The following is a 57,671-nucleotide window of genomic DNA, read 5'->3' on the forward strand; positions in this document are numbered from 1 at the left end:
TGCTTTAACGAACCATTTTACGATTTCGCCTTCTGCAATTCCTTCACCGATATCTGGTAATTTGAATTGGAAAACGCCTGCGCCTTCAGAAGAACCAGCTGATGCTTCAGCCGTTTCCGTTGTAGGTTCTGCCGCTGGTTTTGCTGGTGTTTGAGACTCTGCTGCTACACCTGCATCGCCTTCGTTGTCTTCATGTCCTGGTGCATCGATCTCAACAAGGACATCTCCAACGTTTGCGACTGTACCTTCAGGGACAACGATGTTTTTCACTGTTCCTGTTACTGGAGATGGAATTTCTTCCACTGATTTATCATTTTGAACTTCTAGTAAGGTATCATCTTCATTGATGGTATCCCCTGCTTTGACGAACCATTTTACGATTTCGCCTTCTGCAATTCCTTCACCGATATCCGGTAATTTAAATTGAAATGCCATTTTCTATTCTTCCCTTCTTCAACTATTAAAAGTTCACGATTTCTTTCACTTTGTCTTCGATGTCTTTTGCATTTGGCAACCAAATGTTTTCAGCTTGACCGAATGGGAAGATCGTATCTGGTGCAGACACGCGTCCGATTGGAGCTTCTAGTGATAGAACCGCACGTTCAGAAATTTCAGAAACGACTTGAGCGCCAACACCTGCTTGTTTTTGTGCTTCTTGAACGACAACTACACGACCAGTTTTTTCAACTGATTTGATGATCGTTTCAACATCAAGAGGAGCAACTGTACGCAAGTCGATGATTTCAGCGTTGATGTTTTCTTTTGCTAAGTTGTCAGCAGCTTTGATTGCTTCACGAACCATCGCACCATAAGTGATGATTGAAACATCAGAACCTTCACGAGTGACTGCTGCTTTGTCTAAAGGAACTTCGTATGCTTCTTCTGGCACTTCTTCACGGAATGAACGGTAAAGTTTCATGTGCTCTAAGAAAACAACTGGGTCATTGCTGCGGATAGAAGCAATCAATAATCCTTTTGCATCATATGGGTTTGATGGAATAACGACACGGATACCAGGTGATTGAGCGATCAATCCTTCCAAGTTATCTGAGTGTAATTCTGGTGTGTGCACACCGCCACCAAATGGTGAGCGAATAGTGATTGGTAAATTACGTGTACCACCCATACGGTAACGAGTACGCGCCATTTGACCAACGATTTCGTCAAAGGTTTCAAATACGAAACCAAAGAATTGGATTTCTGGAACTGGACGGAAACCTTCTAATGCTAAACCGAAAGCCAAGCCGCCGATACCAGATTCAGCAAGAGGGGTATCGAAGACACGATCTTCACCGAATTTTTCTTGTAAACCTTCTGTTGCACGGAAAACCCCGCCGTTTTTACCGACATCTTCACCAAAGACTAAAATCTCTTTGTCATTTTCCATTTCAACAGCTAAGGCATCTGTAATTGCTTGAATCATTGTTTTTTGTGCCATGACTATTTCGACTCCTTCGCTTCGTAAGTTGCAATTTGTTCTTTAATGTTTTGTGGTTGAACTTCAAACATGTTTTTCAAGAAATCTGAAACTTTTTGTTTTGGCACGCGGTCAGCTTCAGCGATCGCTGCTTTGATTTCTTCTTTTGTTTGTTCAATGACTTGTTCTTCTTTTTCTTCAGACCAAAGTCCTTTTTCAGTTAAGTAAGTACGGAAACGTACCAATGGATCTTTTTGTTGCCATTCGCTGTCCATGTCTTTTGAACGGTAACGGGTTGGATCATCACCAGACAATGTATGTGGACCGTAACGGTAAGTCAAGGTTTCAATCAATACAGGACCGTTGCCGTTTGCTGCCCATTCACGAGCTGCTTTAGAAACATAGTACACTGCCAATGGATCCATACCGTCAACTTGGATACCAGGGATCCCAGCTGCTGCAGCTTTTTGTGCCAAGGTTGGTGCCGCACTTTGTACTTCACGAGGTGTAGAGATCGCAAAACCATTGTTTTGGATGTAGAATACAGCGTTTGCATGGTAAGCCCCTGCAAAGTTGATTGCTTCATAGAAGTCCCCTTGTGAAGAACCGCCATCACCTGTATAAGTAAATACTACATTTTTCTTGTTACGTTTTTTCAATCCTAAAGCAACACCGGCTGCTTGGACGTATTGTGCACCAATGATGATTTGTGGTGGCAATGCTTTTAAATCTTCTGGGTAAAGGTTCCCAGCAACGTGACCACGTGACCATAAGAAAGCTTCTTTCAATGGCAGGCCGTGTTGGATCAATTGTGGTACATCACGGTAACCAGGTAATAAAACGTCTTCTTTTTCAAAAGCAAATTGACTTGCTAATTGGCTTGCTTCTTGTCCAGCAGTTGGCGCGAAGAAACCTAGACGACCTTGACGGTTTAACGCAGTTGAGCGTTGGTCTAATACACGAGACCATACCATACGAGTCATCAATTCAACTAATTCGTCGTCACTTAAATCTGGTACTAACTCTTGATTTACAATTTTCCCGTCTTTGTCCAAAGCTTGGTAAGTTGGAAAATCCGCATTGACTTGCTCCAAAATCGCTTGGAAATCAAGTGCTTTTTGTTTTTTTGCCATCTTGACACACTTTCCTCTCTGATATAAAAATTCACTTTCGTATGTAACAGGGTTTAAATCTGTACTATCGAAATTTCATTTACTCTTATAAATTATCATTTAACTTCGAAAATGACAAGTGAAAAGGGTATTTTTTTTAATAAAAGAATTCCCACTGTAGCAACTCTTAAGAAAACATTAGTGAAATTAATCACATTAAAGCAATCGCTTTCTTCGATTTTTTCTTTTCAGATTCTTTTTTTTATTTAAGAATAGTACAGCAATCATCATTATACAAAACAGATTAAGCATAATCCTTTTATTATCACTTGTGAAAGATTCGACTTGGATCTAAGAGAAATTTCTTAATATGAGAAAAAAATAATACAGAGAACGGATAAAAAGAAACAGATCGGCCGTTCTCCCCTTGTTAGGAAGAACGCCGACCTGTTTTTTTAAATCCATTCTCTCGTGACATGAATGTAAATGCGTTTCGCAAACTCAACTGTTACTAAATAAGCTAGATTGATACCGACATACCATGGCCAGTAACTTGATGGCAGTGCTGCAAAATCAAAGACGGTATGCAATGGCGTCAAGATGACCAAGAAGCCAACTGCAATCGCTAGAACACTTGAAATCAAAACTGCAGGTGATGCCATACTTTTGATAAATGGTAATTTTCTCGTTCTGATCATGTGAACGACTAAGGTTTGTGTCGTTAAGCCAATCATAAACCATCCTGCTTGGAACAAGGCTTGCTCTTGGATGGTATTTGCACTAAAGACATGCCACATCATAAAGAAGGTCAAAATATCGAAGATGCTGCTAACAGGTCCAATGCCGACGGTAAACTTCAATAGTCCACCCACTTGCCATTTAACTGGTTTTTCTAACTCTTCTTTATCTACGTTGTCCCATGGAATCGTCAATTGAGCCATATCGTACACCAAGTTTTGAACCAACAGTTGAATGGACAACATTGGTAAGAAAGGTAAAAAGGCACTAGCAACTAAAATCGAGAACACATTCCCGAAATTCGAACTCAAAGTCATTTTGATGTACTTCATCATATTGGTAAATACTTTGCGGCCTTCGATGACCCCTTTATCAAGGACATTCAAACTTTTTTCTAATAAAATGATCGAGCTGGCATCTTTGGTGATATCTGCTGCGGTATCAACCGAGATACCTACATCTGCCGTGCGTAAAGCAGGCGCATCGTTAATGCCATCTCCCATAAAGCCGACCGTATGGCCTGCCGCTTGAATGGTTTCAATGATTCGGGATTTTTGCATTGGATTTAATTTTGCAAACAGATTGGTTTTTGCAGCTTTCTCTGCTAACTCTTCATCTGACAGATGATCTATATCGGTTCCTAATAAGTATTCATCAGCATCGATCCCAACATCTCGACAAACTTTTTGCGCAACGATCGCATTATCTCCCGTCAACACTTTGACATTGATGCCATGACCGTGTAAAGAAGCAATCGCTGTTTTTGCTGTTTCTTTTGCTGGATCTAAGAAGCCCATAAAGCCAATCATGATCATGTCTTGTTCATCTTCTACAGAATAAACGGCATCTGCGTGAGCATCACGTTTTACAGCAACAGTCAACACGCGCATTCCTTGTTTGTTCAAGCGCAAATTCACTTGACGCAATTGTTCTCTCAATTGAGGAGTCAATTCCATCACTTTGCCATCAACTTCTACATACTTGCAGACTTGTTCCATTTCCTCGGCTGCCCCTTTAGTGACCATCAGTTGATGACCATCTGCATTGACCACAACCGTCAAGCGGCGACGTGAGAAGTCAAACGGAATCTCATCGATTTTTGTCACATCGTTAAATGGCGCTGACAAGCCTTCTTCTTCATAGTAGTTTAAGACAGCAATATCCATCAGGTTTTTCCACCCTGTTTGATAGTAAGAATTTAAATACGTCATATCAAGGACTTGTTTATCTTCTACGCCAAATGGGTTTAAATGCTGTACCAGTACAACACGATCTTCGGTGATCGTACCCGTTTTATCGGTACATAAAACATCCATTGCGCCTAAGTTTTGTATAGAAGGCAACTCTTTGACGATCACTTTTTCTTTTGATAAAGAGATCGCCCCTTTGGCTAAGTTACTGGTGACGATCATTGGTAGCATTTCTGGCGTCAAACCAACTGCTACTGCAATCGCGAAGAACAACGCTTCGCCCCAATCGCCCTTGGTCAAACCATTGATCAGTAAAACGATTGGGAAAAGAACCATGACCATTCGCAACAATAGTTTGCTGACTTTCGTTAAGCCATCTTCAAAAGTTGTTTTGCCGCGTTTCGTGGTCGCATTTTTAGCTATATCGCCAAAGAATGTACTTTGACCGGTTTTCAATATAATGGCTTTTCCTTGACCACTTAAGACATCGGTACCCATGAAAACAAGATCTTGCATATCTAGTGCAGAAATTTGTTCATCACTTTCTTTGATCCCAGCATCCACAAATTTTTCAACTGGCATTGACTCGCCAGTTAATGATGATTGATTGATAAATAAATCTTTGGTCCAAATCAAGATGGCATCAGCAGGGATCATATCGCCGGTTGCTAAGGTGACGATGTCTCCTGGAACGACTTCATCCATTGGAATTTCTCTCGTGATACCATCTCGAGTGACGGAACAAGTATTTTCAATAAGTTCTTTTAACGCTAAGCTTGCTTTTTGGGAACGGTATTCTTGGACGAAAGTAATCATGACACTTGCCAAAATCATGATTCCCATCACGATCACTGCTTCAATATCGCCTGTTACAAAAGAAATAACCATTAATAATGCCAAAACTAACACAAAAGGATCTTTGAAAGCACCTAGGATCATCAACCAAGCAGGTGTTGGTTTTTGCGCATCCACTTTGTTTGGACCATACTCTGCCAAACGTTCTGCAGCATCTTCTTCCGATAACCCTTGGAAAGATGTCCGCATTTCCATCAGCAATTCTCTTTCGGTCAATTTTGCCAGTAATTTTAATTCTTGATCTTTCGATAGTTTTTTTAACATCTTTTTTTCCTCCTAGCACTTAGGAGTTGCTTACGCCACCCCTAGCGATTCGATAATTACTCCGCTGTTTCATCTGGGGACTGGGGTATTCCATGTGAATCTTCCTTTCTTTTTATTAGGTAAGTCACTGTGGAACGCGCGTAAAAGACACAAAAAAACGCACGCTCCCAATAAGCATGCGTAAAAAACTCATGATCATTGTAGAGCTTTAGCACTATAGGGCGTAGATAGCAAATCTGCTATCAGCTACTTTGGGTTTAACCTTCACGATTAGACCTGTCCTACCAACTAAGTATCTCTCGATACTTTTGCGGCAGCAGCTTGTGTCCATATAGGAGCCTCACCTAACAATTATTTGTATAAAATGTCAGTTCGTCGGAAGTCTTCCTTCCAACTACCCACATAATAACTGCTATCCTAGCCAATGTCAACCGTAACAATGGAAAAAAGCACCCTTTTTTCTTAGATTTTCGTTCGTTTTTAAATGAAAGGTCTTACAATAAAATAACAACGTTAAAGAACTGCTGTGATTTTATACGTGATAAAACTTTTTTCATGAATAGATAGAAAGTTTCTCCTAACAAAAGCCATAGCACAACAAGCCGTTCGTCTATCCCCTTGAACGAAAAAATGAAAAAGATAATACAGTACATTCCTTAAACTTGCACAAAAAAATAGACAGCCATTTATCAAATAGCTGTCTAATCATCTATTGTTTTTCATACTGAGAGATTGTTCTTTCTAACTCTCACGAAAAATGTTCAACTAAAATCTGCAGGATTCGCTGGCTTGCTTTCCCATCGCCATAGGGATTTTCTGCATGTGCCATGGCGTTGTAAGCTTCTGGATCCTCTAGTAGTCGCTTCGTTTCTTGATAAACTGCAGCTTCAGACGTACCGATCAGTTTTAACGTACCTGCAGCAATTCCTTCCGGACGCTCTGTTGTATCTCTCAGGACCAAAACAGGAACGCCTAACGACGGTGCTTCTTCTTGGACACCGCCAGAATCCGTTAAAATCAAGGTACTTTGATTGGCAACATTGTGAAAATCAATGACGTCTAAAGGCTCAATCAGCGTGACATTTTCTAGTTCCCCAAGTATCTCCATAGCAATCCCTCGGACTTGAGGATTCTTGTGCATAGGAAAAACCACTTTGATGGTTGGTTTCTCCTTAGCGATCTTCGCTAAAGCGCGGAAGACTTGCTGCATCGGAACACCTAAGTTCTCGCGACGGTGCATTGTCAGAAGAATCATGGTTTGATCTGCTGCAGAAAGTTCTGGATGCTGATAGTCCTCCGAGATCGTATAACGCATCGCATCAATGGCGGTATTCCCCGTTACAAAAATTGCATCTTTATTGCGATTTTCCGCTAATAAATTTTCTTTACTTTGGGCAGTTGGCGCAAAATAAAAATCGGCTAATACATCGATCAGCTGACGATTGGCTTCCTCCGGATAAGGAGATTTTTTGTTCCATGTACGCAAACCGGCTTCCACATGCCCCACAGGAATCTGCTGATAGAAGGCTGCCGTCGCGGCTGCATAAGCTGTGGTCGTATCCCCGTGAACCAGTACGATATCAGGGGTTTCTTTTTGCAAGATTGGTTCCAGATCCAGCAAAACTTTGGTGGTGATTCCTGTCAAGGTTTGCCCTAAAGTCATAATATCCAGATCATAATCTGGTATGATTTCAAAAACCGTTAAAACTTGATCCAACATTTCTCGATGCTGCGCCGTCACCACAACGATCGATTCAAAACGCGGGTCGTTTTCCAATTCCTTTACTAGTGGCGCCATTTTGATGGCTTCCGGTCTGGTACCGAACACAGACATCACTTTGATTGTCATTTGGTCACCCGCTCCTCTACTTCTCATTGCTTCTATTATAACGAAGAAAACAGAAAAACAAAATGGTTCTTCCAACAAAAAAAGAAACGACCGCTAAAAGGCCGTTTCTTCAGTATCCAGCTTAAATAGTATCTCCATTGAAAATCGAATTCTTCACGATAACGTAATCCACTTTACGAATCGATTCTAAATCTTTTCCACCTGCATAAGAGATCGATGACTGCAAGTCTTGCTGCATTTCAACTAACGTGTCTTTCAAAGAACCTTTGTATTGAATCCAAATTTTCTTTCCTTCCACGTTTTTCTTTTCGCCTTTTTGAAATTCCGATGCAGAACCAAAGTATTCTTTCATCACAACGCCATTTTCTACCTTGGTTTCCCCTGGTGATTCTTCATGACCTGCAAACAATGAACCGATCATGACCATGGTTGCACCAAAGCGGACAGATTTAGCGATATCGCCGTGTGTTCGAATGCCTCCATCTGCAATGATTGGTTTGCGAGCAGCTTTGGCACACCAGCGTAGTGCTGCCAATTGCCATCCGCCAGTTCCGAAACCAGTTTTGATTTTTGTGATACAAACTTTCCCAGGTCCAATGCCGACTTTCGTTGCATCTGCGCCAGCGTTTTCCAATTCACGAACTGCTTCTGGCGTTCCAACATTTCCAGCGATCACAAACGTTGCTGGTAAATGCTTCTTGATGTGTTGAATCATATTGATCACGGCGTTTGAGTGGCCATGAGCAATATCGATCGTAATAAAATCAGGAACAAGCTCTTTGTCAGCTAGTTCTTCCACAAAGGCATATTCATTTTCTTTGACACCCACACTGATAGAAGCAATCAAGCCGCGGCTTTTCATTTTTTTGATAAATGGAATCCGTGCTTCTTCATCAAAGCGGTGCATAATATAAAAATAGCCATTTTCAGCTAAAAATTCTGCGATTGAATCATCAATAATTGTTTGCATATTTGCAGGAACAACAGGCATTTTAAACGAGTGCCCGCCTAATGTCACCGTGGTATCACATTCTGAACGGCTGTTCACGATACACTTGTTAGGAATCAGTTGTATATCTTCGTAATCAAAAACTTTCATGTCAAACATAAAAATATCCTCCAAATCTTACTAAGAGTGAAGCAAGCATCAAATGGCATCCGCCTATTTTTAACGCCCACAACAATTTAAACCACCTAGAAGTGAAATACAAGCTTTTTAGAAATACTTTTTGAAAAAAAAGGATGAATGTTCGTCTTTTACGAACATTCATCCTTATAAGTACTGAAAAAAACGGGATTTACTAATAAATTACGGCAAGATGTTCCCTGCTGCTTTATACACTTCATACCATTCATGGCGGGTCAATACGATTGAAGAAGCTTGCGCGATTTCTTCGATTCGATGCGGGGTCATTGTTCCGGCAATCACTTGCATATTTGCTGGATGACGTAAGATCCACGCAGAGGCAATACCTGTCGGTGTCGTTTGATACTTGTCCGCTAGTTCGGTCAATTTTTCGTTTAACTCTGGGAATTTCTCGTTACCGATAAAGACCCCTTCGAAGAAACCATACTGATACGGAGACCAAGCTTGGATCGTCATCTCATGCAAGCGAGAATATTCAAGAATTTCTCCATCATGATCGACACTACCAGCATCCGTCATGTTGACATGAATTCCTTGATCGATCATTCCCGTATGCATGATCCCGAATTGCAGCTGATTCGCTACTAAAGGTTGGGAAACATATTTTTTCAATAGCTCGATTTGACCAGGTTTTTGATTGCTGACACCGAAGTATTTCACTTTGCCGTCTTTTTCTAATTGATCAAAGGCAGCTGCCACTTCTTCGGGCTCAAACAAAGTATCAGGGCGATGCAATAGTAGCGCATCCAAATGATCGGTTTTCAAACGCTGTAAACTACCTTCCACAGAAGAGATAATATGCTCTTTCGAAAAATCAAACATTTCACCTGGAACGATGCCACATTTTGATTGAATGAACAAATCTTCTCTTTTGGCATCCGTTTTTGCTAACGCTTCCGCAAAAATCGTTTCACACTCCCCGCGACCATAAATATCCGCATGGTCAAAGAAGGTAATGTCATTTTCAATCGCTGTCGTCAAGACCTTCACAGGATCTTTGGCATTGTTGATTCGCATCAAGCCTAAAATCACACTAGATACTTCTAAATCAGTAGGACCGAATTTAATATTTTTCACGTAAAGTTCCTCCTTATTTAAACTACACTCCTATTTTAGCACACCAAGATGAAAACGATATACCAACGTCAAAAAAACCTCCCATAAAACGAAAACCACCAGCACAACCGATCGGTTCTACTGGCAGTCCTCCTATCATTACAGTTTGCGTTACACACAGAAAGGTTCTTTACTTCATCGCCTTTGATGAGTTGCTATATTGCAAGGCTTTATCGCCGATATCGTTTCGATAATACAAGCCAGATAACGACAACTTGCTGATTGCTTCATAGACGTTCTTTTGTGCAGTAGCTAAATCCTCAGCTGAAGCTTCCACAAGAAAAACGCGCCCACCAGCTGCCGTCAAACCACCTTGGTTGGCAGCTTCATCCACTCCTGCATAAAAGAATTGTATTCCTTCTCCTTGAGGGCTTGGGACAGGCATTCCTTGCTGATACTTGCCTGGATATCCTTGCGATGCAATCACGACACCGATCGAAGCCGATTGATTCCATTGGATTGCGGGCACTCGATCCTGCAATAGATCATTAATGATTTGGGCCAGACTGCTTTCTAAACGACTTAACACGACTTGTGTTTCTGGATCGCCGAAACGCGCATTGAATTCGATGACTTTCGGTCCATCATTGGTAGCAATCAGACCTGCATAGAGAATCCCCGTAAACGGTGTCTTATTACGAATCATCCCTTTTGCTGCAGGAAGTAAAACTTCTGCTACTGCTTGATCGACCATTTCTTGCGGAATCTGCGGTACCGGTGTGTATGCCCCCATGCCTCCTGTATTCGGCCCTAAATCGCCATCAAAGGCACGTTTATGGTCTTGAGCAATGACCATTGGATAGACGGCTTCGTCCTTAACAAACGCCAAGAGCGAAAACTCTTCGCCAGCCAAAAACTCTTCGATCACCACTTTTGCACCACTTTCACCGAAAGCATTTTGCTCTAGCATCGCTTCGACAGCCGCATTCGCCTCATCAACGGTTTCAGCGACGACTACGCCTTTGCCCGCAGCTAAGCCATCCGCTTTGATAACGATTGGTGCACCTTTAAGCTGGATATATGCTTTTGCTTGCGCGCTATCTGTAAAACTTTGGTAGTCTGCTGTCGGAATCTGATTGTCCCGCATCAATTCTTTGGCAAACTCTTTTGATCCTTCGATCATCGCTGCTTGTCGATTGGGGCCAAAAATTGCCAAGCCCGCCGCCTGAAAATCATCTACGATGCCATTTAGTAACGGAACTTCCGGACCAACGAAGGTCCAATCAACCTCCTGCTCTTGAGCAAAAGCAATTAGGCTTTCATGATCGGACTCTTCAATTGCGACTGTCTTGATCCCGTCTTTTCGCATACCGGGATTGCCCTTCGCACAAAAGACTGTTTCCACTTGAGGATCCTGCAGAAACTTTTTTGCGACGGCATGTTCTCTACCGCCACTACCAATAACAAGTATTTTCATTGTCTTCTCCTATTTCTTAGTGTTTAAAATGACGAACACCAGTAAAGACCATCGCCACACCGTATTTATCTGCCATGTCGATCGACTCTTGATCTTTGATACTGCCACCAGGTTGAATAATCGCTTTGATTCCTTGTTGCGCTGCATATTCAACACTGTCATCCATTGGGAAAAAGGCGTCGCTTGCCAGCACTGAACCAGCCAATTTATTGTTTTCACGGGCTTGTTCCACAGCGATTTTCACTGAACCCACGCGGTTCATTTGACCAGCGCCGATCCCAACGGTTTGCTGTTGATTGGCTAAAACGATGGCATTAGATTTCACATGTTTCACCGCTTTCCAAGCAAAAGCCAAAGCTGCGATTTCTTCTGGTGTCGGCTTTCTTTTTGTCACCACGGTCCAATCTGCTGGTGTTTCTATTTGATCATCTGGTTCTTGCACCAATAAGCCCCCAAGGACAGAGACAACTTCTGGCTGTTTGGCTGCTTTTTCGAAATCAACAACCAGCAGGCGCAGATTTTTTTTCTTCGTTAAGATTTCTAGTGCTTCTTCTTCAAATGCAGGTGCAATGATGATCTCAAGAAAAATCCGCTGCAGTTGCTCCGCAGTTGCCACATCAACTGGACGATTCAAGACGATGATCCCGCCAAAAATCGACACTGGGTCTGCTTCGTAAGCTTCTTGGAAAGCTTCAGCAATCGTTTCTCCACTTCCGATCCCACATGGATTCATGTGCTTGAGGGCTACCGCAGTTGGCTCTGTAAATTCTTCTGCGATCCGCAAGGCAGCATCAGCATCTTTAATGTTGTTGTAAGACAATTCTTTGCCGTGGATTTGTTTTGCGCTGGCAATCGAATATGGCACGGGTAGTGCGTCTTGATAGAAGGAAGCTTTCTGATGGCTATTTTCACCATAACGCAATGTTTGTTTCAAAACATAGGTTTTCGTCAAGGTCTCCGTTTCTGTTTCAGCCACTGCTTTGGTCAAGTATTCACCAATCAAGGCATCGTAGGCTGCGGTATGGCGGAAGACTTTGGCAGCTAATTTCTTTCTTGATGCCAACGTCGTATTGCCTTCCTTCAGCTCAGCTAAAACCCAGTCGTAATCCTTGGGATCAACGACAACAGTTACTGAGGCATGGTTTTTCGCCGCAGAACGCAGCATGCTTGGTCCGCCGATGTCGATATTTTCGATTGCGTCGGCTTCTGTGACGTCAGGCTTACTGATCGTTTCTTTAAATGGATAAAGATTGACGACAACGAGGTCGATTGGTAAAATACCGTGCTCAGCCATTGCCTCCATATGAGAAGGCAGATCACGTCGCCCTAACAGACCCCCATGCACCCGCGGATGTAGCGTCTTGACCCTACCGTCCATCATTTCAGGAAATTCTGTGATCGCTTCGATGCCGATCGGTTGAAGCCCTGCTTTCTCTAAGACGGTTTTGGTCCCGCCAGTTGAAATGATCTCAAATCCTAAATTGGTCAATTCTTGGACAAATGGTACCAGTCCTTCTTTGTCAGACACACTGATTAATGCACGTTTATTCACGATTTGATAGCCCCTTTTCCACAATTTCAGCTAAAACAGCTGGATAGATTTGGTGTTCCACTTGATGAATTTTCTCTGTCACACTTGTTAATGTATCGTCGGTGTCGATCCGAACGATTTCTTGGGCAATGATTGGCCCTGTGTCAATGCCAGCATCGACATAATGAACCGTCACCCCCGTCACTTTCACGCCATAAGCGAAGGCATCGGCAATCCCAGACTTACCTGGGAAGCTTGGCAACAAGGAGGGATGGATATTGATGACTCGTCCTTCATAAGCGGATAATAAGGTGTTGCCGATGATCCGCATGTACCCTGCTAAAACAATAAAATCGATGGCATGATCCTGCAATTCTTCGATCAATTTACTTTCAAAGACTGCTTTTGACGCAAATGCCGCTGGCTCCAAGACAAGCGTTTCATAGTCTCTCGTGCGGGCTTTTTCTATTACTGGCGCTGCAGGTTTATCGGAAAAGACCAACCCGATCTGCGCTCCTTTGATTTTATTTGCTTGGATCGCATCGGCGATCGCGGTAAAATTGCTGCCCGTTCCAGAAGCAAAGACGGCGATCCTCATCGGACTGCCTCTTTGAAGCAGACAGCTTCGTTGTCACGTTTCGTCACTTTCCCGATCCGATACGCTGATTCTTCATTGGCGGATAGAAGCGCCATTACTGCCGCAACATTTTCTGGCGCAACGGCTAAGACCATACCGATCCCCATATTGAAAATCTCGAACATTTCTTGGTGAGGAATCGCACCATGAGCAGCGATCAGATCAAATATCGGCAACTGCGGCCAAGTGCCTAAGGCGATTTCTGCCGCCAGACCTTCAGGCAGCATCCGTGGGATATTTTCAACAAAGCCGCCACCAGTGATATGAGAAATTCCAGCGAGCAATCCTTCTGTCAATAAAGGCTTCAATGCATCAACGTAAATTCTCGTTGGCGTCAATAAACTTTCTGCAAGTTTTTGGTTGCCAAGTTCCGCAAACGTTTCTGCTCCTTTATAGCAATGCTGTTCAAAAAAGATTTTTCTGACTAAAGAGTACCCATTGGAATGAATGCCTGAAGAAGGCAAACCAATCAGCTCATCGCCTTCTTTAATGGTTTCTCCAGTGATCAAGCGACTTTTTTCGACGATCCCTACGGCAAAGCCAGCAAGATCATATTCTTCTGGTTGGTACATTCCCGGCATTTCAGCGGTTTCCCCACCAATCAGAGCAGCCCCCGCTTGCACACAGCCCTCTGCGACACCAGCAATGATTTGTTCGATCTTTGCCGGATCGTTTTTACCAACTGCAACATAGTCAAGGAAGTAGATAGGTTCTGCCCCTTGAGCGACGATATCATTCACGCACATCGCGACGCAATCAATGCCGATCGTTGCGTGCTGTTCTTGTTGGATCGCCAACAAAAGCTTGGTTCCTACACCATCAGTCCCAGAAACAAGTACCGGTTCTTTTAATTGGTACGATGATAAGTCAAAACAGCCACCAAAGCCCCCGATTGCCCCCATCACGCCTAGTCGTTCTGTTCGTTTCACATGCTTTTTGATCCGTTCGACTACTTCATAACCGGCTTCGACATCGACACCGGCTTTTGCATATGCATTTGCCACGTTCGTTCCTCCTCAATCATTCATCCGCTTTTCTTCATCAGCTCACTCGTCGTTAACGTAAGCAAACCATCAGTCCTTCAATGCTTCGCTTGAAAAACCATTCTTGCCTACTTTTTATTCAGCTAAAGACGCGAGATAGTTTTCTTCATAATCATACAAAGGGGTTGGATAATCGCCATTGAAATAGGCCATACACAAGCCTGAGTAAGGTGCGTCAAAATCTAAACCGATCGCTTCGATCAACCCGTCTTCACTTAAAAAGGCCAAAGAATCTGCTTCGATTTTTTCACAAATCTCAGCTTCCGTATATTTGGCTGCGATCAATTCTTTTCTCGTTTGAATGTCGATCCCGTAAAAACATGGATAGCGCAAAGGCGGCGAACCGATACGCACATGAACTTCTTTGGCACCTGCCTCTTTTAGCAGCTGGACGATACGGCGGCTGGTGGTTCCTCGGACGATCGAATCGTCGACTAGAATCACTCGTTTGCCTTCGACTACGCCACGAACAGCTGAGAGCTTCATCCGCACGCCTTGTTCCCTTAACTCCTGCGTCGGTTGAATAAACGTTCGTGCAATGTATTGATTTTTTACTAAGCCCAATTCATAAGGAATACCTGAAGCTTCGGCATAGCCGCTGGCAGCAGATAAGGATGAATTCGGTACACCAATGACCATATCCGCTTCGATCGGCGCCTCTTGTGCTAAGCGACGGCCCATATTTTTACGGGCACGATGGACATTGACGCCAGCGATGTTGGAATCAGGACGGGCAAAATAAATAAACTCCATCGAGCAAATCGCCGGCTGTACTTCTTGGGTATACTGCTCGATTTGAATGCCTGCATCATCAATGATCACGACTTCGCCCGGTCGGACATCACGAATAAATTCCGCACCGATGACTTCCAACGCACAGGTTTCTGAAGCTACCACATAGGCACCATTGACCATTTTCCCGATTGACAATGGTCGAAAGCCATTGGGGTCTAGTGCTGCGATCATGGCATTTTCGGTCAGTAAAAGGTACGCAAATCCGCCTTTAACTTGATTTAATGCCTCCTTGACCCGATCCATAAAAAGCGGTTCTTCACTGCGGCGGATCAAGTGCATGAGAATCTCTGTATCGGAATTCGAGTGGAAAATCGCACCAGCCTTTTCTAAGGATTTCCGTAGACTTTTCGCATTCGTCAAGTTGCCGTTATGAGCTAAGCCAATCTGCTGATCAAAAAATTTGAATAAAAATGGTTGAATATTATCAACGCTACCATTACCAGCAGTTGCGTAGCGAACGTGACCAATGGCAGCATCTCCTGTCAGACGCTGGAGGACACGTTCATCCGAAAACACTTCCGCTAGCAACCCTAAACCACGGTGGCCATTGAGTTTCCCAGCATCATTCGTGACGATCCCTGCACCTTCTTGACCGCGATGCTGCAAACTGTGTAGTCCGAAGTAGGTGACACGAGCGGCATCTGGATGACCCCAAACACCAAAGACCCCACATTCCTCGTTGAGGCTCTTTACTTCATTAAACATGGAATGGCTTCCTCCCATTTCAATTTCGCCTCAGCAAGGGGCATCTCGATCGCATCATCTTGTGCCTCCATGCGAATCTGGCCATCAGCAGTCACTTCGCCGATCGCTGCTGCCGCAGCGCCTACCAGCGCTTCAAAAGCCGCTTGCTTATCAGGTGCGACTGAAAGCACAAAACGGGATTGGGTTTCTGAAAACAATTGTGCTGCTGGCAATGATACGGTCACATTTAGACCAAAGCCCTTGTCAAAGGCGGATTCGGCTAAAGCGATCGCTAAACCACCTTCGGCACAGTCATGGGCACTTTGAACAAGACCTGCTTGGATCGCTGCGGTAACCAAATGTTGGTTCGTTTTTTCTGTTTCAAGATCAAAGGACATTAAACGCCCAGCGATTTTTCCTGTCTGCAGTTTTTGCAATTCAGACCCATTGAAATCAGCATGGGTTTCCCCTAGGACATAGATTACATCCCCTGCTGCTTGGAAATGCTGCGTCGTGATATGCGCCAGCTCTTCAATCAATCCGACCATCCCAATAACAGGCGTTGGATAGACCGATTGTCCGTCTGTTTCGTTGTATAACGAGACGTTCCCAGAAATGACTGGCGTCTCTAACACACGACAAGCTTCTGAGATCCCGTCAGCAGCCGTAGATAACTCCCAGAATCCTTCTGGTTTATCTGGCGAGCCGAAGTTAAGGCAGTCAGTGATCGCCAATGGACGCCCACCGGAAGCGACGATATTTCGAGCTGCTTCTGCAACTGCGATCTGTCCGCCGACTTCTGGATCTAAGTAGAGGTAACGAGCATTACAGTCAGTCGTCATCGCCAAGGCTTTATTGGTTCCCTTGATTCGTAAAACAGCGGCATCACTGCCGGGGCCTACCACGGTATTGGTACGAACTTGCGAATCGTAGGTTTCAAAAATCGAGCGTTTCGAAGCGATCGTCGGCTGCTGCAGCAAATCCGCAAATACAGACGTTGCTGAATGAATCACTGGAACAAAGTCCGGTGTTTCCTTAAACACTTTGATCCGTGCTGGTTCTGCCATCTCTTTGTAGTAAGTCGGTGCATCTTCAGCTAAAGCATCCACTGGTAAATTAGCGACTTCCTGTCCATGATGGAACAAACGATAGTTGCCATCATCCGTCACTTCACCAATCACGACTGCTTCTAGATCGTATTTCTTAAAGAGGGCTTCCACTTCAGCTTCATGCCCTTTTTTGACACAGATCAGCATCCGCTCTTGGGATTCTGACAACATCATTTCATAAGGCGTCATATTGGTTTCTCGCTGTGGGACATCATCTAACGTTAAGCGCAAACCTGATCCGGCTTTTGATGCCATCTCGGCACTCGAAGAAACCAATCCAGCAGCGCCCATATCTTGAATCCCGACTAAAATGTCCGAATGATCCACGATCAATTCCAAACAAGCTTCCAACAAGAGTTTTTCCATAAAAGGATCACCGACTTGTACGGCGGAACGTTGTTGTTCTTCTCCTTCGACAAATTCTTCCGATGCAAAAGTCGCCCCATGTATCCCGTCGCGTCCTGTTTTTGCGCCGACGTACATGATGGTGTTCCCAACACCTTTGGCTTGCCCTTTTTGAATATCCTTGTGGGCAATGATCCCTACACACATGGCATTGACTAATGGATTGCCTTCATAACAAGGATCAAATGCCACTTCACCACCGACGGTCGGAATCCCGATACAGTTGCCATAGCCACTGATCCCAGCAACGACTTCTTCCAAAAGATATTTCGTTCTTGGATTATCTAACTCACCAAATCGTAAGGAGTCTAAAACAGCGATTGGTCTTGCTCCCATACTGAAGATGTCGCGGATGATCCCACCAACACCAGTTGCTGCTCCTTCATAAGGTTCCACCGCAGAAGGATGATTATGGCTTTCCGCTTTGAAAACGACGGCTAGATCATCGCCGATATCCACGATACCCGCACCTTCTCCTGGTCCTTGCAGCACTTGCGGCCCTTCTGTCGGGAATTTCCGCAAAACAGGTTTGGAATTTTTGTAAGAACAATGTTCACTCCACATCACTGAAAACAGTCCAGTTTCGGTATAGTTTGGTAAACGTCCCAAAATATCTTCTGAAATCATCCGATATTCTTCTTGGGTCAATCCCCATTGCTCGTATAATTTCGTGTCTTTGATTTCTTGTGGTGTAGGTTCTTTTACGATCATTTTATCCATTTACCGGCACCTTCCCAAAATTTTTCAATAATGAAGCAAAAAACTTCTTGCCATCTTCTGAGCCCAATAAACTTTCCATCGCTCGTTCTGGATGAGGCATCATGCCTAGAACATTGCCTGCTTTGTTGCAGATACCAGCGATATTGTGTAGACTGCCGTTGACGTTATCTTCATAACGGAAAACGATTTGATTGTTGGCAACCAATTCCTGATAAGTCGTTTCATCACAATAATAATTGCCCTCACCATGAGCGACAGGAAGCGTAATGACTTGATCCGTTTCATATTCAGAAGTAAAAGCTGTTTGATTATTCACTTGCAGACGGACCGGCTTGCAAATAAAATGCAATGATTCATTTCTTTGTAAAACTCCCGGTAACAAGCCCGCTTCCGTTAAAATTTGGAACCCATTGCAGGTACCAAAGACAGGTTTGCCTTCATTTGCTAAACGAATGACCTCTGACATGATCGTTGAAAAACGGGCGATCGCTCCGCATCTTAAGTAATCACCATAAGAAAATCCTCCTGGAAGCAAAACACCGTCAAAACCGGCTAAGCTGTCTGCATCATGGCGCACATATTCTGCTTCTGCCCCCATGATATCTTTGATTGCCCACATCAAATCAACATCACAATTTGATCCAGGAAAGACGATCACTGCAAATTTCATAGGGCTGCTTCCTCCATTTGAACCATTTCATAACGGTAGGTTTCCATATTGACGTTTGCTAAAAGTTTGTCACAGATCGCTTCAATCTCCTCTGCTACTGTTGCTTGTGTTTGATTGTTGGAAGGTGTCACTTTGATTTCAAAGTATTTCCCGATGCGAATATCACTGACATCTTGATATCCTAAGCGATGAACAGCTCCTTTGACGGCTTCTCCTTGAGGGTCCAAAACAGATTCCTTATAAGTGACGTAAACTTTGACTAAATACATGTTGAATTCTCCTTTTCTAAACGATTTAAAACTTCTTCATAAACAGGAACGATGTCCCCTAAATCACGACGATAGACATCTTTATCAAGATGTTCATTTGTACCCATATCCCATAAGCGCAAGTATCTGGTGAGATCTCATCAGCCAGGAGCAACTCGCCCTCCTTGGTTTTGCCGATCTCGATTTTAAAATCGATCAAGCGAATGTTGATACTTGCAAAGATTTCCAGTAACGCAGCGTTGACTTGTAGCGCCAGTTTTTTGATCTGGTCCAGTTCCTCTTTTGTGGCAAGACCCAGATAGAACACATGATCATCATTGATAAACGGATCATCTAAGCGATCCTCTTTGTAGTAAAACTCCACGATCGGCTTTGGCAGTTTGATTCCTTCTTCGATGCCCAAGCGCTTTGAAAAACTACCAGCGGCCGTGTTGCGAACAACGACTTCTAAAGGAATCATGGTGACAGCTCGAATTAATTGTTCGTGTTTAGACACTAATTGAAGAAAGTGACTTGGGACATTTTTATCCGCTAAGCGCTGAAAAAGATGCGCAGTGATCTGATTGTTTAAGGCACCCTTCCCTGCGACTGCATCTTTCTTTAAACCGTTCAGCGCAGTTGCTTGGTCCAGATAAAGGACTCTCAACACATCTTCTTCGTTGGTTTTAAACAATTTCTTGGCTTTTCCTTCATAAAGAAGCACTTCTGATTCCATAATCCACCTCAGTTAAGTATTATTTTTCACATAGCGATGACACACATCTTTATTTGCTTATTATTCTAACAACGCTGAAAAAGCGGGTCAACGATTATCTGTACATTTACATATTAATAAACACGAATGTTCGCCTTTTAACTAGTTGATTGAAAGCAGATTCCTCTTTAGACGCAGCGAAGAATTTATAAAGCGTTTACAATAATCTTTTTTCATGCTATATTTAGGTCGTATTGTAGCTACATTCAAGGAGGAGTACTATATGTGGTCGCTAAAGAATCGTGCTGAACTTTTTTTAGCTCATTTATCAGACAAAGAAAAACAACAGCTCCATAACGAATTATTGGCCGTGCAGCAAATCCTTTCCATCAACCAACAAACAAGTTTCTATGTATTCAGTCCCTTCAAAAAAGGGGCACGTCCTCACTATGCGGAAGAACAAAAAAGAGTCTTACAATTTCAAAATGGCCGCAATGACGAATTGATCATTCACCAGATTCATCGTCAAAGCTTATTTAAACATACGTATTCTTTCCGTATTTATTTTAACTTAGAAGAAATGGATTTTTCTTTCTTGGATGATCTTCTGCATCTTTTGAAGGAACAAAGCCTTGCCCCTACCTTTAACTTAAGTCCCGCTGCGAATTAGCTAGTGATCACTAAATAAAAAAAAGATAAAAAAAACAAAAGCCCGAAATTTTACGGGCTTTTTTTGTTATACTGTTTTCAGACAAAAGAAAGGACACGATTATGCTATTTACAAAACAGTCATTTGATGTTTTGCTTTAGAAACATTAGAAGAAAGAATGGAAAAAATCCGTTCAGAGATCCAGCCAATTTTCCAAACCATCGGCGAGGCAGCGATCCCATTATTTGAAGAAAGCTGTCACGAACCTTTTTATTTGCATATTGCTCAGCATCGGCGTAGAACCGTCTACCCTCCTGCCGAAACGTGGGCGGGGATCGGCCCTAACAAGCGTGGTTATAAAATGGATGCCCACTTTCAAATTGGGATCAATCAAGCGTATGTCTTTGTTTGGCTCAGTGTGATCGATCAACCGAAAAATCAAGCAACGATCGCGGAATCTTGGCTGGCTCAAAAAGAGTTATTTGATCAATTGCCAGCAGACTTTACGCTATCTCCTGATCATACCAAATACGATCACTTCCCTATCGCTATGTGGCCAACCTACTTAGAACGATTACAGAAAGTCAAAAAAAGTGAGCTTCAGATTGGTAAGATCTTTCCAAAAGAAATGATCGAAGACGTTGATATGGCGGATATTTTAGCAGTTTATCAAACGCTGTTGCCGCTTTATCACGCCCGTTTGTCGGCACTAAAGGAGGAACAATAATATGTCAGAAAACCGGCGCTCTCGCAACGAAAAACCAGCGAAAAAACCTAAGCGTTTCGTCTGGCTGGCACTCCCTGCCGCCTTATTAGTACTTGGTGGCGGTTATTATGGCTATACAGTCTATCAAAATCGACAAGAAGAAGCAGCAGCAAAAAAAGTCCTCAATTCCTTTATCGATGCTATATCTGATCAGAAGTACAGCGATTTATCTGCTTTACTGACCGAAGAAAGTTTGGAATCAAACGGCTTTACCGCAGACGAAGTCTCAGCAAAATACGAAGCGATTTTCACTGGTATCGGTGCCGAATCATTTAAAGCTTCAGGAATTGAGGTAACGCCCGATGATAAGGATTCCGATCAATTCAATTTCCAATACAACGGTTCCTTAACCACCTCGTTAGGTGAATTAACAGAGCTGTCTTATAGTGGCACGATTACTCTGACTGATGACCAAGCCAAGATCGATTGGTCGCCTCAATTGATTTTTCCGGGAATGGAAGGCCAAGACAAAATCAGTATCTCGGTAGATAATGCCACACGCGGAGAAATCCTCGACCGAAATAATGAACCGCTAGCAGAAAATGGCACGCTCTATCAACTAGGCGTCATTCCGGGGCAGCTGGGTACGGGAGACGAAAAAACCGCCAATATCAAAGCAATCGCGGAGCGTTTTGACCTAACAGAAGATGCGATCGATCAAGCATTGGCGCAACCGTGGGTCCAAGATGAGTTGTTCGTTCCCTTAAAGATTATCGAACCAACCGATGAAATGCCAACTGGAACAAGTTTAAAAGAAACGACGGGACGGACTTATCCTCTTGGAGAAGCCGCTGCCCAGTTGATTGGTTATCTAGGGAACGTGACTGCAGAAGATATCGAAAAGGATGAAACGCTAGCAAGCAACGGTCAAATTGGTCGTAGTGGTCTGGAAGCTGCCTTTGACAAAGAGTTGCGGGGCGAAAATGGCGGAAAAATCGCCATCACAGATGAAGACGGTGCTGAAAAATCGGTTCTTTTAGAAAAAGAACGGGCAGATGGTAAAGATATCCAACTGACCATTGACGCACAAGCCCAAAAGACAGCTTTTGACGCCTTACAAAATCAGGCGGGGTCCACGGTCGTCACAGAACCAAAAACCGGTGATCTGCTGGTATTAGCCAGCTCACCGAGTTATGATCCCAATAAAATGACCCAAGGGATCTCCCAAGAAGACTACGATGCGTATGAACAAAACGAAGACTTGCCTTTCATCAGCCGCTTTGCTACGGCCTATGCGCCAGGTTCGACCTTTAAGACCATCACGGCAGCGATTGGCTTAGAAAACGGTACGATCGACCCTACCCAAAGTATTGCGATCGATGGATTGAAGTGGCAAAAAGACAGCTCATGGGGGGACTATTTTGTCACCAGAGTCAGCGACGTAGCTTCTGTCAATCTAAAAGATGCACTGGTTTACTCTGATAACATCTATATGGCACAACAAACCTTAGCTATGGGTGAAGATGCTTTTCGTAACGGTTTGTCGAAATTGATTTTTGGTGAAACGTTGGATTTACCGATTGCGATGAATCCTGCTCAAATTTCCAATGAAGACTCCTTCAACTCAGAGATTTTACTGGCAGATACCGGCTATGGACAAGGAGAACTGTTACTGAATCCCATTCAGCAAGCTGCTGCTTATTCGGTCTTTGCCAATCAAGGAAAACTGGTTTATCCTCGTTTATTGAAAGAGACAGAACAAAAGGACAAAGAAGTCTTTAAAGCAGAGACGATTGAGCAAATCAATCAAGATTTGACGGCGGTTGTCTCAGATGCCAACGGAACGGCACACTCTTTGGCAGCGCTGAACATTCCACTAGCTGCCAAAACAGGAACTGCTGAAATCAAAGAAAAGCAAGATGAAAAAGGCCAAGAAAACAGCTTCTTATTCGCCTTCGATTCGCAAGATCAAGGATTTCTGATGGTTTCCATGTTAGAAGATCGCCAGGATAACCAATCAGCAACTGGTTTAGCCCCTGATCTATTGACCTATTTAGCTGAACATTATTAAAAAAAAGCCGCAACCTTAAGACGGATGTCTCAAGGTTGCGGCTTTTTTTATTCGGCTAAACCGACACGTTCAAAAATCGTGTCAACTTGTTTTAAATGATGGTTGTAATCAAACGCATCGTCCAAGTCGGCTTTGGTCAAAACATCCGTGATTGCTGGATCTACTTCTAACAATGGACGGAAATCCGTTTGCTCATCCCAAGCTTGCGCTGTTTTTGGCTGAACCAAGTCATAGGCTTGCTCTCTGGTCATTCCGTGATCGATCAATTTCAACATCACCCGTTGGCTGTAGATCAATCCAAAGGTCGCATTCATATTGCGCTTCATATTCTCTGGGAAAACGGTCAGATTTTTGACGATATTGCCAAAGCGATTCAGCATGTAATCGATCAAAATCGTCGTATCCGGAATAATGATCCGTTCTGCCGATGAATGTGAGATATCCCGTTCATGCCAAAGGGAGACATTTTCATAAGCTGTCACCATATGACCGCGAACGACTCGTGCAAGTCCGGCCATATTTTCAGAACCGATTGGATTACGCTTATGGGGCATGGCAGAAGAACCTTTTTGTCCTTTGGCGAAGAATTCTTCGACTTCCCGCGTTTCTGATTTTTGTAGTCCACGGATCTCGGTGGCAAATTTCTCAATGCTGGTTGCGATCAATGCCATTGCTGAGAAATATTCTGCATGTAGGTCACGAGGCAATACTTGCGTGGAAATATCTTGCGCACGAATCCCTAGTTTTTCACAGACATACTCTTCGACAAACGGAGGGATATTTGCAAAAGTTCCAACGGCACCACTGACCTTGCCCGCTTCGACCCCTTTTGCAGCCCGCTCAAAACGTTCGACATTGCGTTTCATTTCTGAATACCACAAGGCTAATTTCAAGCCGAAGGTCGTTGGTTCCGCATGAACACCATGGGTACGTCCCATCATCACGGTATGCTTGTATTCTTTGGCTTTTTCACCAATGATCGTCACGAAACGGTTCAAATCTTCCCGAATCAAATCGTTGGCTTGTTTCATCAAGTAGCCATACGCCGTATCAACAACATCCGTCGACGTCAAGCCGTAGTGGACCCACTTACTTTCATCCCCCAAAGATTCAGAGACTGCTCGGGTAAAAGCAACCACATCATGTCGCGTTTGCGCTTCGATCTCTAAGATACGGTCGATATCAAAGGATGCTTTTTCACGAATCAATGCAACATCCTCTTTCGGTATCTCACCTAATTCCGCCCAAGCTTCATCAGCTAAAATCTCGACTTCTAGCCACGCTTGGTAGCGATTTTGATCGGTCCAAATAGCACCCATTTCTGGTCTTGTATAACGCTCTAACATGTTTTTATCTCCTTTAATCCCAAATATTGGTTTGATAGATTTCTTCAGTGGTTTCTGCAATATCTTCCGTCAAAATAGTGATATGTCCCATTTTGCGACCGGTTTTTGCTTCATCTTTGCCATAGTAATGAAATTGCCAAGAAGGTTTTGTGGCAATCAACTCATAGGTTTCTGTCAATTCATCGCCTAAGACATTGACCATGACTGCAGGTGAAAGCAAAGAAACTTCCGGCAACGGCCAGCCACAGATGCCGCGGATATGAGCGTCAAACTGACTCATGGAGCAAGCTTCGATCGAATAGTGACCCGAATTATGCGGACGTGGCGCCAATTCATTGACATACAAGCCGCCGCTTTTGGTCAGGAACATCTCGATGGCTAAAACGCCTTGCAGATCCAATGCCTTCGCAATAATATGAGCGATCCGTTTGGCTTCTTCCGCGACTTCTGGATCAATGTGCGCAGGAGCGATCGTTTGATGCAAAATATTGTTGCGATGGATGTTTTCTACCACTGGAAAAGTGGTAAAAGTTTCTCCATTACCAGCAACTAAAATCGACAATTCTTTTTCAAAAGGAATCCATGCTTCTAATTCGCAAGTTCCTTCGCGAAGCAAATTCATGGAAGGCGCCAAATCAGCCGTACTGTAAAGCACGTGCTGTCCTTTTCCGTCATAGCCGCCTCTGGTGGTTTTTAATACACAAGGGTAACCAATGCTGTCGATGGCATCTTGGATGTCTGTTGGGCTGATGATGGTGGCATAAGGTGCAATCACGATATTGTTTGCCTCTAAAAAGGACTTCTCTAATAAACGATCTTGGGTGATTGCTAACAGATCGGTGCCTTGAGGGATATGGGAATAAGGCAAAATAGAGTTCAATGCTTCAACGCTGACATTTTCGAATTCATATGTGATTACATCGGCACGTCGAGCCATTTCTTCTAAAGCAAACACATCATCATAAGCAGCAACAATATGCCAATCAGCGACTTGGGCTGTTGGACAATTGGCAGTAGGGTCTAAAACGCCAACCCGAAAGCCCATTTCTTTGGCACTCATTGCCATCATACGACCTAGCTGTCCTCCGCCAACGATTCCGATCGTTGCGTTGGGCATTAAAGGTTTAATCAAGTTGATCACTACTTTCTAATACGATTTCTTTTAATGTATTTCTTCGTGCGTCTAATTTCTCCGCTATCTCTAAATCATACATGGAAAGCATCTGGGCTGCAAGTAGTCCTGCGTTAGTTGCGCCAGCTTTTCCGATCGCCGTTGTTGCTACTGGTACACCACCTGGCATTTGCACGATCGATAAAAGGGAATCCAAACCATTTAACGCGCGGGATTGCACGGGTACACCAATGACCGGCAATGTTGTTTTAGCTGCCACCATTCCCGGCAAATGGGCTGCTCCCCCTGCTCCTGCAACAATGACTTTGATTCCTTCTGCACGGGCTGTTTCTGCAAATTCGAACATCAAATCTGGTGTACGATGTGCCGAAACGACTTTTTTCTGATAAGGTATCGCTAACTCATCTAAAATCAAGCAGCACTCCTTCATTGTTTCCCAATCTGATTGACTTCCCATAATCACTGCAACTGCTGGTTTCATTCGATTTTCCCTCCAACGATTTTTTACTATTTTCTTCTGAATAAACCTCAGAAGTATATTTTACGAAAATCCTTTTGTTAGCAACCTTTTGTCGCTGCGTCTGAGATATCCCGAAGCCACACGGCTCTGCTAACAATCACTTTCACCTCTAAATAGTAACGAGTAGCCCGTGCATTGTCAAAATATTTTCGAACTATCAACGAAATTTACTTCCCATTGTTCGTTTTTTTCTCAATGATACGTATTCATCAAGTCAGATAACCGATAATAAGAAAAATAAAGGAACAATGCAAAAATCCAGACGAATCCTCGTCTGGATCAAATCAACTTACTGTTGCAAGCTCAATTCCGTCACTTCGTCTGTTTCTTTCGGCAATCCATTGAAGAACAGATTCAAAACAATGGCAGTCAAACTACTCATGACGATCCCATTGCCTGTAAACATTTGAACGGTTTCAGGCATTTGACTGAATAAGGTGGGCATCATATTGAACCCTAAACCAAAACCGATCGATACTGCAATCACTAACAAGTTCTTGTCATTCATAAAATCAACTTTGCTCAGCATTCGCATCCCTTGAACAGCGACCATGCCAAACATCACTAACATGCCGCCCCCCAGTACTGCTTCTGGAATGATTTGCGCAATGGCACCGACTTTTGGAAATAACCCTAATACGATCAAAAAGATAGCTGAAAAGAAAATCGGGCGTCGCGTCTTAATACCTGAAAGTTGAACCAACCCTACGTTTTGTGAAAACCCAGTATAAGGAAACGTATTGAAAATCCCACCAAGAATCACTGCCAAGCCTTCCGCACGATAGCCGCGCTTTAAGTCATTGCCTGTGATCGGTCTCTCAGTGATGTCTCCCAATGCAAAATAAACGCCGGTTGATTCTACCAAGCTAACGATAGAAATAATGATCATCAAGACGATCGACCACAGATCAAAGGTTGGTAAACCGAAATAAAAAGGCTGAGGCAAATGAAAGACAGGCGCATGGGCAATGGCAGAAAGATCCACCAATCCTAAGAGCGCTGCTAGAATAGTCCCACCGATCAAACCGATCAAAACGGCAATCGAGCGAATAAAGCCTTTGCCAAACACCTGCACGCCAATGATCAAGGCAATCGTCACAAAACCTAACAATAAATTCGTGGGATCACCAAAGTTAGCAGCTGCGGCATCCCCTCCACCGATTTTAGTGATGGCAACTGGAATCAAGGTCAAGCCAATGACAGTAATCACCGTTCCCGTCACCAATGGGGGAAACAAGACTTTGATTTTCGAAAAAATGCCAGCGATCAGAACAATGAAAATCCCAGCGGCAATGATCGCTCCGTAAATCGCACTGATCCCTGATTTGGTGCCAATCAAAATCAAAGGGGAGACAGCTTGGATGGCACAGCCTAAAACGACTGGTAGGCCGATCCCGAAAAAGCGGGTAACAACTAATTGCAAAAGCGTAGCGATTCCGCACATGAAAATATCGATCGAGATCAAATACGTCATCTGAGCTTCATTGAAGCCCAGACCTGTTCCAATCAACAAAGGAACGGCAACAGCTCCTGCATACATCGCTAGCAAATGCTGCAAGCCTAAAACTGCTGAACGGCTATTCGTTTCTTTCATTAGGCATCTCCTTCTAAAAAGCTGACTTGTCCCTCAGACAATGAGGCGATCCGTGCTAGTGAAACAACAGGAATCCCCATTTCTTCAAGTAATTGTCGACCACTTTGGAATGATTTTTCAATCACGATACCGATACCGACGACGTTGGCTCCTGCTTGTTGGCACAGTTCGATCAACCCTTTTGCTGCTTGTCCGTTTGCTAAAAAATCATCAATAATCAAGACCGTATCATCTGAAGATAAGAATTTCTTGGAAATCGACACTTGGCTGGTCACTTGCTTGGTAAAGGAATAGACAGATGCAGTCAGTAGCTCTTCATCCATCGTCAGACTCTTTGCTTTACGGGCAAAGATCATTGGTACTTGTAACTGTTCTGCAGTATAGAGTGCTGGTGCGATCCCTGAAGCTTCGATGGTCACTACTTTTGTGATGCCACTTCCTTGAAACCGTTGCGCAAAGACTGTACCGATTTCTTTCATCAACTCATAATCCACTTGGTGGGTCAAAAATTGGTCCACTTTAAGAACCCCTTCGCCCAGCACATTTCCGTGTGTTTTGATACGCTCAACTAATTTTTCCATCCTAGCTCTCCTCGTTCCTTTCTATTCCATCCTGAAAAAAAAGACACTCTTTTTGCCAAAGCAAAAAAAGTGTCTAACAGGCACGATTTTTACTTATAGTCCGATATTTACGGTATCGGGTAGAGACTGTCGACCATATTTCGACGATATACAAGTAATTTTTAATGATAGATTCGATTATGCCTGTCTTTGATTAAAAACACAAGCATGGAATGCCCTTTATAAATAAAAATATTCTCATTTGTGGATCATTTCCTACTCTGGTTTCTCCATATCACGATAGTGCTCCATCTTTTTACTGAAAAGCTCCCCATTGGAAGGTGGCGTGTAGGTGATGGCATTTGCGCCTGCTTCAATCGTTTCTACGATGCTTTCATCGGTTGGTCCACCGGTTGCAATGATCGGCAGCTTCGGATATTTTTTACGGAAGAAAGCCACGGTATCTGCTGTGTCCTTGCCAGCACTGATATTGATGACCTTCACACCAGCTTCAAGCTTGGCATCAATTTCGGTATACTTACTCGTTACGGTACTGATAACGGGAATATCTACAACTTTACAGACTTGCTCCACAGTTTTCAGTGGCGTCGGTCCGTTTAAAACGACCCCGATCGATCCTTGGGCTTCAGCAAACATGCTCATGTAAGACGAGCGAAATCCTTGGGTCAAGCCCCCGCCGACACCAGAAAACACTGGAATGTCCGCTGCTTCGATGATTGCTTTCGTAATTGCTGGGTGCGGTGTAAAGGGATAGACCGCAATCACAGCATCCGCATTTGTATTACGGATGATCGCAATATCCGTAGTGAAAATAATGGAGCGGATTTGTTTGCCAAATATTTGAATACCGCTAGCCTCTCGAATAACTTTAGGCACTTTCACGATATCTTTGCGTAAATCAGTGGTGATTTTTGGCATATATTTTTCTTCCATAAGCAGCCAACTCTCTTTTCTTATTGATCAAATCGATTCAATTGGTAGGTTTCAATGACTTGAATGATTTTGCTGGCATAATCTGGATCCGTTGCATACCCTGCATCTTGTAAGGCTTGTGCGGCACTGCGGTAGTCGTTTGCTGTCAAGACATTTACATAGAGTGCAGGATTCCAATCCACACCATTTACAAATAACATCGTATGATCATCCATTGATTCTTCCCAAGTGTCATAGACACGAAAATCTCCCTGAATCGTGACCCATTCTCCATTATAAAACTCTTGGGTATCTAATGTCACCTTTTTTGAATGACCAAACGACTTGATGCCAAATAAATTATTGTATTCGCTGGCTAGAGAACTCTGACCCCAATCTGATTCAAGGATCGCCTGCCCGATTATGATACTTGGTAAAATCCCGTAGCCCTTTTGCAGTTCTTGTGCGTAAGGAGCGATGCGATCAATAAATTCTTCATGGGAGATGGCTTCCGTGTTTGTTTCTTCCTCTTTTGGAAGGGGGTCTGCCAAACTATTCAAGGAAAAAATAAAAGCAATCCCAATCAAGAATAACCCTAGAAAGACTAATGGGAAACGAGTCTTCTGTTTTTTTCGTCTTGCGCTCATTTTTTCACTTCCTTTGTCTGACTAAACACATTTTCAGAAAACAAATTGCCTCCATTCAGCAACAACTCATCTTGTGTAAGCTCACTGCTTTCCTGACTTTTAGCAAGAGACCCCTCATAGATCCAGTCCTCTGCCAAAGGATCTTCCCATTCGTGAGAGGACAGTTCTGCTTCTTTTCGAGCGATGTGTTCTTTTGCTTCTTCGAGAAACTCTTCAAAGGTCATCTCATGTTCCTCAATGTATGTCGCCACTTCGACTCCTACATATCTTAGATGCCATGGCTCATAATCGATTTGGGTTATATCATGTTTTCCTTTCGGATAACGGATGATAAACCCATACTCCCTTGCATGAGCTTGTAACCATTTTCCCCCATCAGTATCACCGAACCCCTCATTGAGCAGTTCACCTGTATGATTTTGATACCAGTCCTGATCGACGACATCAACAGCAAGCCCAGTATGGTGTTCGCTATACCCGGGTTCAGTAAAGGTCAGTTTCGTGATACGAATTGCTTCTTCTTTTGTATGACCTTGACTCATTAGGGTGTGGACATTGGCATTGAATATCTCCTCTTGATACGCTACTGAACGGTAGGCAGAGACCAGCGCCAAAGGATGTCCTGCAGCTTTTGCAGCGTCTGCCAGCTTTTCATATGCGGATACGATGCGTTGATCGACGAGATAGCCATTCGACAACTTCCCCAAATCTTTTTGGGCAATTTCCTTTTCGATTTTATTGCTTGGTCCTACCAAAACCAATGACCAATCATCCAATGAAACGGTTGGGAAATTCTCTTCGTTCACTTCATCACTAACAGCTGCCTGCTCTTGGGCATCTTCTGCGCTTCCCATAGAAGCTTGACTGCTGGATTCTGTTGTTGCGCTCGTCACCGTTTGATCGGTAGAACGAGCGATGTTTCCATTCTTAGTTGGGGTGACTGCGGTCACCCGGTTCACTTGAATGGTTAAAAGAACCAAGAACAAGAAGCCCGCCGCCGCAGCCATTCCATAATACTTTTTCAAAAAACCCCTACCTTTAATTATAAGTTTCTTCCAAATTCTCTTTGACCCACTCTAACAGTTCGATTTTTTCATTGCGAATTTGCTGTTGAACAATAGCCGGCAAACGGAAGTTTAATATATCATCATAACCCCATTCATCATACGTAATACTGACTCTCAAATCAAGGTATTGGGCTGTTTCTTCAGATTCTGTTAACAATTCGACTTTCGCTAAATCACTAGCTAACCACGTTCTGGCGATTTGCGTCTTCATTTTTTTGAACTCGACGACCGCTTGATTGCGTTTTTCTGGATAAATCACAGTCTGTCGAATGATTTTTTGGATCAGCATCCATTCATAATCCGAAAACAACAGCTTCACTTTCTGATTTTCAGCAGGTGACAGACTCATTGTGCCGTTTTTCCATGCTTCCCACTGTTCCTCAGTAATACCTAAATGCGTCTCATAAAACTGTTTTTCTGATGTGTATTGCTCAATGATCGTATTTAAAATAATGGCAATTGATACATTATGCATATGTTATCCCTCCTCTTCTATATTTTACTGAAAGTCTGTCATAATGGAAACTTTTTGCGATTGTTTTTGATTATTTTAAAGAATTGATTTCTTTTGTTATACTAAATACGAAGGAGATGATCAATGATGAAAAAATACCGTTGGGGAATGATTGGCCTTGGAGATATCGCAACGCAATTTGCTGCTGGCTTTTCTAATGAAGCAAGTGAACTGTATGGGGTCAGTGCCCGCAGTCTCGCTAAAGTCCAAGCCTTTGCCGAAAAATATGCTATTCCCCATGCTTATGAAAGCACAGATGCCATGTTGGAAGATCCACAGATCGACATTGTTTATATTGCTGTACCTAATGATCTTCATCATGAATTTATTATGAAAGCTCTAATGGCAGGAAAACATGTCCTCTGCGAAAAAGCCATCACCACCAGTGCCGATGAGCTGGCGGAAGAACTAGCTTTAGCCAAAGAAAAAAATCTAGTCTTAGAAGAAGCAATGACGATTTTCAATATGCCGGTTTACGCCCGGTTGAAAGAAGAGATCGATGCCGGACGCTTAGGAAAATTAAAAATGATCCAAGCGCCATTTGGCAGCTACAAAGATCCAGATCCAAGCAATCGTTTCTTTAATCCAGATTTAGGCGGCGGTGCTTTGTTGGATATTGGTACGTATGCTGTTTCATTTGCCCGCTTTTTCATGACGGATACACCAGAAGTGACATTTAGTAGCATGAAACCCTTCTCTACAGGGGTGGATGAACAATCAGTCACGATCCTGCAAAATCCAGCCGATGAAATGGCTAGTGTCACGCTGACTTTCCAAGCGAAAATGCCTAAAACCGGTATCGTCGCTTTCGAAGAAGGATACATTACCGTAGATGAATACCCTCGTGCGGACAAAGCCGTGATTCATTTCCGCGATGGAACAAATGAAGTGATTGAAGCGGGCGACAGCAGTCAAGCCCTTAATTATGAAATTGCGAATATGATCAAAGCCATCGACGGCGAAATCAAAGGATCGATCCACTTGACCACCGATGTCATTGATGTTTTGGATCAAATGCAAGCTTTTTGGGAACAGCAGTAAAAATGAAAAGACTCCTTTGCGGGAGTCTTTTTTAACGTTCCATAGTTTCAATCTGTTCAGAAAAGTCGGCTTTAATTTCAATAAAACTTTTAAAAGTTTGCAGAAACTGAAACAACTGAGCGCGATTTTCAAATTCTGCTCTTGTTTGGGGCAATGGCTTTTGTCGATAATCTTCATAAAGCGCAGCGATTTTTGCCAAGATTTCTTTGCCATTGTTGTTTTCATGAAAGGACTCAGCGGTAAAGGATAGTAGCTCTTGAAACGCATTTGTATAGGCTTCTTCTACCCAAAATAATTGTAAAAGATCAACCATTTCCAAGAGTAAGCGGGCTTGGCTTTGCCGCATAGTAAAGTACTCTTCATAATAGGAGCCTTCTCCTCGCCATTGATTTTCGCTATGAACCATCGCTTGCTGCTTGCCCTGTTTGATCTCTCCTAACAGTGCTTGACAGACATGGGGAAGCGTCGCTTTTTCTTTTTCTGTTAACGCGATCGACATATCTTTTAAAAGACTTTTAAACGTTTCTTCCACCAACTGCTGTTTTTCTTTCAATGCCCGTTCGCCGTCTGGCATATACAAGTTAAATAAAAGTGCAAAGCCGATGCCAATACTCATCAACAAAAAAGCATTTCCAATCAGTGGCCAAGCAAACGAACGTTCCATCATATAATGGGTCACCAAGACCGAATTGACCACGATCCCATCGGTTAATTTGAAAGAGACTGCCGTCGGAATAAATAGGAAGAGAAAAAGAACAAAGCCCAGCGGACCAAAGCCTAAAAGATGGAAGCTGACAAAAGCTAAGAGCGTCGCGATCGCCAAGGAGACCAAACGACCGATCCCTGTAAAGAGCGAGGTTTTCTTTGTATTCCCTACACTCAAAATTGCGATGATCCCTGCTGCTGGTGCATACAATAGACCGATCTGCTGTGCCAGAAACATGGACAAGCCCGCAGCAATTGCCGTCTTGACTGTTCTCAATCCGATTTTCATTTTTGTCACCTCCTTTGAAAAGTATACTAAATTGTGAGGAATAAGACTAGAATTTCTCAACCGCTTTGGGTATGATTAAGTAAAGGGGGCATTCTACCATGAAACTGGGGCGTTTTCGCTTAGGTATGCGAACGATAAAAACAGCCATCGCTGTCATGCTTTGTATCCTGCTCTTTCATTTCCTTGATCGCGGCCAGCCTTTGATTGCTGCCTTATCTGCTGTCTTTTCATTGCGGCAAGACCTGACCACAACGATCTCTTTTGGGAAATCACGGGTGTTAGGAAATACGATCGGTGGCGGTACAGCTATTTTTTATTTTTTAACCAAGCAATATTTTCAAAATGACTTTCTGATCGAATTGTTTGTCCTGCCCGCACTGGTCATTTTTGTTATCGTTTTTCAGATGGCATCAATAACAATTCTGGCATTATCTCTGCCATAGCAACGATGCTTTTGATCACTTCCAGTGTCCCTCAAGGGGAATCGATCATCTTTGCATTGGACCGTGTACTTGATACTTTTATTGGCACCTTAGTAGCCTTGTCGATCAATTTCGTTATTCGACCGCCTGAGGAAGAGAAAAAGGATGAGATCCAAGAAGATCTGGTCGTTCTAAGGCAAAAAGAACTTGAACTAAAAGCCATGCTAGAAGAAGTTCAAGGGGAAATCTCTGAACAAGAAAAACAAGACAAATAAAAACAGCCTTTTTCCAGAATGCTTCTGAAAAAAGGCTGTTTTTGTTACTCATTGGCTTTCAAGGCATCAATCATATTGACATGTTTCAACTTGAAATACATCGCGATCCCTACCACGCCTGAAAACAAGCAGGTCAATCCAGCGGCATACACATAGCTCATTGGTTCGACTGTCGGTGAAAACATAGCGATATCGACTTCAATGGTCTGTAGGACAAATTGATGCTGAAGCACCCCTAATAATAAACCAAATGCAATGCCGAAGATCGTCAGAAAGATATTTTCTCGAAAGACGTACATCGTCACTTCTCGATCATAAAAGCCTAACACTTTGATGGTCGACAACTCTCGAATGCGTTCCGCTATATTGATGTTGTTCAAGTTATACAACACGATAAAGGCTAATGCTCCTGCTGACGAGATCAAGATCCAAATAACGATGTTCAAGGTTGCTGTCGTGTCATCCAAGGCATCTGCTGAAGCTGAAAGGAAGGAAACATTGATGATATTGTCTTGTGCCATCAGGTCAGCTGCGATCGCTTCTTCTTCCGTTTTACTTAAGTGCTGATTGAATTTCAATAATTCACTGTTGTAAGAAGGCGTTTCCTGAAAAACTTTTTCGTACATTTCAGGTGTCAAATAAGCAAAATGCCCCGTGTAGTTTTCTGCAATGGCAGCTACCTCTAGTTGAAATTCTTCGCCGCTTTCATTCGTTAACGTCAGGGTGTCCCCCACTGATAAACCAAACAACTTAGCAAGTTTTTCATTGATGATCGCACCATCTTTTCCTAGTTCGTAAGCTTCTCCTGAAACCCGATCATTCAAGTGGACAAATCTCGATAGAGCCGCAGGATCTTCTGGCACGGTTACGGTCACTTCTTGCTGCGTCACCCCCGGTTGAGCCAACATCAGGCTTTCGGTATGCAAGAACAATCCTTCGTCAAAACCGTCGATTTCTTCTGCAGCAGCTTTTGTTTCATTCATTGCCTGGGAGTCCTCGTCATCAAAGGTGATCACTGCCTGATATTGCCAGATCTTCTCAAACTGTAAAGGAATGATATTGCTGATGGAATCTCTTAAGCCAAATCCAGTCAAGATCATGGACGTACATCCGGCGATCCCTAAGATGGTCATGAGCATTCTTGACTTGTAGCGAAACAAGTTTCGCATTGTAACTTTTTGAATAAAACTTAAATGCCGCCATAAAAAAGTGATTCTTTCTAAGAGAATTCGTTTTCCTGTTTTTGGCGCCTTGGGTCTTAGCAAGGAAGCCGATGACTGTCTTAAATCAAAACGTAAAACCAGTAGCGCGATACCGATGGTACAAAGCAAGCTGACTCCCACAGCAATCAATGAAAGCCGCAAATACCATGGGGTGTCATACTCCGTGAGATTGTATAGCGGTCCATAAGCTTGAATGATGATTGCTGGAAAAAAGGAAAAGCCTACTGCTAGACCCAATACAGCACCTGTGATGCCTGCTGCAGAGGAATATAGTAAGAACTTCTGGCCAATTTCCCAGTTACGATAGCCTAGTGCTTTCAACGTTCCGATCTCACTGCGTTTTTCATCGATCATCCGCGTCATAGTGGTTAGACTCACTAAGGCTGCGATCAAAAAGAAAATGACAGGAAAAATCGTGGCTAAAGACGAAACGCGTTCCGCATTGTCTTGATACTCTGAATAACCAGGATTGGCATCCCGATTTGCTACACGATAAACTGCCGGTTTTAGCTCCAACAATTCTTGCTCTTTTTCCGCAACTTCTTTTTTGGCATCTTCAAGTTTTTCGCGTTCTTTGGGCGCTCTTTCTTTAAATTCAGCAAGCTTTTCTTGAAGGGTTGCTTCGTTTTCTTGGTATTCCAGCCAGCCCTTGTCTAGCAAAGACCGACCATTGGCTTGCTCAGAAGCTAAAGTCTCCCGAGCAACACTCAGCTGCGATTCTCCTTGAGTGATCTGGGTCTGCGCCTGTGCCAATTCTTGGCGTCCGGCACTGATTTGGCCCCAACCAGCGTTGACTTGCTGCTGTGCCTGCTGAAGTTGCGCTTCTTGTTCATTGATTGCAGCCAGTTGTGCGCTTAATTGGGCACGTTGTTGCTCACCTTCGGTAATGAGTGGATTTAATGTATCTTCAGCTGCCGTCAGCATAGTAGCAATCATCGTTTCATCGATTTCCTCCAGGTCAGGAATCGGACCAATGACATCTGTCGGCAGGTTCAACTGTGCCAGAGCGGCCGTTACTTGTGCATAGACGGTAGGCAGCTGGGCCATTTGCTCCTCTGCAGAAAGTTGACCCACACTTTTGATTTGATCCATGCCTTGGTATGCCAGAGCAAGTTGCTCCTCCACTTGTTGGACGCCATTTTGTAGTTCGGTTTTTTGTGCCGAAATAGGCGCTAATTGGTCTTGGGCCGATTTTATTTGGGCTTCTTGCTGAAGCAACGCTTGTTCGCTTTGATCTAGCAGTCGTTGGTTTTCCGCCAATGCTTGCTTGCCCTCAGCTATTTTTTGTGCTTCACTAGTCAACTGCTCTTGGGCAGCTTGAATTTTTGCCTGGAAGACTGCTTCTTGTTCCGTCAGTTCCCGGTGCGCCTGTGCTAATTTTTCTTGTGCGTCGTCGAGTTCCCTTTGTGCTTCTTGCAGAGCCTTTTCTCCGTCGCGGATCTGTTCTTTGGCTTCGTCAATGGCTGGTTGTGCTTCATCGATCAGCTCTTGTCTGCGTCCTTGCGCCCGAGGAGCCAACTTTTTCTCAACTTCATCACTTATTTGATCTCTTTTCGTCTGATACGCTTCTGAATAGCTTTCCATTTGAGATAAGTCATCAAAGCGAACTAAAATTCGAGCGTACGCACTTTCTTTAAAATCCTCCTCAGGAATCACCGCAAAGTAATCCACGGTCCCATTACCAACGGTACTGTTCCCCCGATGAAAGTTCTCAATATATTCAGGACTATTGACAAAGCCCACGATCGTGAAGGTATGGGTTTTTAATTGATTTTCGCCACTTTCTGGTAACTCAAAGGATTCATTTAATTCGAAACTACCACTATTTTGCGCCGCTTGATCTAAGGCGATTTCCCCTGATTTTTGTGGCAATCGACCAGAAGTCACCTCATATTGATTGACAGGTCGTTCAGTTGAAAGAGAGAAGACACGAATCACAGCACGATGATTTTCGGCATTGATATCGGCGATCTGCTCCGCCTCAACCGCCTTAACACCAGGCATTTCCTCAATGATTTGGCGATCCGTATCCGACAACCCCAAAGTTGAAGCAATCGTGAGGTCGGCTAATTGTTGGCGAGAAAAGTAATCTTCAGCAGCTTGTTTCATATTAGGGCCGGTGGCGCTGATCCCGACAAAAAAAGCGACTCCTAAAAAGATAATGCCTAAAATGGACAGAAACCGCCCGGGTGCTTGTCTAATTTCACGTAAACTGGAACGTAATAATGTTTTTTTCATAGGCATTTACCAAGAAATAGAGGCAATTGGAATCGGATGAGTATTTTTTTCCATCTTGCGAACCTTTGCATCATTGATATGGATCACGCGATCCGCCATGGGAGCCAATGCACTGTTATGTGTAATGATCAAAACGGTCGTCCCGGTCTCGCGAGCTGTTTTTTCTAAAATAGCCAAAATCTGTTTTCCTGTTTCATAGTCAAGTGCCCCAGTTGGTTCATCACAAAGCAGCAGTTTGGGCTTCTTGGCTATGGCACGAGCGATCGTGACCCTTTGCTGTTCACCGCCAGACAATTGTGCAGGAAAGTGATCCAAGCGATCACCTAATCCAACTTGGGTCAAAATCTCAGCTGCATCAAGTGCTTCGGGTACGATTTGTGCCGATAGTTCCACATTTTCTCTAGCCGTCAAATTCGGCACCAAATTATAAAATTGAAAGACAAATCCGACGTCTTTGCGACGATAGGTCGTTAGTTGTTTAGCATCAAAGCTAGCAATATCGGTTCCATCGACAATCACTTGGCCGCTGTCGCATTGATCCATCCCGCCTAGTATGTTCAATACGGTGGATTTACCGGCACCACTAGGTCCAAGGATCAGCGCGATCTCGCCTTTCTCTACGGAAAAAGAAACGCCATCATTGGCAGCAATCACCGTATCGCCCATTGTGTATTTCTTCACTTCTTTCACTACATCAATATAACTCATTTTATTCCTCCAAGAATTCCAGCGCCGCATGCGCTTTCTCGCTTATCAGTGTATCACATTTTTTCCCTTGAAAGAAACCGCAAAAAAGCAGCACAAGGTCGTGCTGCTAAAAACAAGACATTTATTCAAAGTGATCCAGATTGGCAAAAGCAAAACAAATCATTTTGTGTGGTCCGCAATTCTTTGTTGCGTTTCTTGCCAAAGTTTCTGTGCTTGTTGCTGCTCCTTCGTGATCTCGGTTGGGACTGCTTGACGATCAACAAAGTAGTGGCCACTGATCCCCGCAACGTCTGGACTTAGCGCTAAGTAAATCGCTGTATCTGCCCCTTCTTCGGCTGTTTTAAAAAAAGGCGTCAACATTTTATAAATAGATTGACCAAATCCTGTTTGTCGACTGACCCCTAAGCTCGTCGCCACAGCTCCCGGATGCAAGGCATTAGCAGTAACGGTCGTATTGCGTAGCTGAAACGCAAGCGCATCTGTAAATAAAATCAGGGCTTTTTTTGAGCGGCCATATTCCCGCCAAGGGAAAAAATCCGGTACATCGAAAAAGCGCTGATCCTTTTTCTTTACAAATTTGTAGGCACCGGATGCCACATTGACGATCCTGCCGGCATCGGCACGCTTCAATAGAGGTAGTAACTGGCGGGTCAGTTCAAAGTGACCCACGTAATTCACTCCCAGCATTTGCTCGAATCCATCGGTCGTTTGTTCTTTTTTTAGGTTCACGATGCCTGCATTATTGATCAGTACATCCAATTTCTTAAAGCGGGCGTTGATTTCGGCGGCTGACTTGCGCACACTAGCCAGTGACCCCAAATCACCGATCACTAGATCGATGTTTGAATTGCCTGTCTCTTCCTTCAAACGTTGCTGTGCTGCCTGTCCTCGTTCGGCAGAACGGCAATACAAAATCACATGCATCCCTGCTTTTGCTAACTGTTTGGCTGTTGCAAAGCCCATGCCGGCATTGGCGCCGGTTACTAAAATCGTCTTCAAATCCCAATCATCTCCTTCATAGGATGTCGTTTTCTTTCATCATAACTGAAAACAAAAAAATCTGCTTAAAAAACAGATCAAGAGAAGCTCTCTTCTTGTTTCTTTAAGCAGATTGTTTCATTTTACGCTTGGTAGCGGCAGACACCATCTAAATAGGTGGCTGTTACATTCATTTCTTGATCCAAAACGATAAAGTCAGCTGGGCGACCTTCTTTGATCATGCCGCAAGCATGGTCAATTTTGCAACTAATTGCTGGAATCAAGCTGGCCATCATAACCGCTTCTTGAGGGGTAGCGATTCCCCAGTCTACTACATTTTTCACAGCTTCTTTTAGTTTCAAAATGCTGCCGGCAAGATTGCCAGTTTCCATCCGAGCCGTTCCATCTTTCACCACTACTGGAAATTCTCCTAAAATGTAATCACCGTCTGGCATGCCGCCAGCCATCATACAGTCAGTGATCAAGGCAACATGGTCGTGACCAGCTTTTTCCATCAAAATCTCTGCTGCTTGAGGATGCACATGGTGGCCATCACAAATCAACTCTGAAAAAACTTCTTTTAATGAAAGTAGGGCACCAACCATTCCAGGCTCGCGATGGTTTAATCCGCGCATTCCGTTGAAGGCATGAACAAAAACGCTAGCCCCCGCTTCAACTGCTGTTTGCGCTTCTTGTAATGTACCGTTACTATGGCCTAGAGCAACCACTACGCCTTCTTCCGTCACTTGCGAAACAAATTCCTTCACACCTTCGCGCTCAGGAGCCAAGGCGATTTTCTTGATAATTCCACCAGAAGCTTCTTGCCATTCATGGAAGGTATCGATATCAGGATCACCAAAATAAATCGGATTTTGTGCACCTTTGTGTTCCTCAGTAAAGAATGGGCCTTCAAAATAGATTCCTTGGATTTTTGCTCCTGTAACTTCGTCTTTGACTTTCCCAACGGTTTCTGCTACATCACGCAACCGTTCTTTGCTTGATGTTAAGGTTGTTGGTAAGAAAGATGTCACACCGCAAGACAAAAGACCTTCTGACATGGCTTTGATGCCCTCTGCATCGTTGTCCATCACATCATGGTTCATAAACCCGTGGATATGAGTATCCACAAGACCCGGTGCTACCCATTTGCCTGAATAATCTTCTACGTCTGCACCAGCAGGGACTTCATCAACGATCGCGCCGAATTTCCCCTCCTTGACCTCCAAGTAACCAGGGCCATGAACCGCTGATTTCAGAAAGAATTTGTCTGCGTAAATATATTTATTCATCTTGATCGCTCCTCTATTTCTTTTCTTCCTTAAAATTACTCTTATTTGCAGCAGAAGTCAAGAAAGGTCTACACCACTTTATCAGATTGGCGAATATCCATGACGGCACGATACAGTTGAAAACTTTTTTCAGCCGCTTTTTCTTCTTTTAGTCTTTGAAGCAATTGTCCTTTTAGTTCAAACAATTCTTCTAGAAAATACAAGCTATTTTTCTCTCTCGCTAGGGCAATGCCTTCGTTGGTTACTTTTAGTGCGAGACAGTCTTCCTGTTGTTCCTTCAGAAAGACCGCATAATTGTAATAAATTTTGGTCAACGCCGTAGATAGACGTTCCGGTGGCAAAGCATGCATGGCATCATAAGCTTTTTCTAGATAAAAGCGTGCTTCACCCAATTGTAGCAAGTCACTGTAGACGCGCCCCATGCAACTAAGAATGCGAATTTCCATCACGGAAACATTGGTTTTATCCTGTTGATAGGAATAGGCCAATCCTTTTTTTAATGCCTCGAGGGCGGTATCATAGTTTCGATCGAGAAAATAATCGCAACTTCCTAAGTAGTAGTAATACATTTGCATATCCGAATCTAAATACAGATACTCTTTGATTGCCTTGTCTTCCATTTTTTCCCGCATTTCTCGAAACTGTTTATGGACAAAATGCGATTCGATTTCCGCAAAAATTTGATTGGTTTTGTTGATCTCTTCCGAATGAAGCATCATCACTTGATCCAAGGTGACACCTAAACGTTGACAGATTTGATACATCACCCAGACATTGGGCAGCTCTTCATTGTTTTCAATACGGCTTAAAACACTTTGCGAACAAATATCTTCCGCTAACATCTTCTGTGTCATCTTTCGTTTTAGACGAATAGTACGGATGATTTGACCAAAAGATTCTTCTTTTTTCTTCATGATCGTCCTCCATGGGAAATTCTTATAAGAACCGAACGTTTCTTGTCAAAAATGCGAATTCGCATTTTTAATTTTCTTTATTTTAGCACATAATGACAAAAAGGAAAGCAATTTCAAGAATGTCTTGTTATTTTTCCACAATTTCAAATGAGGTGTTAAGATGACGATCGACAGTACGATCTTTTTTACATGGGAAGGCAAAAAATACCAAGGGATCATCGAACGGGAATATGAAAATTCGGTCCTCGTTCAAGTGACCGATCCTAGTGCTGAAATGCTGGATAAATTTACCAATCGAATGATTGTCAGCAAAAAAATTTGTCAACCAGTTGCCGAATAAAAACATAAGCACCGCTCCCTCACGGTTGTTGAAGGAGCGGTGCTTTTTTTTTTATATTCTTATTTCTGACGATAGGACGCCAAAAATTCTGTCATTTTTTCAGCAGTCGTTTTTAAGTCTTCCATATTAGGAAGATAAACGATTCGGAAATGATCTGGCTGTTGCCAGTTGAACCCACCGCCGTGAACCAGCAAGATGTGGTGCTCGTGTAAAAAGTCTAAAACAAATTGTTCATCATTGGTGATATTAAAGCGTTGAATATCAATTTTAGGGAAAATATAAAAGGCGGCTTTCGGTTTCACCGCTGACAATCCCGGAATGTCATTGATTGCCTTGTAGATAAACTCTCTTTGTTCGTAGATACGACCACCTGGTAGTAGCAACTCATCGGAACTTTGATAGCCGCCAAGTGCGGTCTGGACGATTTGTTGCGATAAAACATTGGAACACAGCCGCATTGAAGACAACATATTCAAGCCTTCGATATAGTCTTTCACATTGGACTTGTCGCCACTGAGGACCATCCAGCCCACCCGGAAACCTGCCACTCGATGAGACTTAGACAAGCCACCTAACGTCACAACGAATCGATCTGGCGCTAATGTAGCAATCGGCACATGGACATAATCATCCATGACTAAACGGTCGTAAATCTCATCAGAAAAAATGATCAAGTCATGCTCACGGGCAACCTCGACGATTTGTTGCAAAACTTCTTTTGGATAAACGGCGCCGGTGGGATTATTTGGATTAATAATAACGATCGCCTTGGTTTTGCTGGTGACCTTAGCTTTGATGTCCTCGATATCAGGATTCCAATCTGCTTGCTCATCACAAATATAATGGACGGGCTTTCCGCCAGCTAACGAGATCGACGCTGTCCATAAGGGATAGTCAGGCATCGGCACTAACACTTCATCCCCATTGTTGCAAAGACCTTGCATGCACATCGTGATCAGCTCAGAAACGCCGTTACCGGTATAAATATCATTGATGGTCACATCAGGAAATTTCTGTAATTGATAATATTGTTCGATCGCTTTACGGGCCGAAAAAATCCCTTTCGAATCAGAATAGCCTTCCGATTCTCGCACGTTCATAATCAGGTCTCTAACGATCTCATTTGGGGCTTCGAACCCAAAAGGCGCTGGATTCCCCGTATTTAATTTCAAGATACTGATGCCTTCTTCTTGCATCCGATCGGCTTCTTCTAAAACTGGGCCGCGTACATCATAACTGACCCCTTCAAGTTTTGACGACTTCGAAAATTTCTTCATATTCCATTTCTCCTTTAACCATAGGTCAACGTCAGGTTATTGGTTCTCGTCGTTGATCTCTTTTCAGATTGAACCTATTATAGCAAAAAACTTTTACCTATGGCGAAATTTTTTTGCTTCTCCTTCATCTGTGCTTGTCCCGCTCTCATCTCGTAAATAGTGCGACAGTCAGTGATTTTCAGGAAAATACGTCAAATACAATTCATTTAGTGCCAAGTGCCCCACAGAAAAATCAGTGATCCCTGCAGCGATAAACCGTTGCGGCAGCTGAGGATCGCTGATTTCTACCAGATAGATCCGTCCTTGCAGATCGATGGTCACTGTCGTTAATTCTGGAAAAGCCACCAAAAAATCTGCCGAGTCCGTTTTTAAGTACAACGGTTCATTGACTAACGACTTGCGACCAAAGTATTCGTGAATGATCTTGCCGTCTTTTAAAAACAAGACCCGATCCGCGTAGGAATCCAAATTCGTCAAAATATGCGAAGCAATCACGATCGCTTTCTTTTGCGCTCGCAAGGCTTTCAACACGTTGGAGATCAATTCGACATTGGTTGGATCCAAGCCATTCATGACTTCATCCATCAGCATATATGGCGTATCCGTCACGATCTGCATCGCAAAACAAAGACGTTGCCGCATCCCAAGTGAATAGGTGCCCACGGGGCGTTTGATATAGTCACTCATCCGCAAGCGCTCAATCGTTTCGTCCACTAAGTGTTCCTCTGAACGCCACATTCGCTGATACAGCTTGAGATGTTCGAAACCACTCAAATCATTGTACAAATCATTTTGGTCAGGAAAAAACGAAATTTGTTGATGCGCTGCCACTTCTGATTTTTTGGTCACATATACTTGACTGCCATTCAAAAATACTGCGCCTTCATTCGGCTGGATGAAATTCATCGCCACATTTAATAGCGTGGATTTCCCAGTACCGTTTGGGGCGACTAATCCGACGATCTCACCGGGAGAAAAGGCGATGGAAAGTTGATCCAATACATTTCTCGTATACGTGACCGTCACATTTTTCAGTTCTAACATATCGTTCCTCCTATGCCAAATGAAATTTTTTGCGTTGGATCGTCACGAAGAAACATATTTCGATCAGAAGCCAAACGCCTCCTAATAAAAGCAACCCTTTTTCCATCGTAAACCCTGCAGAACCAAAATAAAAACGTGTCCAGCCTGAAAGGACTTGTCCCACATTTTGATACAGATAGACATACAGCGTTTTATCAAGGTAAGCACTGAACCAACGTCTTTGGAAAATATAGGGTGAAAGCAAGCAAAAACCAGCCACAAGCAAATTAACCAGTTCTGAGCGAAACAGGGCACTGAACAACAAGATGCCGCGACAATAAATAAACTGCAAGAAAAGCGTCGCAAGAAAACATTGGCCTATAAAAAGACCGATGGCTTGTGTTTCAAAAGCGTTGAAATCGGTGATTGGGTAGCGGGCATCAAAGGTCGATGATAAAATCGTGACCGGCAGTTCTAGGGAACCAAAGCCGAATTGAATACCAGAACCTAACCAGAGAAAGAACATGGTCCCAAGCGTTGCAATTGCAGAACCGACCATCAATACTGCCGTTTTGCTCCAAAGAATCTCTTCTGCCGATAATGGCAGTGAAAGAAACAGGGATTTATGTCTTCGTTCTTTTGGTAAACAATCAATCGCCAAAAATAAAGAAACAGCAAGCAATAGAATCGGTAAATATCCAGTAAAACTTCGCTGCAATGCCTGTATCCCCGTTTTTTGCTCCATGACTGCTTGAGAGAGTTTCTTATTCGGCAACTGGCTGAAGGCTTCCATAAGCTTAGCGGTTGAAGCATAACCAAAGCGACCGTCATAGGCAGCGTAGTAATTTTGAAACGTATAATAATCCGGTGTATAAAAAACATTTCGTTCATCGGTAAACTGCAACGCCAATTGGTACCACGTACTTGTTCCTTGTGCATAAGCTTGCCAGTCTTCACCAGCTAGTGCATCTAATCGTTGTTTTTCCGCTTCGTTCCATGGGGTAAACATTTCAACTGCTAAGCTTGCCGACCAATGGTCAGAAGGATTGGCTGCTTGTTGATCAAGAAAATCTTGTCGCACAGTATAGCGTTGTTGCATTTCCGTTTCATCTACTCGTTCAATCGGGCGAAAGTCTCTTTGCCAAAAACTGTAAACGCCGCTGTAGATAAGAAGCAAGCAAAAAAGACCAATGGTTTTCTTGCTATTTAAGAGTTGACGTAATTCAAAGAAAAAATAGTCTTTCATCCTTTGCCTCCTTTCAACAAGCGATTCTGTTTATCCGCAACGAGCATGATGCTTAAACAAAGGAAGATCCACACCACCGTGAGCAGCCAACTAGCATAGACTCCCCAAGAAGTACCAGAACCCAAAGCAAAGGCGCCCGAATAAAATTTATCCATAGCAGCTAGATGAACTGGTAACAGTGGGATCTTTTGCAGCATCGGAATCAAGCCTAACCCATAAAAAAGCACTAGCAAAAAGAAAGAGACATATCGATTGGCTGCGATCATATTCATAACAAAACCTAAGCATTCGATCAAACCAATCAGCAAGGCAAAAGAAACCATACTATATAAAACGCTTTGCCAAAAAGGTACGGCGACCCAATCCCCACTGAGATAGACGGCTACTGGATACTGCCAATCCCCGAACTCCCCCAAAAGGCTCATTGAAAGAAAGACACCTAAGAAGAACACAACCAAAACGCCTAAATTTGTAATCCCTTTGACCACAATTTTACTTAACATCCGAATCGGAAAAATCTGTGGGTACGAGCGAATCAAAGAGAAGTGTTCTCTTTCTTCTATCAAATTGTCACTGGCAAAAAAAGCCCAAAAGAAGAACCCAAAATTCAGCAAAAGCGTTATTGCCAAAGCGACAGCGGTCTGGGTATTGGCAGCCGTGAGGACCGGCTCTTTTTCTTGCTCGGCTAAGGCTTGATAGACCGTTCGCTCTTGTTCGATCGTCCACATAGGCGGTAAAAAGGCTTTGTCATCAACTTCAGACGCCCAAATCTGCTTTTTTAGTTCTGCAATTTGAATACTCGTTTGATTAAATCGTTCGTATTCCTCCATAATCAAGTTGGATAACTGCCGTGAGGTCAGTGTATTATTTTCAAGCAAAAGTTGATACACCTCTTGCTCATCAGGCGAGCCCGACTGATTGGCTTGGTAGCGATCAACAAGCCTTGAGGCTTCGGCTTTTTCTGCAGTGATCGTAGCGGGCAAGTTGATGGGTTCCATTAGTTTCAAATAAACGGAAAAACAGCAGCCTAAACTAAAGGCACCCATGAGTAGGAAGATAAATATTCTTTGTTTCGCAGATTTGGCTAATTGGTTTCTAAAGTAATTCATTTGCTCTCCTCTCAAAAAATCATTCATTCTTTAAGCATACCGTTTATGACAAAAATTGCAATCCATTGTCTGAATATTCTTTTAAATAGCTCTAGGAAAAGTTATTGACAAACCTGTCAAAAATCAGGTAAGATATTTTTTAGACGCGGTGTGACAGAACTACTTCAGCCTGCGTTACCTTCTATAGTATCTGCGGAAATGACGGAATGGCAGACGTGCAAGATTGAGGGTCTTGTGAGCAATCGCTCGTGTGGGTTCAAATCCCATTTTCCGCATCCTTACAGCTTCCCCATTGTGGGAAGCTGTTTTTTTTTGCACAAAAGATTCCCCCCTGGCGATCCTTCAATGAATTCTCTCGATCGCTTGATCTTGAGCACCTACTCCTAAAAAGTTAATAGTACCCTCCTTTCCCCAAACACAAAAAGTCCGATAAAAATTCTTTTATCATTGCATATGAATCTATTTTTCATATAAAATGAATAATATAACAGGTATTGATGAAAGCTAGTTCGATGTTCCGTTTTTTCTTATTAGCGTATCAGAAATAGTTTCTTGAATGAACGAGTGATGGAAAATCTTTTCAGCATTTTTTCCATTCACCTGTCCTCCTCCTTTCCCCCGATGAACAAACCTCTTCCGACCGTTTTCTCAGTTACTTTCGATAGAAAGAAGGAGCCTAATGAAAAAAAGAATACTGATCGCCCTATTGTCATTGGTTATTCTGCTTATCGGCTGCGGTAAGGCAGATGAAGAACTGTCAGAGACCGTTGCGCTTGGCATCGAAGCACGACTGGAATATACAAACCAGTCTGGAACGGGCTGGGCCTATTATCAACCAGCGACCTTAGAATTGCTGATTGCCGGCAGTCAAGCCGAATTGGCTATTTTGGAAGAACTTGATTCTTCCGACGAAGATCTTCAGCAATTGATCAGCCACACGGTTGATTTGATGGCAACCGCTGAACGAGCGCTAGTGGAGCGTCGGATCGATGTCCCTGCTTGGTTTGCTGCCCGCATTGGTTATAGCCAGGCTCTGGTTGCGATTCATGAACGGAGCCCTATCATTCTCAGTAATCAAGACAACCTCAACAGTCTACTGGAGGTAGCAAACGAAACGATTCCTGAAGCCGACCCACGGGAAAAGCTGGGGCTTTTAGCAGACGATATCGAACAGCTTCAACAGCTCACAGAAGATACGCTTACTCTTCATCACACAATCGAACTTGACGATGGACTCACTGCCACTGTTTACCACACAAGTGAAACGAATGTTGACGTCTTGGTTTTTGCGAAGTCCGATGAGGAGTACGCATCTGGCTTTACTGTTCTTAATCGGGAAACTGCCGACGAGCAAAAAGCTGCCTTCTATGAAACGATTTTACGAGCGCTGGTCATAAATATTCCTCGTGAATCCTTGATGTTTATGAATCGATCCGATCAATCTTCTGATGAACATCAGTTGGCGGTGATGACCTATGGCTTTGATCATGACATTGACCAAGACATGGTCGCTACCGTTTATCAGCAGCTTCAATAAGCTAGCGCCAAACGCAAAGCCAGCAAAACAATGATGAACAAACTCAGACCGAGAGTAAGAAATCTTCAGAACAAAGACGAGGGATAGCCCGTGCCAAAGCCTATACTAGACGGATGACTTTTCCCGTACTCGCATGATACGACAACTAGAATTTGAGGGCCTTTCCCATGATGATGCGCAATGGGCAGTGGACCACCTCACTATCGACTGGAACGAACAAGCGTTGCAAAAAGCAAACAGCTACCGTCTCAGGATGAATCTACCTCATGCCAATATCCGTCGTTTATTGGCTTCAGAAGTCTTTTCAGCAGAACAAATCGACTCTGCGATGACAACCCTGGATAATTACAAACTAACAAAAAAAGGAGCATCGCGATGCCCTTATGTTGCCCCTTATATTGTTGCTATTTTTTATACCCAAGAAAAGTCTCGATTTGATGCGTTCATTCGAACAAAAAAGTGAAGTTTACCAGAGACTCACGAGGAGGAGAAAAATGAAAAAACAAGTTTTGCTGCCCTTATTGCTGCTATTATGCCTGATTTCAGGATGTGGGACGAGAAATTCAGCAAGTCCTGAGGAACTTTCTGAGCGCATCGGTGCCGCTTTAGATGCCGGTTGGGAACATACCTATCATGCAGAAACTCTTACTTATGAGTTAAGTATTGAAAATCTCGAACTGATGATTCGAGGCAAAGAAGCAGAATTGGCCTTTCTAGACCAGGTCAATAGCAACTCAAAACACAAGGCAGCATTCATTGAAAACACGGAAACAATGATCGCACTCGCTCAAGAAGCGATCGAAGCTCGCTATCTGGATATGCCGCGTTGGGTTACCGCTCGGAATGGCCGGATCGAAGCCTTACTTGCCCTCCATGAGGAAAGCCCGATCATCGTCAGTAGACGAGCAAAATTGCAAGAATTATTCAACGAATACGAAGAGGATTTGGCACTAGTGACAGTTGGGGCAAACAATCCACTTGCCGATGAAGAAGCGATCAATGAAGATTCACGAGAAAAGCTTGGTTTGACGCCTGATACACTTGAACACTTACACCAACAAAGCGAAGACCAAGAAATCGAGTGGCAGACCGCTATTGATTTGGCGAACGGTGTGACCATGAATGTCTTTTCAACAAAACATGAGCCAGTGGAGATTCTCACATTTACGAATGCTGGCGAGACCTATCCTTCCGCAATCACTTTGTTTAATGGCCAAACGACGGAAATCGTTCCCGAGATAAGGACTCCATACGAAGCCGTTTCCGCTTATTTTAACGAAATAGCCGCTGCTGTTTATGAAACGATTCCATCTGGCTATCTATTTCTGGTTGAATCACTATGGCTTGAACTGGAGAACGACAATCGTTTTCACTTCAGAACCTACGTGTTTGATAACGAAGTGACCGAGGAAACGATTTTAGCAGGGTTTCATCGCGCCCCGACTGTAGCAGCACGCTATGAGCGCGAAAACAATGCGACAGAACGAGAACGTGAAGCCTTTTTCCTCGTTAGAGCGCAAGGAAATCGTCGCTTTTATTCAAAACAAGAGATGGCAGAACTGTTAGAAACAGAAGGTTTTACTGCGGAGGAAACACAATGGGCACTAGAAACCCTCGATGTAGACTGGTATCGTCATGCTTTAGGACGCGCCAATCAATCCCGTCGGGTGTTAGGGATCCGCCAAAGAAATATGGCTGCTCATCTTGAAGGGAACGGCTTCTTACCTGATGAGATCGAATTTGCGATCAAAAACATGGACAATTAGTATGTAGTGGACGAATCCCAATTCTCCATTTTGTCTTAGCGTAAACAAAAACCGACCAATCTTCCTGTTTAAGATTGGCCGGTTTCTTTATTTTTTGGTTTTGATTGGTACCATGGTTTTGCGCCGATGCTGCTTCATTATTGCTTGAAGACCATAGACCCCAACTCCGATAATTCCTGCAAAAGCCGAAAAAGCAATAAAAATCACAGGAGACGCCCCACTTTCTATTAATTGTTTCCCTTGGACAAAGAAAAATAAGCCCATGCTGATCAATAATGCTAGAAATAGTGATTGTCCCGCCCCGTTTTTTTTCATGCTTGCTCTCCTTTTACTTGATTATAGGTTATTCTCTCATTTCATGAATGAAAAAACCTCCATCTTAAGGCTGATTCTTTCTTTCGATGATCAGATTGATCCCATTCGGATCAGTCAAATGCAAGCGGCTTTCTGTTTCTAACCCATAAGAAACGCCACTTGCCTTGAGATGACTTCGTAATGTAGAAAAAGCCAAAGCTGGCAAAACGATCGTAAAGTACGCTAAGCCTAGATCCTTTTCTTCCATAGCTGGAACATTTCTTCCCATCCAAATATTCGATCCGATATGGTGATGATACGCACCAGCAGCAAAAAACTTTGCTTGGCTACCAAAATCTGAAGTCAAACGCATGCCTAAAACTTCTGTGTAGAATTCTTCTGTTTTTGCCAAGTCCGCCACTTTCAAATGGACATGCCCTACCGTGGTGCCAACTGGAAAGGTCGTTTGAGATCGGTCAGCGGCTCCCAGCACGCCTTGTGCGTCCATTTCGACAGTAACGCCTACGATCTCACCGTCTGCTCGAATATCCCATTCACTCTTTGGTTTGTCACGATACACTTCGATCCCGTTTCCTTCTGGATCAGTCAGGTATAACGCTTCACTATACCCATGGTCGCTGGCACCATCGAGGGGGGCTTTGGCCTCCAAATAATGAATCAGCATATTTCCTAGGTCTTTACGGCTAGGCAAAAGAAATGCCGTATGGAAAAGGCCTGTTTTCCGTGTCAAAGGCAACGGAGCACTTACCTTCTCTAGAACTAAAAGCTCTTGCGATCCCACGCCTAATCGCGCATGATCTACACTTTGCTCCAATAAAGTCAGACCGATCACGTCCGAATAAAACTGGCTCATTTTTTCTATGTTTGCTACTTTTAAAACGACTTTGCCAATTGCGGCAGTTGCATCGATTTGATAAGTTGATTGACTCATGGTCATCGCTATTTCCTCTTTTCTAAACAGTTACGTTCACTTGTTACTTTAAGTATAACACTAACTTTTAGTAAGTAAACAAATCTGCTTGTTTAGCGCCGGAGCAATCGACTGCTCGTTGCTTCATAAATCGTGTCTTCAACAGTCGCAAGCAATGAAGAACCAATTAGTTTTGCATTGTTTCAATCAAGGAAATGGCCGGCTGCATCGCTTCTTCGGTCGTCCCTTCTAACACAACATAACAATACGGCTTGTATTCAGCGGTGATGGCCAATAGTTGTTGATAATCAATCCTTCCTTCTCCCAATGGGACTACCTTGATTTTACCATCGATTACTTGATAATCTTTCAAGTGCAAGCAAACGATGGCATCGCCAAAGCGGGAAAAAGCTTCCCTTGTCAAAGCGACTTGCTCTTGATAGTTCTTCGCAGTAATCAGATTGGTTGGATCAAAGATGATCCCTAAATAGTCAGAGGGTACCCGTTCCTGCAATTCTTCGATTCGGTCGATCGATGAGAGTGGATGATTCAAGCCCGCTTCAATTCCTAGCATCACTTGATGTCTCTTAGCCACTTGGACCAAACGCTTGATCACCTGAACCAAATCATCGAAAACGACGTCACTAAAATTTTCCTCGGTATACCCCATATTTGGCAAAACCGAACCAGTTTCACTTGCGACCATAGCTGCATCAAAATATTTGGCATGTGCGAGATAGGTCTCGAATCTGGATAAAATCGCTTCCCGTTTTTCCAGATCAGGATGGATCAGATTACAATAACAACTTAATAAAGCGACCTGAACGTGAGATTGACCAAAAACTCGTTTGAAAAAGCGGCCTAAACCAGGGCTTAATTGCTCTGGCTCTGCCCATTGCGGGAAGGATTTATTTAATGCAAATTGAATGTTATGAATGTTTTGGGCGGCAATTCTTTGCGCTAATTCTTCTGGGGACCCATAATTCTTTAAATCATGCCCCCGAACAGTTAGTTGAAACATAGCTTCTCCTTTCTTCACTGCTTTTGAAGCAAAAAGAAGACCAAGCAGCGAATCACTTCAACTGGTCTTGGTCTTCAAATCATTCAGCAGTAGCGGCTCCTCACTTCATCTATTTCTTCTCAATAGATGATCAGAACCTTTTGTGACCTTTATTGTTGTGAACGATAGTCTTCCGTGAACTCGTCAATGATTTGCTGTCCACCATTTCTTAAGAAGGTTTCGATTGCTGTATCAAACCCATCGATCTCGATTTCCCCAGTCATATATTGGTAGTAAGCGTCTGAGATTCCTTCAATCAAGCTTGACCATGAACGATCATAGGTTTCAGAGGTCAGCGATTGCGCAGGATTGATCACCGCAAACTCTTCGTTTTCCTGAATCTTTTCATTGGCTAAGTTGACATAGGGATTACTTGAAGGGAAAACTGTTACTAATTCTGATGGACGAGACGAAGAAAATGGTTGTACTTCTTGTTGCCACTTCGTATCATCTAAACGGACATAAACACCCTCATCATCAATTTCATAATGGACCCCTTCGATCCCTTGTGTCATCAAGGTAAACGGCTCTTCGTCCATCAAATCATTGATAAATTTCAAAACAACCCGCAAGTCTTCTTCGGTTTCAACATTGTTTTTCGGAATGGCTAACCAGCCACCCATACCGCCATTGGTATCAGAAAGGATGCGCCGTTCCACGTCGCCATAGACCATATCATTAATCAAGACCCATTCCATATGCTCTTCGGCAGTTCCAGCAGCATCATCAATGTAGTTACGTACTTCTTGCAAACCACTCAATACGATCCCACCACGACCTTGAACGATATAGTTCTTCTGGTCATTTTTCGCCATTACCGCAAAATCAGAATTCATCCAGCCGTTATCATAGATATTACGGAACCATTCCATCGCTTCTTTGTACTCAGGTTGCATAAAGGATGGCATCACTTCATCATCATCCGTGATCGTAAACCAATTGTCTGCGCCAAAGTAACCAGAAAGTGAACGGAAACCAACGTTAAAGGACTCATCACGCTCTACGAAACCAACCGTATCATCTGCACCGTTGCCATCTGGATCACCTTCCGTAAAGGCCTGAGCGACAGCCGCTAATTCTTCTAATGTCGATGGCACGTCCAAGCCTAAATTATCCAACCAATCTTTTCTGACAAGGACGCCATAACGAGCGATCGGTTTTAAAAACGGAACACCATAGATATGACCATCGATCCGCGAGGACTCTAAGCGATCCTCAGAAATTTCTGCCAAATTTGGAAACTCTTCTAAATACGGTTCCACATCCCAGAACATCCCGGACGCTAGCGAGCTCCGGACGGTCGTGTTATTGATTTCTGTCAGACTAACGATATCTGCTAAAGAATTTGATGCTAATGCTGCATTCAAGCGTTCTGTTTTTGATGCGTCCGGCACCCAAGTGAAATCGATTTCGATCCCTGTATATTCTTCTAATTTTTGCGTCACATCCCCAGACGGAGGCGAAGCGGTATGCAACATCGCCATCCAAGAAATGCTTGATTTTGTTTCACCTTCTGTACCTTCAGATGAACCTCCGCCATCGCCGCAGCCTGCTAAAAACAGTCCGGCACATAATAATAAACTTGCAACTTTCAACTTTTTCATTTGTTAACCTTCTTTCTCTATTTTTAGGGAGCCATCATCGCGCTGATCTTTCCCTTGATACGTAAAATATTCAAAATCGGCATAGCTTCCGGCAAAGTGATCTAAATCATGGGCACTGATTCCTATGAAATTACCCGTAAAACCACCAGACAAGAACTGAATGTTTTGCTTTTTAAAGGGATGCCACGTTTGTGATTGCCGATAAAACCATTGGGCTTCTAGATAAGAACCGACTACTTTTAATCCGATCGGCTCACTTGCAGCAGCGAGGGGCAATTTATCTGGGAACAAGTGAAATTCTCCTTCACAACAGCGCAGCAACCGAAGGACCTTGCCTGCTTCTTCATCGTAGGTCACATAGAAAAACAAATAGTTTTCTTCGTTTAAGAAAAGCGACAATCCAGCCATCTGGTTAAACGTTTGGGGGTGGTATTCCATCACTGTTTCAGCTTCAAAACAAAAGTCTTGTTGGCGAATCGCTAATAAGTGCTTATGAAAGTTCGATTGCATCGATTCTCCACCGATCAATCGCAAATACCCTGGTCGCTCAGTCAGATTGCACCACTGTTCATTGGGCAGCAATCGTCTACCGTTCCATGCTTTTTGCAACGATCCTTGAAAATCATCAACAAAAACAGCAGGTGATGTCTCTTGCTTCTGAGCCTCGCTAGCGAGCCTGATGGTTTGATCTGGGATCGTATCATCATTGCTAAGACGCAGCCATCCTTCGTGATCCCAATAGACGGTTTGGAGTGCCGTCTCTCGTCCAAGGATCGCTGCCCCTGCTACTGGCCGAGTCATCAAATAGCTCATGACCCATTCTCCTGATGGCGCAATCGTCAAACTGCCATGACCTGTACATTGAAAAGGGGAATCTTCGCGCTGATAGGCACGCATCATGGGAAAATGCGGATCTAGTTCATAAGGTCCAGTGATGGTCTTACTACGACAAACCGTTACCGCATGACCTGCACCCGTTCCTCCTTCTGCCGTCAGTAAGTAATAACACTCATTGTGGTAATAAAGATGCGGTGCTTCGGTCTTCGCCAGCTGGGTTCCAGAGAAAATTGGCACTCTGTCACCGATCAAGCGGCCTTGTGCTTCAGAGTATTCTTGAAGCACGATCCCCACCGATTTATTTGGCGTATCCTTACGATAATCCCAAAGCGCATTCAATAACCAGATACGCCCCTCTTGATCATGAAACAAGGACGGATCAAAGCCACTACCATTTAAGTAAATGGGCTCACTCCATGGCCCATGAATCGTAGGAGCCGTGATGAGATAGTTTCGACAGTCTTTGAAGGGACGTGTCGTGTTGCGAACATTTGTATAGACACAATAGTATTGTCCGTTTGCGTAACTGATTTGCGGTGCCCAAATGCTGCCATTTGCTGCGTTGCCTAATAAATCCACTTGATTCGTCAGAATATCTGTTTCATGGGACCAATTGACTAGATCTTGAGAACAGTAGACCCGAATTCCTGGCAACCATTCAAAGGAAGAAACCGCTAAATAATAAGTATCCTCGACTTTAAAAATACTCGGATCAGGATGAAACCCTCTTAAAATCGGATTATTGATCATTGCCTTCATGCAACCCCTCCTTGTTTGCTGACTGTGTCCGTGGTTTTTTTCTTGTGTCGGTCATCACGATGGAGAAAACAAAAACCCGCCGCTAAAAAGAAACAAAAGGCAATCGGAAAAGCGAACATTTGACTACCAATCAATGTCACGACACCAGTCAAAAAATAAAGAACACACGCTTGTTTTCGATAATTACGATAGCGAACAAGCATCGTCGCCACTGAAACCAATATCAGGAGTGCCAACAGCGTGAAGCCAAACCAAGCACCGAGTGTTTGAAATTGCGCCAATGCTGCTTCTGTTGTCATTTGCTTCAGTACAGTAGGAAACGCACTTTGAAAGATCTCTTCGAACTGCTGGACAGTCATTTGATTGATCACCAAGGAAAAGCCGCCCATAAACACCAGAGCGAGAACCATCCCGATCCAGCCAGACCATTTTGCCTTGCTCATTTTTCTATCACTCCTTCGATAGTCACCCATTCAGGACGTTGGGGACTTCTTTGGTAACAACACATTCGCTCCGTGAACGCGACCGTTTGGTGGCTTGCTGCTTTTCCCCAATCAGACCAGCCGCAAGGGACGAGCTGTTGATCAAAGCAGCAGGATAAAAAGGTTACTTTGGCGTCATTACGCCAAGGGCGACCTAAATAATAGACTTTGTCCCCTGTCACCCGACACCGATCGAAGGTTAACCCGCTTGCTTGTTTGCTAGTTGAGGCAGCAGTAATGTAGTTCGTTTGTAGTGTATTTTTACAATGCAAGCGACACTCTTCAAAGATGGCGGAACCACCGCCAAAAATAAAATCGACTGTTCCACTGATCCTGCAATGCAAAAACCAACTCTGTTGTTGGTCAAAGATTGTTTTTCGCCAAGGACTGTTCATCGGTTCGCCCTCTTTGGTATATTTTGGCAATGGTCCCAGGCACAAGGTATCTTGAAAAGCATCGAGATGACAGTGTTCGAAGCGAATGTCATCCCCTTCGATATAGACAGCAACTGCTTGCCCGACTGCTTGCCCATACCCTGCGTCATTGATGATGGTCAGGTTTTTTACAAAGACTTCTCGGCCATTGATAAAGAGCGTCGCTGTTTGAAAGGTTCCTCTTTTTTGCCCATTCTCATCGGTTTGCTCGGCAGCCAAGTGGTAGCATAAGAACGTGTTGGGTTCTGCGATCAACGTAAGCTGGTTTTTATAGATTTTCACCTGTTCTTGGTACACGCCAGAGGCGATCGTGATCTCACAAGGTGCGTTTAAGGCTTCAGCAGCCATCACAGCTGCTTGGATACTCGTAAAATCACCCTTTTGCGGGTCTTTACTAACCTTTAGCTTGATAGGAGGTGCTGTTTTAGAAATTCGATCCACTGCGCTCTCATCTCCTTGGTTTCTTCATGACCACCTGGCAAGCTGCGCGCCTGCCAATGCTCCTTGTAGCCCATTGCTTCATAATGCTGCCCGACCTGTTGATCCAAACGAGCGACGCCGCTTGAGGGGCATCCACGATCTTTTTTGCCAACCAAACTCAAACGCGGGCGTGGTACAATCTGTTTTTGGATCGCCGCAGTCGTAAAGTCTTTCAACACATTAGGAACATAATAGTAAAACCCATGTTTGCTTAGACGGTCCTCTTCGATCAATGCTTGATAGTCCACTTGTGCTGCCATGTCCACCACCACTGATATCCGTTCATCAAGCGCTGCCAACCACCAACTCATCAAGCCGCCCATGGAAAGTCCCAATGTGGCGATAGCGGAATGTTTCACTTCTTTGCGGGAAGCAAGATAGGTCAAAAACTGTTGATTGTCATAGATTCGCTGCCCCCATAACGTTTTGCCTTGCAAGAGAAATCGCTTGTAGCTATCATTTTCACCATTTTTTCGTTCGCCAAAGCCCCACATGTCGATCACCCCAACAGCGACGCCCAGCTTCATAAATGCAGCGAATAGGCTTTCCTTTTGCATATAAGGCGGACTTTGCCGAAGTTCTTCTTTCCCTATCGTGAAGTCACCGCCATGAGAATGATTGAACAAAACGAGTGGAACAGGTTGCTGAGAGCTAGGATAAGCAAAGTAAGCAGGGACATCTTCTTCTTGATTTAATCGTAGAAGTAAATGTTCCAAGGTATAATTTTGCACCTGCTCTTTTGTTTGCTGAACCACTTGTGGTGCAACTTTCATATCAGGACCTAGCAGCTGAAGTAACTGAGGATCCCTCACAAAAAATCTCCTTGAAATGCCAGAGGCTGACGATTCTCAAATGACTGTGTGACGGTGATTTCCCGACTATTCTCGATATGGAACGCTTCAGTTACGCCTTCCAAATTGATACGATCAAACTGAATATTCCGTCCACAGCCAATATAAAAGCCTTGTTTTGTCATCTCTTCGATACCTGTCATCATTGCAGGCTTTCC

At 43.6% G+C, this 57,671-nt stretch carries 50 protein-coding genes, 1 tRNA gene, 3 pseudogenes and 2 riboswitches (2 of these 56 cut by a window edge); of the genes and pseudogenes, 10 read left to right on the top strand and 44 right to left on the bottom strand.

Going from position 1 to position 57,671, the window contains the following annotated elements; translation table 11 throughout:
• The 16 genes and pseudogenes from FJU10_RS15510 to purC all read right to left on the bottom strand — a co-directional run.
• Positions 1-435, bottom strand: the 5' portion of a protein-coding gene (locus tag FJU10_RS15510) for a dihydrolipoyllysine-residue acetyltransferase (RefSeq protein WP_005236379.1). It extends 1,212 nt beyond the left edge of the window; 435 of the gene's 1,647 nt are visible here — the first part of the coding sequence; it begins with the start codon at positions 433-435; its stop codon lies beyond the left edge, outside the window.
• Between the two features lie 25 nt (positions 436-460).
• Positions 461-1,438: an alpha-ketoacid dehydrogenase subunit beta gene (locus FJU10_RS15515; protein WP_005230047.1), complete on the bottom strand. Its 978-nt coding sequence runs from the start codon at positions 1,436-1,438 to the stop codon at positions 461-463.
• A gap of 2 nt (positions 1,439-1,440) precedes the next feature.
• Complete coding sequence (gene pdhA / locus FJU10_RS15520) at positions 1,441-2,550, bottom strand: pyruvate dehydrogenase (acetyl-transferring) E1 component subunit alpha (RefSeq protein ID WP_005231936.1); 1,110 nt, start codon at positions 2,548-2,550, stop codon at positions 1,441-1,443.
• A 434-nt stretch (positions 2,551-2,984) separates the two neighbouring features.
• A complete protein-coding gene (gene mgtA, locus FJU10_RS15530) occupies positions 2,985-5,576 on the bottom strand; it encodes a magnesium-translocating P-type ATPase (protein WP_077453788.1) in 2,592 nt (863 codons plus the stop codon).
• Between the two features lie 187 nt (positions 5,577-5,763).
• Positions 5,764-5,935: riboswitch (M-box (ykoK) riboswitch) on the bottom strand.
• Between the two features lie 389 nt (positions 5,936-6,324).
• A complete protein-coding gene (wecB, locus tag FJU10_RS15535; RefSeq protein ID WP_140966327.1) occupies positions 6,325-7,425 on the bottom strand; it encodes a non-hydrolyzing UDP-N-acetylglucosamine 2-epimerase in 1,101 nt (366 codons plus the stop codon).
• 121 nt (positions 7,426-7,546) lie between these two features.
• Positions 7,547-8,524: a GMP reductase gene (guaC, locus tag FJU10_RS15540; RefSeq protein WP_005230038.1), complete on the bottom strand. Its 978-nt coding sequence runs from the start codon at positions 8,522-8,524 to the stop codon at positions 7,547-7,549.
• A gap of 210 nt (positions 8,525-8,734) precedes the next feature.
• Complete coding sequence (locus FJU10_RS15545) at positions 8,735-9,649, bottom strand: aldo/keto reductase (protein WP_081118545.1); 915 nt, start codon at positions 9,647-9,649, stop codon at positions 8,735-8,737.
• 169 nt (positions 9,650-9,818) lie between these two features.
• Positions 9,819-11,105, bottom strand: a complete 1,287-nt coding sequence (purD, locus tag FJU10_RS15550; RefSeq protein ID WP_140966328.1) for a phosphoribosylamine--glycine ligase — start codon at positions 11,103-11,105, stop codon at positions 9,819-9,821.
• A gap of 16 nt (positions 11,106-11,121) precedes the next feature.
• The gene (gene purH / locus FJU10_RS15555; RefSeq protein ID WP_140966329.1) at positions 11,122-12,657 is read right to left on the bottom strand and encodes a bifunctional phosphoribosylaminoimidazolecarboxamide formyltransferase/IMP cyclohydrolase; all 1,536 of its coding nucleotides are present in this window, start codon (positions 12,655-12,657) and stop codon (positions 11,122-11,124) included.
• Positions 12,650-13,234, bottom strand: a complete 585-nt coding sequence (gene purN / locus FJU10_RS15560; RefSeq protein ID WP_140966330.1) for a phosphoribosylglycinamide formyltransferase — start codon at positions 13,232-13,234, stop codon at positions 12,650-12,652. The genes purH and purN overlap by 8 nt, the downstream gene beginning before the upstream one ends.
• Positions 13,231-14,277 carry a phosphoribosylformylglycinamidine cyclo-ligase gene (gene purM / locus FJU10_RS15565; RefSeq protein ID WP_140966331.1) on the bottom strand — a complete coding sequence of 349 codons (1,047 nt, stop codon included), beginning with the start codon at positions 14,275-14,277 and terminating at the stop codon, positions 13,231-13,233. The genes purN and purM overlap by 4 nt, the downstream gene beginning before the upstream one ends.
• 114 nt (positions 14,278-14,391) lie before the next feature.
• Positions 14,392-15,816 (bottom strand): amidophosphoribosyltransferase, encoded by a 1,425-nt coding sequence (gene purF, locus FJU10_RS15570; RefSeq protein ID WP_140966332.1) that lies wholly within the window; start codon positions 15,814-15,816, stop codon positions 14,392-14,394.
• A complete protein-coding gene (gene purL, locus FJU10_RS15575; protein ID WP_189372351.1) occupies positions 15,801-18,029 on the bottom strand; it encodes a phosphoribosylformylglycinamidine synthase subunit PurL in 2,229 nt (742 codons plus the stop codon). Before purL ends, purF begins: the two co-directional genes overlap by 16 nt.
• Positions 18,022-18,699, bottom strand: coding sequence for a phosphoribosylformylglycinamidine synthase subunit PurQ (purQ, locus tag FJU10_RS15580; RefSeq protein WP_010749588.1), 678 nt, complete (start codon positions 18,697-18,699; stop codon positions 18,022-18,024). Before purQ ends, purL begins: the two co-directional genes overlap by 8 nt.
• Complete coding sequence (gene purS, locus FJU10_RS15585; protein ID WP_096742577.1) at positions 18,696-18,968, bottom strand: phosphoribosylformylglycinamidine synthase subunit PurS; 273 nt, start codon at positions 18,966-18,968, stop codon at positions 18,696-18,698. Before purS ends, purQ begins: the two co-directional genes overlap by 4 nt.
• Positions 18,959-19,683, bottom strand: a pseudogene (purC, locus tag FJU10_RS15590) (phosphoribosylaminoimidazolesuccinocarboxamide synthase). Before purC ends, purS begins: the two are co-directional and overlap by 10 nt.
• A 214-nt stretch (positions 19,684-19,897) precedes the next feature.
• Here purC and FJU10_RS15595 point away from each other — a divergent pair.
• The 3 genes and pseudogenes from FJU10_RS15595 to FJU10_RS15605 all read left to right on the top strand — a co-directional run bounded on the left by FJU10_RS15595 (position 19,898) and on the right by FJU10_RS15605 (position 23,088).
• Positions 19,898-20,332, top strand: a complete 435-nt coding sequence (locus FJU10_RS15595; protein WP_081118538.1) for a hypothetical protein — start codon at positions 19,898-19,900, stop codon at positions 20,330-20,332.
• A gap of 101 nt (positions 20,333-20,433) precedes the next feature.
• Positions 20,434-21,038: pseudogene (locus FJU10_RS15600) on the top strand (DUF1054 domain-containing protein).
• A gap of 1 nt (position 21,039) precedes the next feature.
• Positions 21,040-23,088 (top strand): penicillin-binding transpeptidase domain-containing protein, encoded by a 2,049-nt coding sequence (locus FJU10_RS15605; RefSeq protein WP_140966333.1) that lies wholly within the window; start codon positions 21,040-21,042, stop codon positions 23,086-23,088.
• Positions 23,089-23,135: 47 nt separating this feature from the next.
• Here FJU10_RS15605 and purB read toward each other — a convergent pair whose 3' ends face one another.
• The 9 genes from purB to FJU10_RS15650 form a co-directional block, all read right to left on the bottom strand.
• Positions 23,136-24,434 carry an adenylosuccinate lyase gene (gene purB, locus FJU10_RS15610; RefSeq protein ID WP_140966334.1) on the bottom strand — a complete coding sequence of 433 codons (1,299 nt, stop codon included), beginning with the start codon at positions 24,432-24,434 and terminating at the stop codon, positions 23,136-23,138.
• A gap of 13 nt (positions 24,435-24,447) precedes the next feature.
• Positions 24,448-25,566: a 5-(carboxyamino)imidazole ribonucleotide synthase gene (gene purK / locus FJU10_RS15615; protein WP_170924085.1), complete on the bottom strand. Its 1,119-nt coding sequence runs from the start codon at positions 25,564-25,566 to the stop codon at positions 24,448-24,450.
• Complete coding sequence (gene purE, locus FJU10_RS15620; RefSeq protein ID WP_081118533.1) at positions 25,559-26,047, bottom strand: 5-(carboxyamino)imidazole ribonucleotide mutase; 489 nt, start codon at positions 26,045-26,047, stop codon at positions 25,559-25,561. The genes purK and purE overlap by 8 nt, the downstream gene beginning before the upstream one ends.
• Before the next feature lie 328 nt (positions 26,048-26,375).
• Positions 26,376-27,680: a nucleobase:cation symporter-2 family protein gene (locus tag FJU10_RS15625; RefSeq protein WP_081118532.1), complete on the bottom strand. Its 1,305-nt coding sequence runs from the start codon at positions 27,678-27,680 to the stop codon at positions 26,376-26,378.
• Positions 27,680-28,261 carry a xanthine phosphoribosyltransferase gene (locus FJU10_RS15630; protein WP_081118531.1) on the bottom strand — a complete coding sequence of 194 codons (582 nt, stop codon included), beginning with the start codon at positions 28,259-28,261 and terminating at the stop codon, positions 27,680-27,682. The genes FJU10_RS15625 and FJU10_RS15630 overlap by 1 nt, the downstream gene beginning before the upstream one ends.
• Positions 28,262-28,337: 76 nt before the next feature.
• Positions 28,338-28,435, bottom strand: a riboswitch (purine riboswitch).
• An 81-nt stretch (positions 28,436-28,516) separates the two neighbouring features.
• Positions 28,517-29,194 carry a hydrolase gene (locus FJU10_RS15635; RefSeq protein WP_077453802.1) on the bottom strand — a complete coding sequence of 226 codons (678 nt, stop codon included), beginning with the start codon at positions 29,192-29,194 and terminating at the stop codon, positions 28,517-28,519.
• A gap of 20 nt (positions 29,195-29,214) precedes the next feature.
• Entirely contained in the window at positions 29,215-29,820 is a 606-nt protein-coding gene (locus FJU10_RS15640; protein ID WP_005229997.1) for a glycoside hydrolase family 73 protein, read from the bottom strand.
• The gene (locus tag FJU10_RS15645; protein ID WP_140966351.1) at positions 29,817-30,827 is read right to left on the bottom strand and encodes a M15 family metallopeptidase; all 1,011 of its coding nucleotides are present in this window, start codon (positions 30,825-30,827) and stop codon (positions 29,817-29,819) included. The genes FJU10_RS15640 and FJU10_RS15645 overlap by 4 nt, the downstream gene beginning before the upstream one ends.
• A gap of 31 nt (positions 30,828-30,858) precedes the next feature.
• The gene (locus FJU10_RS15650) at positions 30,859-31,362 is read right to left on the bottom strand and encodes a hypothetical protein (RefSeq protein ID WP_077453804.1); all 504 of its coding nucleotides are present in this window, start codon (positions 31,360-31,362) and stop codon (positions 30,859-30,861) included.
• A 123-nt stretch (positions 31,363-31,485) separates the two neighbouring features.
• Here FJU10_RS15650 and FJU10_RS15655 point away from each other — a divergent pair, with 123 nt between their 5' ends.
• Entirely contained in the window at positions 31,486-32,442 is a 957-nt protein-coding gene (locus FJU10_RS15655; RefSeq protein WP_081118529.1) for a Gfo/Idh/MocA family protein, read from the top strand.
• A gap of 31 nt (positions 32,443-32,473) precedes the next feature.
• Here FJU10_RS15655 and FJU10_RS15660 read toward each other — a convergent pair whose 3' ends face one another.
• Entirely contained in the window at positions 32,474-33,436 is a 963-nt protein-coding gene (locus tag FJU10_RS15660) for an aromatic acid exporter family protein (protein ID WP_077453806.1), read from the bottom strand.
• Positions 33,437-33,534: 98 nt separating this feature from the next.
• Here FJU10_RS15660 and FJU10_RS15665 point away from each other — a divergent pair.
• A pseudogene (locus tag FJU10_RS15665) lies at positions 33,535-34,133 on the top strand (FUSC family protein).
• A 44-nt stretch (positions 34,134-34,177) separates the two neighbouring features.
• On the opposite strand, the gene FJU10_RS15670 reads toward FJU10_RS15665, so the two are convergent.
• The 5 genes from FJU10_RS15670 to FJU10_RS15690 all read right to left on the bottom strand — a co-directional run bounded on the left by FJU10_RS15670 (position 34,178) and on the right by FJU10_RS15690 (position 41,483).
• Complete coding sequence (locus tag FJU10_RS15670; protein WP_140966335.1) at positions 34,178-37,600, bottom strand: FtsX-like permease family protein; 3,423 nt, start codon at positions 37,598-37,600, stop codon at positions 34,178-34,180.
• Positions 37,601-38,302, bottom strand: coding sequence for an ABC transporter ATP-binding protein (locus FJU10_RS15675; RefSeq protein ID WP_081118527.1), 702 nt, complete (start codon positions 38,300-38,302; stop codon positions 37,601-37,603). It abuts the gene before it with no gap.
• 159 nt (positions 38,303-38,461) lie between these two features.
• Positions 38,462-39,301, bottom strand: coding sequence for an SDR family oxidoreductase (locus FJU10_RS15680; protein ID WP_140966336.1), 840 nt, complete (start codon positions 39,299-39,301; stop codon positions 38,462-38,464).
• Between the two features lie 122 nt (positions 39,302-39,423).
• Positions 39,424-40,569 carry an N-acetylglucosamine-6-phosphate deacetylase gene (nagA, locus tag FJU10_RS15685; RefSeq protein WP_140966337.1) on the bottom strand — a complete coding sequence of 382 codons (1,146 nt, stop codon included), beginning with the start codon at positions 40,567-40,569 and terminating at the stop codon, positions 39,424-39,426.
• Between the two features lie 68 nt (positions 40,570-40,637).
• Positions 40,638-41,483 carry a helix-turn-helix domain-containing protein gene (locus FJU10_RS15690; protein WP_140966338.1) on the bottom strand — a complete coding sequence of 282 codons (846 nt, stop codon included), beginning with the start codon at positions 41,481-41,483 and terminating at the stop codon, positions 40,638-40,640.
• Between the two features lie 160 nt (positions 41,484-41,643).
• Here FJU10_RS15690 and FJU10_RS15695 point away from each other — a divergent pair, with 160 nt between their 5' ends.
• Entirely contained in the window at positions 41,644-41,823 is a 180-nt protein-coding gene (locus FJU10_RS15695; protein ID WP_077453812.1) for a DUF2187 domain-containing protein, read from the top strand.
• Positions 41,824-41,882: 59 nt separating this feature from the next.
• On the opposite strand, the gene FJU10_RS15700 is transcribed toward FJU10_RS15695, so the two are convergent.
• The 4 genes from FJU10_RS15700 to FJU10_RS15715 form a co-directional block, all read right to left on the bottom strand.
• Positions 41,883-43,100 (bottom strand): pyridoxal phosphate-dependent aminotransferase, encoded by a 1,218-nt coding sequence (locus tag FJU10_RS15700; RefSeq protein WP_081118523.1) that lies wholly within the window; start codon positions 43,098-43,100, stop codon positions 41,883-41,885.
• Between the two features lie 168 nt (positions 43,101-43,268).
• Complete coding sequence (locus FJU10_RS15705; RefSeq protein WP_081118522.1) at positions 43,269-44,144, bottom strand: ABC transporter ATP-binding protein; 876 nt, start codon at positions 44,142-44,144, stop codon at positions 43,269-43,271.
• A gap of 10 nt (positions 44,145-44,154) precedes the next feature.
• Positions 44,155-45,369, bottom strand: coding sequence for an ABC transporter permease (locus FJU10_RS15710; RefSeq protein WP_140966339.1), 1,215 nt, complete (start codon positions 45,367-45,369; stop codon positions 44,155-44,157).
• Positions 45,366-46,478, bottom strand: a complete 1,113-nt coding sequence (locus tag FJU10_RS15715) for a hypothetical protein (RefSeq protein WP_140966340.1) — start codon at positions 46,476-46,478, stop codon at positions 45,366-45,368. Before FJU10_RS15715 ends, FJU10_RS15710 begins: the two co-directional genes overlap by 4 nt.
• Before the next feature lie 192 nt (positions 46,479-46,670).
• Between FJU10_RS15715 and FJU10_RS15720 the strand changes: the two genes are divergently transcribed.
• From FJU10_RS15720 to FJU10_RS15730, 4 genes are all read left to right on the top strand, one after another.
• Positions 46,671-46,753: transfer RNA gene (locus tag FJU10_RS15720), tRNA-Leu, on the top strand.
• A 404-nt stretch (positions 46,754-47,157) separates the two neighbouring features.
• Positions 47,158-48,015, top strand: coding sequence for a hypothetical protein (locus tag FJU10_RS19475; RefSeq protein WP_223273095.1), 858 nt, complete (start codon positions 47,158-47,160; stop codon positions 48,013-48,015).
• Between the two features lie 133 nt (positions 48,016-48,148).
• Positions 48,149-48,478 carry an Ltp family lipoprotein gene (locus FJU10_RS19480; RefSeq protein ID WP_223273096.1) on the top strand — a complete coding sequence of 110 codons (330 nt, stop codon included), beginning with the start codon at positions 48,149-48,151 and terminating at the stop codon, positions 48,476-48,478.
• A gap of 31 nt (positions 48,479-48,509) precedes the next feature.
• Complete coding sequence (locus FJU10_RS15730; protein ID WP_140966341.1) at positions 48,510-49,781, top strand: hypothetical protein; 1,272 nt, start codon at positions 48,510-48,512, stop codon at positions 49,779-49,781.
• Between the two features lie 87 nt (positions 49,782-49,868).
• On the opposite strand, the gene FJU10_RS15735 is transcribed toward FJU10_RS15730, so the two are convergent.
• The 9 genes from FJU10_RS15735 to FJU10_RS15775 form a co-directional block, all read right to left on the bottom strand.
• A complete protein-coding gene (locus FJU10_RS15735; protein WP_086292574.1) occupies positions 49,869-50,096 on the bottom strand; it encodes a hypothetical protein in 228 nt (75 codons plus the stop codon).
• 64 nt (positions 50,097-50,160) lie between these two features.
• On the bottom strand, positions 50,161-51,033 hold the full coding sequence (locus FJU10_RS15740; RefSeq protein ID WP_140966342.1) for a VOC family protein: 873 nt from the start codon (positions 51,031-51,033) through the stop codon (positions 50,161-50,163).
• A gap of 160 nt (positions 51,034-51,193) precedes the next feature.
• Complete coding sequence (locus FJU10_RS15745) at positions 51,194-52,027, bottom strand: sugar phosphate isomerase/epimerase family protein (protein ID WP_189372353.1); 834 nt, start codon at positions 52,025-52,027, stop codon at positions 51,194-51,196.
• A gap of 149 nt (positions 52,028-52,176) precedes the next feature.
• On the bottom strand, positions 52,177-53,670 hold the full coding sequence (locus FJU10_RS15750) for an extracellular solute-binding protein (protein ID WP_140966344.1): 1,494 nt from the start codon (positions 53,668-53,670) through the stop codon (positions 52,177-52,179).
• 3 nt (positions 53,671-53,673) lie between these two features.
• Positions 53,674-55,266 carry a glycoside hydrolase family 43 protein gene (locus FJU10_RS15755; RefSeq protein WP_140966345.1) on the bottom strand — a complete coding sequence of 531 codons (1,593 nt, stop codon included), beginning with the start codon at positions 55,264-55,266 and terminating at the stop codon, positions 53,674-53,676.
• Positions 55,263-55,709, bottom strand: a complete 447-nt coding sequence (locus tag FJU10_RS15760) for a DUF4064 domain-containing protein (RefSeq protein ID WP_140966346.1) — start codon at positions 55,707-55,709, stop codon at positions 55,263-55,265. Before FJU10_RS15760 ends, FJU10_RS15755 begins: the two co-directional genes overlap by 4 nt.
• The gene (locus tag FJU10_RS15765; RefSeq protein ID WP_140966347.1) at positions 55,706-56,623 is read right to left on the bottom strand and encodes a pectinesterase family protein; all 918 of its coding nucleotides are present in this window, start codon (positions 56,621-56,623) and stop codon (positions 55,706-55,708) included. The genes FJU10_RS15760 and FJU10_RS15765 overlap by 4 nt, the downstream gene beginning before the upstream one ends.
• Positions 56,584-57,474, bottom strand: coding sequence for a dienelactone hydrolase family protein (locus FJU10_RS15770; protein ID WP_140966348.1), 891 nt, complete (start codon positions 57,472-57,474; stop codon positions 56,584-56,586). Before FJU10_RS15770 ends, FJU10_RS15765 begins: the two co-directional genes overlap by 40 nt.
• Positions 57,471-57,671: the end of a glycoside hydrolase family 28 protein gene (locus FJU10_RS15775; protein ID WP_077453825.1), read on the bottom strand. Its footprint extends 1,116 nt past the window's final position; 201 of the gene's 1,317 nt are visible here — the last part of the coding sequence; its start codon lies beyond the right edge, outside the window; it ends in the stop codon at positions 57,471-57,473. The genes FJU10_RS15770 and FJU10_RS15775 overlap by 4 nt, the downstream gene beginning before the upstream one ends.

It is taken from the genome of Enterococcus sp. OL5 (assembly GCF_006491895.1).
GTDB lineage: Bacteria > Bacillota > Bacilli > Lactobacillales > Enterococcaceae > Enterococcus_D > Enterococcus_D innesii.

What these genes read in the sequence shown, in the direction of transcription:
- FJU10_RS15515 (WP_005230047.1), bottom strand. Translation starts at nt 1,438, where the DNA reads ATGGCACAAAAAACAATGATTCAAGCAATTACAGATGCCTTAGCTGTT.
- pdhA (WP_005231936.1), bottom strand. Translation starts at nt 2,550, where the DNA reads ATGGCAAAAAAACAAAAAGCACTTGATTTCCAAGCGATTTTGGAGCAA.
- mgtA (WP_077453788.1), bottom strand. Translation starts at nt 5,576, where the DNA reads ATGTTAAAAAAACTATCGAAAGATCAAGAATTAAAATTACTGGCAAAA.
- wecB (WP_140966327.1), bottom strand. Translation starts at nt 7,425, where the DNA reads ATGACAATCAAAGTGATGTCTGTGTTCGGTACCAGACCGGAAGCCATC.
- guaC (WP_005230038.1), bottom strand. Translation starts at nt 8,524, where the DNA reads ATGAAAGTTTTTGATTACGAAGATATACAACTGATTCCTAACAAGTGT.
- purD (WP_140966328.1), bottom strand. Translation starts at nt 11,105, where the DNA reads ATGAAAATACTTGTTATTGGTAGTGGCGGTAGAGAACATGCCGTCGCA.
- purN (WP_140966330.1), bottom strand. Translation starts at nt 13,234, where the DNA reads ATGAGGATCGCCGTCTTTGCTTCTGGAACGGGCAGCAATTTTACCGCG.
- purF (WP_140966332.1), bottom strand. Translation starts at nt 15,816, where the DNA reads ATGTTTAATGAAGTAAAGAGCCTCAACGAGGAATGTGGGGTCTTTGGT.
- purL (WP_189372351.1), bottom strand. Translation starts at nt 18,029, where the DNA reads ATGGATAAAATGATCGTAAAAGAACCTACACCACAAGAAATCAAAGAC.
- purQ (WP_010749588.1), bottom strand. Translation starts at nt 18,699, where the DNA reads ATGAAATTTGCAGTGATCGTCTTTCCTGGATCAAATTGTGATGTTGAT.
- purS (WP_096742577.1), bottom strand. Translation starts at nt 18,968, where the DNA reads ATGTATTTAGTCAAAGTTTACGTCACTTATAAGGAATCTGTTTTGGAC.
- FJU10_RS15595 (WP_081118538.1), top strand. Translation starts at nt 19,898, where the DNA reads ATGCTATATTTAGGTCGTATTGTAGCTACATTCAAGGAGGAGTACTAT.
- FJU10_RS15605 (WP_140966333.1), top strand. Translation starts at nt 21,040, where the DNA reads ATGTCAGAAAACCGGCGCTCTCGCAACGAAAAACCAGCGAAAAAACCT.
- purB (WP_140966334.1), bottom strand. Translation starts at nt 24,434, where the DNA reads ATGTTAGAGCGTTATACAAGACCAGAAATGGGTGCTATTTGGACCGAT.
- purE (WP_081118533.1), bottom strand. Translation starts at nt 26,047, where the DNA reads ATGAAACCAGCAGTTGCAGTGATTATGGGAAGTCAATCAGATTGGGAA.
- FJU10_RS15625 (WP_081118532.1), bottom strand. Translation starts at nt 27,680, where the DNA reads ATGAAAGAAACGAATAGCCGTTCAGCAGTTTTAGGCTTGCAGCATTTG.
- FJU10_RS15630 (WP_081118531.1), bottom strand. Translation starts at nt 28,261, where the DNA reads ATGGAAAAATTAGTTGAGCGTATCAAAACACACGGAAATGTGCTGGGC.
- FJU10_RS15635 (WP_077453802.1), bottom strand. Translation starts at nt 29,194, where the DNA reads ATGGAAGAAAAATATATGCCAAAAATCACCACTGATTTACGCAAAGAT.
- FJU10_RS15640 (WP_005229997.1), bottom strand. Translation starts at nt 29,820, where the DNA reads ATGAGCGCAAGACGAAAAAAACAGAAGACTCGTTTCCCATTAGTCTTT.
- FJU10_RS15645 (WP_140966351.1), bottom strand. Translation starts at nt 30,827, where the DNA reads ATGGCTGCGGCGGCGGGCTTCTTGTTCTTGGTTCTTTTAACCATTCAA.
- FJU10_RS15650 (WP_077453804.1), bottom strand. Translation starts at nt 31,362, where the DNA reads ATGCATAATGTATCAATTGCCATTATTTTAAATACGATCATTGAGCAA.
- FJU10_RS15655 (WP_081118529.1), top strand. Translation starts at nt 31,486, where the DNA reads ATGATGAAAAAATACCGTTGGGGAATGATTGGCCTTGGAGATATCGCA.
- FJU10_RS15660 (WP_077453806.1), bottom strand. Translation starts at nt 33,436, where the DNA reads ATGAAAATCGGATTGAGAACAGTCAAGACGGCAATTGCTGCGGGCTTG.
- FJU10_RS15670 (WP_140966335.1), bottom strand. Translation starts at nt 37,600, where the DNA reads ATGCCTATGAAAAAAACATTATTACGTTCCAGTTTACGTGAAATTAGA.
- FJU10_RS15675 (WP_081118527.1), bottom strand. Translation starts at nt 38,302, where the DNA reads ATGAGTTATATTGATGTAGTGAAAGAAGTGAAGAAATACACAATGGGC.
- nagA (WP_140966337.1), bottom strand. Translation starts at nt 40,569, where the DNA reads ATGAATAAATATATTTACGCAGACAAATTCTTTCTGAAATCAGCGGTT.
- FJU10_RS15690 (WP_140966338.1), bottom strand. Translation starts at nt 41,483, where the DNA reads ATGAAGAAAAAAGAAGAATCTTTTGGTCAAATCATCCGTACTATTCGT.
- FJU10_RS15695 (WP_077453812.1), top strand. Translation starts at nt 41,644, where the DNA reads ATGACGATCGACAGTACGATCTTTTTTACATGGGAAGGCAAAAAATAC.
- FJU10_RS15700 (WP_081118523.1), bottom strand. Translation starts at nt 43,100, where the DNA reads ATGAAGAAATTTTCGAAGTCGTCAAAACTTGAAGGGGTCAGTTATGAT.
- FJU10_RS15705 (WP_081118522.1), bottom strand. Translation starts at nt 44,144, where the DNA reads ATGTTAGAACTGAAAAATGTGACGGTCACGTATACGAGAAATGTATTG.
- FJU10_RS15710 (WP_140966339.1), bottom strand. Translation starts at nt 45,369, where the DNA reads ATGAAAGACTATTTTTTCTTTGAATTACGTCAACTCTTAAATAGCAAG.
- FJU10_RS15715 (WP_140966340.1), bottom strand. Translation starts at nt 46,478, where the DNA reads ATGAATTACTTTAGAAACCAATTAGCCAAATCTGCGAAACAAAGAATA.
- FJU10_RS19475 (WP_223273095.1), top strand. Translation starts at nt 47,158, where the DNA reads ATGAAAAAAAGAATACTGATCGCCCTATTGTCATTGGTTATTCTGCTT.
- FJU10_RS19480 (WP_223273096.1), top strand. Translation starts at nt 48,149, where the DNA reads ATGATACGACAACTAGAATTTGAGGGCCTTTCCCATGATGATGCGCAA.
- FJU10_RS15730 (WP_140966341.1), top strand. Translation starts at nt 48,510, where the DNA reads ATGAAAAAACAAGTTTTGCTGCCCTTATTGCTGCTATTATGCCTGATT.
- FJU10_RS15735 (WP_086292574.1), bottom strand. Translation starts at nt 50,096, where the DNA reads ATGAAAAAAAACGGGGCGGGACAATCACTATTTCTAGCATTATTGATC.
- FJU10_RS15740 (WP_140966342.1), bottom strand. Translation starts at nt 51,033, where the DNA reads ATGACCATGAGTCAATCAACTTATCAAATCGATGCAACTGCCGCAATT.
- FJU10_RS15745 (WP_189372353.1), bottom strand. Translation starts at nt 52,027, where the DNA reads ATGTTTCAACTAACTGTTCGGGGGCATGATTTAAAGAATTATGGGTCC.
- FJU10_RS15750 (WP_140966344.1), bottom strand. Translation starts at nt 53,670, where the DNA reads ATGAAAAAGTTGAAAGTTGCAAGTTTATTATTATGTGCCGGACTGTTT.
- FJU10_RS15755 (WP_140966345.1), bottom strand. Translation starts at nt 55,266, where the DNA reads ATGAAGGCAATGATCAATAATCCGATTTTAAGAGGGTTTCATCCTGAT.
- FJU10_RS15760 (WP_140966346.1), bottom strand. Translation starts at nt 55,709, where the DNA reads ATGAGCAAGGCAAAATGGTCTGGCTGGATCGGGATGGTTCTCGCTCTG.